The sequence below is a fragment of the Pseudomonas sp. Ma2-10 genome (assembly GCF_054330215.1).
Map to the genome: position 1 here is coordinate 1 of NZ_JBTEYL010000022.1, position 56,692 is coordinate 56,692.

Below are 56,692 nucleotides of genomic sequence, written 5' to 3' on the forward strand. Positions count from 1 at the left end.
GCTATCCGAAAAACGCGATGTCTTCACTTAAAATTTCCTTGATCCGATTAGGAGAAAATTCTACTTCCGACGAGTACTTTTTTCAGGGGGGATTACCCAAAGACCCCATTCCGTTCTCGGCGCTGAAAACCCTCGACGTACCCGGCAGTATGGACGCCACCCACTCGGCATTGGTATCAACGGCACCGATGCCATCGGCGAATTGAAGAAAGCCAACAGCGGCTTCTTCGGCTCGATGCTGCCGAGCCCGCACATCGAGGGCTACAACACCGCCAGCATGATGTACGAGTAGGTCACCACCGGCAAAGAACCGCCGAAGTACACTGCGATGGACGACGTAACGCTGATCACTCGCGAGAACTTCAAGCAGGAACTGGAAAAGCTCGGCGAGCAGGCACGGGTCTTCAAGTCCACCGCCGACAGTATCGGCAGTGGCGTTGCAGTGATCCATCAAGAGTTGCACCGGGTCCCGGAAATGACCGTGGCATGGGGCATCTGCCGGCCAGTTTCGGCCTGATCGATCGCGGCGCCAAAGCCGAGATCTACCAGATCATCCTCAACCTGGCCGCCAGCGGCACCACGGTGTATTGCCTGGCGTCCGGGCACTTCGATTTGTCGGCGGGTTCGGTGATTGCCTGCGCCGTGCATGGTTTGATCTTGCTGTTGGCTGTCGTGATTGACCGCCTCAAACAACGCTAACCATCTCCTGCTAACTGATCGTTTCCAGGCTCTGCTTGGGAACGATCGTGTGTAACTCCTTCTGTCACTTCCCCTAAATATTCCTTGCTCGCCCCACCCCGTTTCGGTTATCACGTTGTACATGATTAGACAGGTACGATTTGACAAGAAACAACGGGTGGTCGATGAACTCATCCGGCGCATCGAAAGCGGCCTCATGGAGGACGGCTTTCTATTGCCGGGCGAGCATCAGTTGGCTCAAGAATTCAAAGTCAGCCGAGGCACGTTGCGCGAAGCCCTGGCTGAGTTGAAACGGCGCAACTACATCGCGACGCAAAGCGGGGTGGGGTCCATCGTCACCTTCGACGGCGTGGTGCTCGATCAACGCAACGGCTGGGCCCAGGCCCTGGCCGACAGCGGTGCCCTGATCAATACCGAAGTGCTGCGACTGGAGGCGGTCACCCGTCCTGATCTGTTGCCGCGTTTCGGCACCGACCAATTCATCACCCTCGACCGTCGCCGCCGTTCCAGCGAAGGCAAGCTGGTCTCCCTTGAACGCTCATTAATGCCCGCCACCGGAGGCCTGGAAAGCCTGCCGCGGGTCGGCCTGATCGACAACTCCCTGACCATCACTCTGGCCGCCTACGGTTATATCGGCGAGCGCGGCGATCAATGGATCGGCGCCGAGCCCTTGAACGCCGAAGACGCCGAACTGCTCGGCCGTCCGGAAGGCACGGTTTTCCTCAAAGCCTTGCGCACCACCTACGACCGGAAAAACAGATTCATGGAGCAGGTCGAAAGCTTGCTCGACCCGGTACATTTTCGCCTGCACTTGCAGTTTGGAGAGCCAAAATGACCGCGCTCAATCGTGCATTGGGCGCGTTCTACGGACTGGCTCTGGGCGATGCGCTGGGCATGCCGACTCAATCGTTGAGCCGTGCCGAGATCAAGGTGCGCTTCGGCGAAATCACTGATCTGGAAGACGCAGGCCCCGATCAACCGATCGCCGCCAACATGCTCAAAGGCTCGATCACCGACGACACCGAACAGGCGATTCTGGTCGGCCAATTACTGGTTGAAGGCGGGGGGCGGATCGAGCCGTCGGTGCTCGCTCAACGGCTGATCGAATGGGAAGCCGCGATGCAGGCCAAGGGCTCGCAAGACTTGCTGGGCCCTTCGACCAAACGTGCCGTCGAGATGATCCTCGCCGGCCACTCGCCGGAAGAAGCAGGACGCTACGGCACCACCAATGGCGCGGCGATGCGCATAACGCCGGTCGCAATCGCGGCGAACGTCGCCCACCCTGAGCCATTCATCAACGCTGTCGTGCAGGCTTGCCAGGTCACCCACAACACTACGCTGGGCATCTCCAGCGCGGCGGCGGTGGCGGCGGTGGTCTCGGCCGGTATCAACGGCATGGACCTGGGCGAGGCGTTGAACCTCGGCCAGAAAATCGCTCAGCAAGCTGAAAGTCACGGCTACTGGGTGGCTGGCGGGCGCATCGCCTCGCGCATCAGTTGGGCGCGGACCCTCAGTGTCGACAGCGACAAGGCATTGCTGGCGGATTTGATGTACGACGTGATCGGCACTTCGGTGGCTTCACAGGAATCGGTGGTGGTCTCATTTGCCCTGGCCCAGCAAGTGGCCATTGGTGAAATGAACGCGTTCGAAGCGCTGTGCATGGCCGCGAGCCTTGGTGGCGACACTGATACCATCGCGGCGATTCTCGGCGCCATGCTCGGGGCCTGCCTGGGCCTTGAGAGTTGGCCGGTGGCGATGATCGACAAGGTCAAAACCGTTAACGATCTGGAGTTGGAACCGTTGGTAAAAGGGCTCCTCGCCCTGCGCTGAGACGCGCTCTGCCAACGCTCAACAATCTGTTTTGCCGACAACCACAACAAAGGCAACAGGAGCATTTCACATGAGTTCATCGAACGCCGGGCAAAGCGTCGGGCAACTGGAAACCCGTGGCATTGAGCCCGTGCCGGAAGCGGAGTGCAACGGTCATCCGCTGCAGCTGTTCTGGGTCTGGTTTGCTGCCAACATCTCCATCCTCGGCCTGCCGTTAGGGGCGACTCTTGTAGCTTTTCGCGGCTTGGCGATCTGGCAGGCGATCATCGTCGCGATCCTGGGTGCCGCCGGTTCCTTCGCGGTGGTCGGGATCATCTCCATTGCCGGTCGCCGTGGTCGCGCACCGAGCCTGACGTTGTCGCGAGCGATCTTCGGTGTGCGCGGCAACATCGGTCCGACACTGGTCTCGCTGATGTCGCGTCTGGGCTGGGAAACCGTCAACACCACCACCGCCGCGTTCGTATTGTTGTCGCTGTGCTCAATCCTGTTCGGCTCGCCGGTGGAAGCTAAAAGCGCACCTGTGCTGACGTTGATCTTCATTGCGATTTTCGTGCTGCTGACCCTGTCAGTGTCGGGTCTCGGTCACGCCACCTTGCTGGTAATCCAGAAGTGGGCAACCTACGTGTTCGGCGCGCTGAACATTCTGGTGGGCGGTTTCCTCTGCGCCACCATCGACTGGAGCGCGGTGTTCAATGCCACACCGGCACCGCTTAGCGCGATGATTATTGGCGTCGGCACCATGGCTGCCGGCACCGGGATTGGTTGGGCCAACGCCGGTGCCGACATGTCGCGCTACCAGCACCGCAGCGTCAAAGCCGTGCGTCTGGTGGCCTCGGCAGCGTTCGGTGCGGGGATTCCACTGGTGCTGCTGATCACCCTCGGCGGCTTGCTGTCAGTGGGCAACAATGACCTGGCTTCGGCCACTGACCCGATCATTGCCATCCGCAACATGCTGCCGACCTGGATGGCCGTGCCGTACCTGATCACCGCGTTCGGCGGGTTGCTGCTGTCAAACAACCTGTCGGTGTATTCCGCCGGATTAACCACGCTGACACTCGGTTTGAAGGTCAAGCGCGTTTACGCGGTGGTGGTGGACATCGTCGCGATCTTTGCCGGTTCGATCTATTTCATGCTGATCGCCGACAGTTTCTACGGCCCGTTCATTACCTTCATTTCGCTGCTGGCGGTGCCGATCACCGCGTGGGTCGGGATCTTCGTCGTCGACTTGATCCATCGTCATTACTACAGCCCCAACGATCTGCTGGACGTCAGCCCGAGCAGCGCTTACTGGTACAGCGGCGGTATCGAGTGGCGCGCCTTCGGTGCGTGGGCATTGGCGATCACGCTGGGCTTCAGCTTCACCACCATTGGTACGACCGAACAAACCGTCTGGTTCCGCGGTTTCCTGTCCGACTCCTGGCTGGGCCATAACGGCCTCGGCTGGATCGTGACGTTCCTGGTGGCTGGCGGGATCTACTTTGTACTGGGTGGCGCCAGGGATCGTCGCGCCGCGTTGGTTGAGAACGCTCATGCCTAGATTGCTGCACACCGGCCAGGTCATGATTGACCTGGTCATGGCCGTGAATAAACTGCCGCATTCGGGGGGCGACGTGCTGGCGCAGTCCGCCAGTTTCGAGGCTGGCGGCGGCTTCAATGTGATGGCTGCCGCCCAGCGCAATGGTCTGCCGGTGGTTTACCTCGGTCGCCACGGCACCGGCCGTTTCGGTGATCTTGCCCGTGAAGCGATGAAGGCTGAAGGCATTCGGATCGGCATCACTCACCGCGCCGAACGGGATACGGGATTGTGCGTCGCGTTGACCGAAGCGTCCGCCGAGCGCAGTTTCATTTCCTATATCGGTGCCGAAGGTGAGTTGACTGCCGAGGATTTGGCCAGCGTGCCGGCCGAGGCGGGTGACTATGTCTACGTCAGCGGCTACAGCCTGCTGCATGGCGGAAAAGCCCAGGCGCTGGTGGATTGGGTGCTGGATTTGCCGCGCGGCATCAACGTGGTGTTCGATCCGGGCCCGCTGGTGGATTCGCCGGATGAGCCGTTGATGCAAGCTTTGCTGGCGCGCATCGATCTGTGGACCAGCAACAGTGTCGAGGCGTTGAAGTTTACCGGTGCGTCGGACATTGCCGAGGCGTTGAACCGGTTGGCCGATCATCTGCCGACCGACGTCTTGATGGTGGTTCGTGACGGCCCGCAAGGGTGCTGGATCCACCAGCGCGGAGACCGCCAGCATGTGCCGGGTTTCAAGGTTGAGGCGCTGGACAGCAACGGCGCGGGTGATGCCCATGCCGGGGTATTTGTGGCCGGGTTGGCGCAAGGGCTGGTACCGATTGACGCGGCGCGGCGGGCTAATGCGGCGGCGGCGTTGGCGGTGACTCGGTGGGGGCCGGCAACTTCCCCGGGGACGGCTGAGGTGGATGAGTTAATCCGCCAGACGTTCGGTGCCTGATCGGCCGCTTTCGCGAGCACGCTCGCGAAAGGGCCCTCAGCTGCTTAAATATCCAGCTTGCGCGCCGCCTCAACCCCGGCGGCACTGAGTTTGATCGGCAAGTTCAACGAGTGCTCGCCGGCCTCGTTGCAGATCACATGACCATGCTGGATCAATCCACGATCCTGCAGCGTGGCAAGCGTGCTGGCCACGACTTTCTCCCCCCGGTAATTGTCCAGGACCTCTTTGCCTAAACCGCTTGGATGGGCATGCAGCAGACGGGTCAGGACTTCTTTCTCAAGGTTTATATCGGCGTTCATGGTTACCTCTTCATGGATGTGGATAGGTCCATTTAATTAGAGTCCTTACCTGATATTGGTCCACCCCCGATTTGGATTGGTGCCTGATGAGCGACGAACGGTCTAGGCCTGCTGCAGCGCTTTGCTGGTAACGGTTCGGCGCCAGGCCATTGATCACTGAATAGGTCAGTCCGTAACCGACCCCGAGCATCACCGCCGCCAGTACGTAGCTGAACCCGTCGTCGACCACAAAAGCAAACATCAGGATCGAGCCCATCATCAAGCCCGACAGCAGGCAGGACGCCCGGAACGGGTCGCGCTTGACCACGAAACCGGCGATCAGCATGCGGCTGCTGATCGCTGCGCCCATGAAGCCGAGGAAGAACAATGAATAGTCGAGTGAACACGCGGCCGCGGGTACCGATCAACAGCGACAGCAAAAAGGTCGAACCATAAGACAGCGACAGCAAATAGCTGGCCAGGCAAAACAGGCCGAACAACCTGCTGGAGACTTGGGGTGTTGCGCTAGGCATGACGCGGTTCCTTGACCCGATAGAAGAGAGCTTCATCTATCTATCACTCAAGGCGTCGATGTCAGGTCTGTGGTTATCGATTTCAGGGTTAGTGGTTTAGAAGACGCCTATTTCTTCCTTGAACAGCTCCATGAAGCCCTTCAGGCGCTCGTGACGAATCTGCGCCAGACGCTGTCCGGTGGTCGTCTGGAATCCGTCCGCCAAGTGCAGCAGTTTGGTCTGGAAATGGTCGAGGCAAAAACGATTGTCATCGTATTCTCGTGCCTTCGCCTCAGGATCTTGCGGGTCGTACAACGCGCTGCCCATACGTCCGGCGACGTAAAAGGTTCGCGCCACGCCGAGCATGCCAAGGGAGTCGAGACGGTCGGCGTCCTGCATGATGTTGGCTTCGAGCGTGGCCGGCGCGATGTTGGCGGAAAAACTGTGTGCTTCGATGGCATGGGCAACCGCGCTGACTTTTGCGTCTGGCCAGGCCATGTCCGCCAACATGATCGATGCCTTTTTGGCAGCCAGTCGCGACGCCTGAGAACGCAGCGGTGAGTTCTTCTCTACCGCCACGCAATCGTGCAACAGCACTGCCGCCAGCAGCACCTCAAGATCGCCACCTTCTTCAGCGTGAAGCGTACGCACGTTGTGCCACACCCGCTGCAAGTGCGACAGATCATGGGCGCCGTCCTCTGAGGGTTCCAGCGCGTGGGGCAGCAGTTGCGCAGCGAGGAGTTGCAGTGGTGCGAAAGCATCAATGTTCATAAACATCCTGTTAAGTGAAGACGTCTTTTGCAGCGACATGCTCCATGGATCCGCTTTGAATTTCCAGTGTGACGAGCGCCGCTTGCCACCTTAGTATGGCGTTTTCCACTTTTGACGAAGGCACGTCCATGACGATCGAGATCCGCCCGGCGACCCCGAGCGATGCACCGCAAATCCTCGGGTTCATCACCGAACTGGCCGACTACGAACGTGCCCGCCACGAAGTCATCGCCAGCGTCGCCGACATCGAGCGCAGCCTGTTCAGCGAAGGCGCCACTGCCCACGGCCTGATCTGTTTGCGCGACGGCTCGCCAATCGGCTTCGCAGTATTTTTCTTCAGCTACTCCACGTGGCTCGGCAGCAACTGCCTGTACCTCGAAGACCTCTACATCACCCCCGAACAACGTGGCGGCGGGGCGGGCAAAACCTTGCTGCGCCACTTGGCGAAAATCGCCTGTGCCAATGATTGCGGTCGATTTGAGTGGAGCGTGCTGGACTGGAACAAACCGGCGATCGAGTTCTACAAGTCGTTGGGCGCGCAGCCGCAGGAAGAGTGGGTGCGGTATCGGATGGATGGGGCGGTGTTGCGGGAGTTTGCCGAGGGCTAGATCGCAACCGGTGTCTGCTAAAGATCGTCCCATTATGTGGGAGTGATATTTATATATTGAGATTTCCCTGCGTCCGGGTTTATAGTCCAGCTCACTCACTGCCAATAAACAAAACAGGTGAAGCGATGCTGGCGCAATTGATCGCGCTCGATTGGGGGACAACCTCATTACGTGCTTACAAACTCGCCGCGGGTGGCCAGGTGCTCGAACAGCGTTCGCTGTCGTCGGGGATCATGCAACTGCCCACGACGCCGCGAATGATCGCGGGTCAGGAATGTGCCGACGGTTTTGAACTGGCCTTCGATGAGGCCTGCGGTGACTGGCTCGACGCGCAGCCAGATTTGCCGGTGATTGCTTGCGGCATGGTCGGCAGCGCACAAGGCTGGCGTGAAGCGGCTTACCGCGATACGCCAGCGAACGTCGGCAATCTCGGAACTTCCCTACAAACGGTTCGCAGTCTTCGCGGTGTCGATGTGCACATCGTGCCGGGCGTGATTCAACGTTCGCGCCTGCCGAACGTGATGCGTGGTGAAGAAACCCAGGTGCTCGGCGTGCTGCAGAGTCTACCGGCCGAGGCGGGCAATGATCTGTTGATCGGCTTGCCGGGCAGTCATTCGAAATGGGTGGAAGTGGCCGACGGCTGCATTGTGCATTTCGATACCTTCATGACCGGCGAAGTCTTCGCCGTGCTCAGTGAGCACAGCATTCTGGGGCGTACTCAGCAAAAGGGCGCGTCTTTCGATGGTCACGCCTTTGATCGTGGTGTGCAGGTGGCGCTGTCGGCGGAGGGCGAGATCGGGCCGCTGTCGACAGTGTTCAGTGCCCGCAGCCTCGGGTTGACCGGCGAACTCAGCGCCACCGCTCAACCGGATTACTTGTCCGGCTTGTTGATCGGCCATGAGCTGTCGGCGCTGGCCAGCGTGCAGCGACGCCGACGCAACAGCGTTCATCTGCCTTCGATCATCCTCATCGGTAATGCCCAACTCTGTGCCCGCTACAGCCGAGCCCTAGACGCCTGTGGTTTTGCCCGGGTGGCCCAGGCCGAACAAGCCACCGAACGCGGCTTGTGGCAGCTGGCGATTGCCGCCGGACTGATCGCACCACACTCATTCCGTTAAACCTGACTGGAGGTCTGACATGCTCAAGCAAGCATTGGCGCAAAACGGTCTGATCGCGATTTTGCGTGGCCTGCGCCCGCAAGAAGCGGCAGCCATCGGCGAAGTCCTTTACGCCGCCGGATTTCGCGTCATCGAAGTGCCGCTCAATTCCCCTGAACCGTACGAAAGCATCCGCATCCTGCGCAGTACCTTGCCCGCCGATTGCCTGATCGGTGCTGGCACAGTGTTGACGCCGGAGCAGGTCGAGCAAGTGAGAGCGGCGGGCGGCCAAGTGATCGTCATGCCGCACAGCGATGCCAAGGTGTTACGTGCAGCGAAAGCGGCGGGGTTGTTCCTGTCGCCGGGTGTGGCGACGCCGACTGAAGCCTTTGCGGCATTGGCCGAAGGGGCGGACGTACTGAAAATGTTCCCGGCCGAGCAGATGGGCCCCGCAGTCGTCAAAGCCTGGCTCGCGGTGCTGCCCGCGGGAACGATTTTGGCGCCGGTCGGCGGGATCACGCCGGACAACATGCAGGTGTTTATCGACGCGGGCGTCAAAGGTTTCGGCTTGGGTTCCGGCTTGTTCAAACCGGGCATGACGCCAGAGGAAGTGGCGGGAAACGCCAAGGCGTATGTCGCTGCATGGAACGCTCTGCGTTAAGACTTTTTGGCGCTGCGAGCGCTGCATCTAACAAGAGCTGCACCTACAAAAAGAGAGTACGAGATGAAAATCACTAAGCTGACCACCTTCATCGTTCCGCCGCGCTGGTGCTTCCTCAAGGTCGAAACCGACGAGGGCGTGACCGGCTGGGGCGAACCTGTAGTCGAAGGCCGCGCTCACACCGTTGCTGCCGCCGTTGAAGAATTGTCCGACTACCTGATCGGCAAAGACCCACGCAACATCGAAGACATCTGGACCGTGCTTTACCGGGGCGGCTTCTACCGGGGCGGCGCAATCCACATGAGCGCGCTGGCCGGTATCGATCAGGCGTTGTGGGACATCAAGGGTAAGGCCCTGGGTGTGTCGGTCAGTGATCTGCTCGGTGGGCAGGTGCGGGACAAGATTCGCGTCTATTCGTGGATCGGCGGCGACCGGCCGGCGGACACCGCTCGCGCTGCGAAAGAGGCCGTCGAGCGTGGTTTCACGGCGGTGAAAATGAACGGCACCGAAGAGCTGCAATTCCTCGATTCCTTCGAGAAAGTCGACCTGGCCCTGGCCAACGTCGCCGCCGTGCGCGATGCGGTGGGCCCGAACGTCGGCATCGGCGTGGACTTCCATGGCCGGGTGCACAAGCCCATGGCCAAGGTGCTGATGAAGGAACTTGATCCTTACAAGCTGATGTTCATTGAAGAGCCGGTACTCAGCGAAAACTACGAAGCGCTGAAAGAATTGGCGCCACTGACCAGCACCCCGATTGCCCTCGGTGAGCGCTTGTTCTCGCGCTGGGATTTCAAGCGTGTGCTCAGCGAAGGTTACGTCGACATCATCCAGCCGGACGCGTCTCACGCCGGTGGTATCACCGAAACCCGCAAGATCGCCAACATGGCCGAAGCCTACGACGTGGCGCTGGCGCTGCATTGCCCGTTGGGCCCGATAGCACTGGCGGCGTGCTTGCAGCTGGATGCGGTTTGCTACAACGCGTTCATCCAGGAACAGAGCCTGGGCATTCATTACAACGAGAGCAATGACCTGCTGGATTACGTCAAGGACCCGCGGGTGTTCGACTACGACAAAGGCTTCGTGAAAATCCCGAATGGCCCGGGCCTGGGGATCGAAATCAACGAGGAATACGTCATCGAACGTGCGGCAGTCGGCCATCGCTGGCGCAACCCGATCTGGCGCCATGCCGATGGCAGCTTTGCTGAGTGGTGATGCCCGCGCGGTGATCGACAAGATTGTTCCCACTGCGCGTGGGAACGATCAAAACCTACGACCTCAATAAACATAAGAAGAGGCATACCCCATGCAACCGCAAACCCTCACGGGGCAGGCGTCGTTGGTGACGCCCAGTCGCAAGCGTTTTTTCATCATGGTGCTGCTGTTTATCACCGTAGTGATCAACTACCTGGACCGCAGCAACCTGTCCATCGCCGCCCCGGCACTCACCAGCGAACTGGGCATCGATCCTATTCACGTCGGGCTGATTTTCTCCGCATTTGGCTGGACTTACGCCGCCATGCAAATCCCCGGCGGTTGGCTGGTAGATCGGGTGCCGCCGCGGATTCTTTATAGCGTCGCATTGCTGCTGTGGTCGATCGCTACCATCATGCTCGGCTTCGCCGCCAGCTTCATCGCACTGTTCGTATTGCGCATGGCAGTCGGTGCACTGGAAGCACCGGCGTACCCGATCAACAGCCGTGTGGTCACTACCTGGTTCCCCGAGCGCGAACGCGCTACCGCCATTGGTTTCTATACGTCCGGGCAGTTCGTCGGTCTGGCGTTCCTGACACCGGTATTGGCCTGGCTGCAGCATCAATATGGCTGGCACATGGTGTTTGTCAGCACCGGTGCAGTGGGTGTTCTTTGGGCGGTGATCTGGTACGCGGTGTACCGCGAACCTAGGGATTTCAAAGGCACAAATGACGCCGAAATCGAGCTGATCCGCGAAGGTGGCGGGCTGGTGGATATCCAGGCTGAACAAGCCAAAGTCAAAGCCAAATTCAGCTGGACCGACCTCGGCATCGTTCTGACCAAACGCAAATTGTGGGGTATCTACCTCGGCCAGTTCTGCCTCAACTCGACGTTGTGGTTTTTTCTGACATGGTTCCCGACCTACCTGGTGAAGTATCGCGGTATGGACTTCATCAAGTCCGGCCTGTTGGCGTCGCTGCCGTTTCTCGCCGCCTTCGTCGGTGTGCTCTGTTCGGGGTTCTTCTCTGACTGGCTGATCCGCCGCGGCTACACCGTGGGTTTCGCTCGCAAGTTGCCGATCATTGGCGGCCTGCTGATTTCCACTTCGATCATCGGCGCCAACTTCGTCGAGTCGACACCGCTGGTGATCGCCTTCCTCGCGTTGGCGTTCTTCGGTAACGGGCTGGCTTCGATCACCTGGTCGCTGGTTTCAACGTTGGCCCCGGCGCGATTGCTCGGGTTGACCGGTGGGGTGTTCAACTTCATCGGCAACCTGTCGGCGATTACCACGCCGATCGTCATCGGTTTCCTCGCGACCGGTGATTCGTTCGCTCCCGCGATCACCTATATCTCGGTTCTGGCGTTGATTGGCGCGCTTTCCTACATCTTGCTGGTAGGTAAAGTCGAGCGTATCAAGTTGTAGTTGCAGCATTCGGGCGACCATAATGCCGCCCGTTCACTCGCTCAACGGTTAAGGCTGGATATGCAGGAAGATGCCCCAAAAATCGCCAAGGACGCCGCACCGACCGGCACCCAGACACTGCTTCGTGGTTTGGGTGTGGTTCAGGCCGTGGCCAATGGCGCCCGCGATCTCAAGGAAATCGCCCGCCTGATCGGCACGACACGCAGCACCACCCATCGTCTGGCCAGTTGTCTGGTGGACGAGCGTTATCTGCGGGTGGTGCCGCAAGTCGGTTATTTGTTGGGGCCGAAGCTGATCGAGCTGGGCTTCCAGGCGCGTGAAGAATTGCCGCTGGTCACATTGGCCGGACCGTATCTGGATGAGTTGTCGGTGTTGACGGGTGACACCATTCACCTGGCGATTCGTGAAGGCGACGAAGTGCTGTACCTGCACAAGAATCCGGGACGCAATGGCCCGGAAATGCGTTCGCGGGTTGGCCATCGCATGCCGTTGGCGCGCACCGGGATCGGCAAGGCGCTGATGCTCGATGACACGCAACAAGAGTGGCAGCGGCTGTACGAAGTCAGCTTGCCGGCGGGTGGTAAAAGCCAGTTTTGGCCGCAGCACCCGGAACAGTCCTGGGTGCAGTTTCAGCAGCGGATGGTCGAGTATGTGGCGGGCGGTTATGCGTTCGATCTGGAAGATAACGAACCGTCGATCCGCTGTGTGGCGGCGCCGATCCGTGATGCCAGCAAGCGCATCGTTGCCGGCATCAGCATCGCCAGCACCGTGCCATATATGCCGCTGGAGAAAATGGCCGAGCTGATTCCCCTGATCAAAGGGGTCACGGCTCGGCTTTCGGCGGAGCTTGGCGCGAAGGTCTGATTAGACTTTCAGTGTCGCCATATCGATCACGAAACGGTACTTCACGTCACCGGCGATCATGCGGGCGAAAGCCTCGTTGATCTGGTGGATGTCGAGCATTTCGATGTCGCAGGTGATGTTGTGCTCGGCGCAGAAATCCAGCACTTCCTGGGTTTCAGCGATGCCGCCGATCAGCGAGCCGGCCAGCACACGACGGCCCAATACCAGTTTGGCGGCGTGCACCGGTGGATCGACCGGTTCGATCAAACCCACCAGAATGTGCACGCCGTCGAAACGTAGCGTATCGAGGTAGGGGTTGAGGTCGTGTTGCACCGGAATAGTGTCCAGCAGGAAGTCGAAATGTCCTGCGGCGGCCTTCATCTGTTCGGCATCGGTGGACACGATCACGTGGTCAGCCCCTTGGCGACGACCTTCTTCAGCCTTGCTCGCCGAGCGGGTGAATAACGTGACTTGCGCGCCCATCGCCTTGGCGAACTTGATGCCCATGTGGCCGAGGCCGCCCATGCCGAGAATCCCGACCTTGTCGCCGGCCTTCACGCCGTAGTGCTTGAGCGGTGAATAGGTGGTGATGCCGGCACAGAGGATTGGCGCGGCGCTGGCCAGGTCAAGTTTCTCGGGGATGCGCACCACGAAGTGCTCGCTGACCACGATGCTGTCGGAATAGCCGCCCATGGTGTTGCTGCCGTCGACTCGGTCCGGGGTGGCGTAAGTCATGGTCGGACCTTCGAGGCAATATTGCTCGAGGTCGGACTGACAGGCTTCGCAGCTGCGGCAGGAGTCGACCATACAGCCGACGCCGACCAGATCGCCGATTTTGTGTTTCGTGACGTTCGCACCAATGGCGGTAACTTTACCTACGATCTCGTGGCCGGGCATCAGTGGGTAAACGGCAATGCCCCACTCGTTGCGTGCCTGATGGATGTCGGAATGGCAGACGCCGCAGTAGAGAATATCGATCGCAACGTCGTCAGCACGTGGGCTGCGACGCTCGAATTTTACGGGGGCGAGGGGAGTGGTGGCCGACTGGGCGGCGTATCCGATGGCGGTGTACATGATGAACCTCGCAAAAGCTGTGACGGGTGAGGTGGAGCATTCTGGGCGCCGCACCGTCGACCGGCCATGGCGATTCCTCCGGGTGTCATGCCTAATCCTCCGACATCAGCCTTCAATGGGTCGCATTGGCCATCAGACCTGCGATGATGCTGTCATCCCTCTTTCCGCGACTTTTTTGTGAAGAATTCTCATGCTGCTGACCCGTCATCTGGATGCCAATGCCACGCTGGTTTCGCTGATTCAGCCTTTGACTAATCGCGATGGTTTCGCGCCCACGGCGTTGCCGGGGGTGCAGGTGTTACGGGCCAGTTGTGATGTGGCTCGCGGCCCGCAGATTTACGAGCCGAGTCTGGTCATCATCGCCCAGGGCAGCAAGTTGGCGTATCTGGGGCCGCGTGCGCTGGAGTACGGCGCCGGGCACTATTTGATTCAGGCATTGCCGGTGCCGTTCGAATGCGAGACGTTTTCAGCGCCCGATGGCCCGATGCTGGGCGTTTCCATCGCCATCGACCGGGTGTTGCTCGGTGAGTTGGTCTTGGCCATGGGGCTGGCGCCGGGGCGTAGTATTGCGGCGCAAACGCCAGAGTCCATGACCTCAGCGGTGCTCGACGATGCGATGCGTGGTTGTGTTGAACGGTTGCTGCGTTGCCTGCACGATCCGCTGGAATGCCAGGTTATGGGGCAGGCGCGATTACGTGAGTTGCTGTTCGTCGCCTTGCGCGGGCCGCAAGCCGATGTGCTGCGGGCGTTGGTCGAGCAACAGGGACAATTCGCCCGGATCGCGGCGTCGCTCAGCCATCTGCATGCGCATTACACCGAGCCGCTGAACGTCGAAACCCTGGCCAGTTGCGCGAACATGAGTGCGTCGACCTTTCATGAACATTTCAAACGCAGCACGTTGTTGTCGCCCGTGCAGTACTTGAAGCGCTTGCGCTTGCTCAAGGCGCAGACGTTGCTGGTGGCCGAAGGTTTGGGCGTGGCGCAGGTGGCGCATCGGGTCGGGTATCAAAGTACGTCGCAGTTCAGTCGCGAGTACAAGCGCTACTTCGAGCGTAATCCCGGTGATGAGCGCGCTGCCTGACAGACAACAAAAAGGCCCCCGTTCGGGAGCCTTGATGTTCAGGCGTTCAACTTACATGTTCGGGTAAGTCGGGCCGCCAGAGCCTTCCGGCGCTACCCAGGTGATGTTCTGTGCAGGGTCCTTGATGTCACAGGTCTTGCAGTGAACGCAGTTTTGGGCGTTGATCTGGAAGCGCTTCTCGCCGTCTTCCTTCGTCACCACTTCGTACACGCCGGCCGGGCAGTAGCGCTGGGCAGGCTCATCGTACAGCGGCAGGTTCTTGGCGATCGGGATGCTCGGATCGGTCAACTTCAAGTGGCACGGCTGCTCTTCTTCATGGTTGGTACCGGAGATGAACACCGAGCTGAGTTTGTCGAAGCTGATCTTGCCGTCCGGTTTCGGATAGTCGATCTTCTTGCAGTCGGCCGCGAGCTTGAGGCAAGCGTAATCCGGTTTGGTGTCGTGCAAGGTGAACGGTAGTTTGCCGCCGAGGATATTCTGGTCGAACCAGTTGAAACCTGCACCGATGATCGGACCGAGTTTGTGCATTGCCGGGCCGAAGTTTCGGGTGGCGAACAATTCGTCGTACAGCCAACTGCTTTTGAAGTTGTCGACGTAGTTGGTCAGCTCGTCGCCGCCTTCGGAGTCAGCGAACAGGCGATCAGCCACCGCGTCGGCCGCGAGCATGCCGGACTTCATCGCCGTGTGGCTGCCCTTGATCTTGGCCACGTTCATAGTGCCCAGGTCGCAGCCGATCAGCGCCCCGCCTTTGAATACCATCTTCGGCAACGAGTTGATGCCACCTTTGGCCAAGGCGCGGGCACCATAGCTGATGCGCTTGCCACCTTCCAGATATTGCTTGAGTACAGGGTGGTGCTTGAGGCGCTGGAATTCATCGAATGGCGACAGGAAAGTATTGCTGTAGGACAGATCGACGATCAGGCCGACCACCACTTGGTTGTTTTCCAAATGATAGAGGAACGAGCCGCCGGTGTTCTCGTTGCTCATGATGTCCAGCGGCCAGCCGGCGGTGTGCACCACAAGACCTGGCTGATGTTTGGCCGGATCGATTTCCCAGATTTCTTTCAGGCCAATGCCGTAATGCTGGGCGTCCGCATCGCTGGCCAGGTTGAAGCGCTGGATCAGTTGTTTGCCGATGTGCCCACGGCAACCTTCGGCGAACAGCGTGTATTTACCACGCAGTTCCATGCCTGGGGTGTACAGGCCTTCTTTTGGATGACCTTCGCGGTCAACGCCTAAATCACCGGTGATGATCCCGCGAACTACGCCGTTCTCATCAAACAGTGCTTCCTGGGCGGCGAAGCCCGGGTAGATTTCCACGCCCAGGTTTTCGGCCTGTTGGGCGAGCCAGCGGCACAGGTTACCCAGGGAAATGATGTAGTTACCTTCGTTGTGCATGGTCTTGGGCACAAAGAAGTCAGGCACCTTAGTGGCGGTCTCTGCGCTTCGCAGCACATAAATGTCATCGCGCACGACCGGCGTATTCAGCGGGGCGCCGAGTTCTTTCCAGTCAGGGAACAATTCGTTCAGGGCGCGTGGTTCGAACACGGCGCCGGACAGGATATGAGCACCGACTTCGGAGCCTTTTTCGACCACGCAGACGCTGATTTCCTTACCGGCTTCGGCGGCCTTCTGCTTCAAGCGGCAGGCGGCGGAAAGACCCGCGGGGCCGGCACCGACGATGACCACGTCGAATTCCATGTATTCGCGTTCCACAGGTTATCTCCTACTCAAGGCTCAACAGTTTTTTTCTAATTGGAGGTTTGGTGTCGCATCCATGAATTCCTGCGCAATGCAGGAAGAGGACAATCGATGAGCCACCTTTCTCTCTAAGGTGGCGCATTATATCTACACCACTCCTAGCGTCCAATACAAACGTTTGTTTGAATCGGCTCAAAGCCAGAGAAATCAAAGTCACGCGGCTTATGACTGGCCATTTTGCCGTATTGACCGGAATAGGTGTTCCGGTCAATATACGGTCGGTTTTGCGCTCGCCGTAGGCTGACTGTTGGTTTCAAGAGCACCTCTAAAGACAGGGCGATGGCAGTAAAAGGTGATGCGTAGCGCAGGTTCTGGCGCGCAGTTTACACGCCGCGATAATGAATGACTCGTCAGTCACCGCTGACGAACGGTCATCTTCATCGTGAGCGCTTGTCACTTGATACCTTTGCCAGCGTTTTTAGAGGTGCCCTTGCGCCGATGAGCATCAAACCGCCAGGTTCGCCTAGGCGACTTTCTTTTCACCGGAGAGTAACGAGGAATCCATGAAGGTTCTTGTAGCTGTCAAACGCGTTGTGGATTACAACGTCAAGGTTCGCGTCAAGGCGGACAATTCCGGCGTCGACCTCGCCAACGTCAAGATGTCGATGAACCCGTTCTGCGAAATCGCAGTGGAAGAAGCCGTACGCCTGAAAGAGAAAGGTGTTGCGACTGAAATCGTCGTCGTCTCCATCGGCCCGGCCGCCGCTCAAGAGCAACTGCGCACCGCGCTGGCTCTGGGTGCCGACCGCGCCATCCTCGTCGAATCGGCTGAAGACCTGACTTCGCTGGCCGTTGCCAAGCTGCTCAAGGCTGTTGTCGACAAGGAACAGCCTCAGTTGGTGATCCTTGGCAAACAAGCCATCGACAGCGACAACAACCAGACTGGCCAGATGCTCGCGGCATTGAGCGGCTACGGTCAGGGTACGTTCGCGTCTAAAGTCGACATCAGCGGCGACACGGTTGCCGTGACTCGCGAAGTCGACGGCGGCGCGCAGACGGTTTCCCTGAAACTGCCGGCCATTGTCACCACCGACCTGCGTTTGAACGAGCCGCGCTACGCGTCCCTGCCAAACATCATGAAAGCCAAGAAGAAGCCTCTCGAAGTGCTGACTCCGGACGCTTTGGGCGTTTCCACCGCCTCCACCAACAAGACTGTGAAAGTCGAAGCGCCAGCTGCACGCAGCGCGGGTATCAAGGTCAAGTCGGTGGCTGAACTGGTCGAGAAACTGAAAAACGAAGCGAAGGTAATCTAATCATGACTATCTTGGTAATCGCTGAACACGACAACAAGGTCGTGGCCCCGGCCACGCTGAACACCGTGGCGGCTGCCGCCAAAATCGGTGGCGATATCCACGTTCTGGTTGCAGGCCAGGGCGTTGGCGCCGTGGCTGAAGCCGCGGCGAAAATCGCTGGCGTGACTAAAGTGCTGGTGGCCGACAACGCCGCCTACGCTCACCAACTGCCGGAAAACGTAGCGCCGCTGGTCGCCGAACTGGGCACTGGTTACAGCCACATCCTGGCTGCCGCTACCTCCAACGGCAAAAACATCCTGCCGCGCGTTGCCGCGACCCTGGATGTTGACCAGATCTCCGAGATTATCTCGGTTGAAAGCGCTGACACCTTCAAGCGCCCGATCTACGCCGGTAACGCTATCGCTACCGTTCAGTCGAACGCTGCAGTGAAAGTGATCACCGTGCGTGCCACCGGTTTCGACCCGGTGGCGGCTGAAGGTGGTTCGGCCGCTGTTGAAGCCGTTGCTGCGGCTCACGACGCTGGCACTTCCAGCTTCGTTGGCGAAGAACTGGCCAAGTCCGATCGTCCGGAGCTGACCGCTGCCAAGATCGTCGTTTCCGGCGGTCGCGGCATGCAGAACGGCGACAACTTCAAACACCTGTACGCCCTGGCCGACAAGCTGGGCGCGGCCGTCGGTGCTTCCCGCGCCGCGGTCGACGCCGGTTTTGTACCCAACGATATGCAGGTCGGTCAGACCGGCAAGATCGTTGCTCCACAGCTGTACATCGCCGTCGGTATCTCCGGCGCGATCCAGCACCTGGCCGGCATGAAAGACTCCAAAGTGATCGTTGCGATCAACAAGGACGAAGAAGCGCCGATCTTCCAGGTGGCCGATTACGGCCTGGTGGCGGACCTGTTCGAAGCCATCCCAGAGTTTGAGAAGCTGGTTTAATCCAGCGGCCTGACTTATAAAGAGCCCGACCTTTTGGTCGGGCTTTTTTTTGTTTCGGATTTGAGTGGGAGAGTGTCTCCATGGATTTGCGCCGCGTTTATGGCGGGTCATTACTGTTGGGCCTGACAGTATTTTCCGGGCTGTCCGTCGCTGCAGGCAAGTGCGAACGCCTGGTGGTGACCGGCAGCCCCGATGCGCCACCGTACCTGTGGCAAGACCCGCAGAACCCCAAGTACTTGATCGGCGCCAGTGCTGACCTGTTGCAGCACGTGGCGGGGGAGCTGGGAATCAAGGTCGAACTGCTTTACGCCGGCAAGCGCTCCCAGGCCCTGGACGAAGTGCGTAGCGGGCGAATGGACATACTGGCGGATGCGTCATTGACGGTCAGTGAGCTGGAAACCCTGGATTACATTCATCCTCCGTTGCGGGAAAACGATTACCTGATCTGGACCCGCAAAGACTCGACGCTGGTCTACAACGAAGCGCAGGACCTTCACGGTCACCCCGGTGCGTTGTCGGAACAGTCTCGAATGACTGCAGCATTCGGCATGTTCGCCGAGCAGCAATTGACCCTCACACGCACGACAAACCTGACCCAGGCCTTTCAGAAATTGCTGTTGGGCGAGGTGGAGTTTGTCCTCGCGGGACGCTACTCGGGCATGGCCGCCGTGCAGACGCTGAGCATGGCCAACGACCTGATCGCCCGTCCACAACCGATCGACAAACCCGGCCTGTTCCTCGCGGTTTCCCACAACTCCGCCTGCAACGATCCGTGGTTGCGCGGACAGCTGGCCAAAAAGATGACAGAATTGCCCGCGTCCGGACTGACGGAAGCCGTGCTGCAACGCAATATCGAGCGCTGGAAGGCGCAGCTCTCGCAGCCGCAGCCACAACCTGTCAGTACCCCAAAACAGTAGGGATTTTTAGTGAGTATTCGACCTCTTTTCGCTGCCCTGGCCATTCTGGCTCTGGCGGGTTGTGCAGCCGATCCGGTGCCGAATGAACAAATGCGCCTGACCGAACAAGCACTCGAACAGGCCAAGGCCGTGGGCGCTACCGCCGCCGACGTGCCGGAAATGAAACTGGCCGAAGACAAGTTCAATCGCGCCAAGGGCAGCATGAACGACCAATCCTTCAAGAACGCGCGCATGCGGGCCGAGCAGGCGGAGCTGGATGCGCGTCTGGCCGAAGCCCGGGTTCTGACCCTCAAGAGCGAGGAGCAGTTGAACGCGCTCAATACCCGCATCACTCGCCTGCGCAAGCAATTGGGAGACGCCCAATGAGCCTCAAGACCAATGCCCTGGGCGGTTTGATCCTGGCAGGCTGCGCCAGCCTCTATGGTTGTGCCGGTCAGCACAGCGACGCCGAGTTAAAGCAGGCCAGTACTGACTTCCAGAAGGTCAAGGAGGATTCCAGTGTGCTGCGAATCGCGCCCAAGGATGTGATTCGCGCCGGTGAGTCGCTGGCCCGTGCCGATCGTCTGTCCAGCTACTGGGGCAGTGGATCGGACGTGCTGCATTACGCTTACCTGAGTGAGCGTTATAGCGAAATCGCGCGCGAACACACCAATCAGGTGCTCAACGAAGAACGTGCAGCGAAGCTCGAACTGGAGCGTCAGCGCCTGCAACTGGCCCTGCGCGAATCCAAGCTGCTGAGCGTGCAGCAGCAGGGCAAGTGGCTCGAAGAACAGATTGTCGCGCTGGCGACCACCCAGACCGACCGCGGCCTGGTGATGACCTTGGGTGACGTGCTGTTCGACACGGGCGAAGCGGAGTTGAAAAACTCGGCGAACCGCGTGGTGTTGAAGATCGTGCAGTTCCTGCAGCTCAACCCCAAGCGCGTGGTGCGCATCGAAGGCTACGCCGACAGTACCGGCGTCAAGCAGGACAACCTCAAGCTGTCCCGTGACCGTGCGCAATCAGTGGCGGACGTGCTGATGGACTTGGGCATCGACGATAAACGTATTCAGGTCGAAGGCTACGGTGATGAATATCCGGTCGATGTGAACGCCTCCGAACGGGGACGTGCACAGAACCGTCGGGTGGAAATTGTGTTCTCTGACGAAAAAGGCCAGCTCGGCGCTGCCCGCTAAGGGCTGCGTCACTGGAAAACCCGGCCTGCCCGTCAGCGCCGGGTTTTTTTACGTCTGCTAATCAACTCACAAAACAGTACAGTTTTTGCTGACACTGCACTGTACGGTCGACTATTGTGGCAACTGTCCCAGTACACTTCTAAACTGTTCCGGTATTGTTTCACACAAGAATAAAATGCCCGTGAAATCGAGTGCTGCGTCATGACCAATCTCTTGCTGTACCAACGTATTGCTCAACAACTGGCTGAAGACATCCGCCGTGGCGTCTATCAACCGGGGGAGCGCGTGCCTTCGGTGCGCAAGATGAGCTCGCAGCTCAACGTCAGCCATGCGACGGTGTTGCAGGCTTACGCCAACCTCGAGGATCAGGGGCTGATCCGCGCCCGGCCGCAGTCCGGTTACTATGTGCACCAGACCCCGGCCCTGACCGCGCCGACACCGGACATCGCCCGGGTCGAGCGTCCAGGCCTGGTCACGCGCAGCAGTATCATCCAGCAAGTCCTGGTCGAATCCCGCCGCGAGGGTGTGTTTCCCTTGGGCGCGGCGGTACCGAGCGTTGATTATCTGCCGGTGCGGGCGCTGCATCAGCAACTGGCCAAAGTCACCCGTTTCCATAGCCCGCGGGCGTTCAGCTACATGTTCAGCCCGGGTTTCGAACCCTTGCGCCGACAAGTGGCGATCCGAATGCGCGATGCCGGCGTGGTGGTCGATCCCTCGGAAGTGGTGATTACCCACGGCTGCGTCGACGCGTTGCAGATGTCCCTGCGAGTGCTGACACGCCCAGGCGATCTGATCGCCGCCGAGTCGCCGACTTACTACGGTTTGCTGCAACTGGCTGACCTGCTGGGCCTCAAGGTCATCGAGATCCCGAGCGATCCGGCCACCGGTATGAGCCTTGAAGCCCTGCAGCTGGCGGCCAACCAGTGGTCGATCAAGGCGTTGGTGCTGACCACTCGTCTGAGCAATCCATTGGGCGGCACTATGCCCGAAGAGCGGCAAAAGCAACTGCTGCGCCTGGCCTCGGATTTCGATATCCAGATTGTCGAAGACGATATCTACGGCGAACTGATGTTCGAGCAAGGTCGCACCAAATCACTTAAAGCCTACGATCGGCTGGATCGGGTGATCTATTGCTCAAGCTTCTCCAAAACCCTGTCGCCGGGCGTGCGGATCGGCTGGATGATTGCCGGCAAGTACCAGCAGGAAATCCAGCGTTTGCAGACCTTCAGCACCCATTCGGCCTGTAGCGTCACGCAGATGGGTATTGCGGCGTACCTGGAGAACGGTGGTTACGACCGACATTTGCGCTACATCCGTCAGGAGTACCGCAAGAACCTCAGTGCTTTCCAGCTGGCGGTGCAGCAATACTTCCCGGAAGGCACGCAGATGACCCGGCCGACCGGTGGCTTCATTCTGTGGGTCAGCCTGCCGGGGCGGGTCAACACGCAGGAGCTGCACGTTCGTGCGTTGCAGCAGGGCATCAGCATCGCGCCGGGGCTGATTTTCAGTAACACCGAGCAGTTCAACCACTGCATTCGGCTGAACTGCGGCACACCCTGGAACCGTGAAGCCGAACGTGCATTGATGACCCTGGGCATGCTCGCCACCCAGCTCTGTCAGGAGATGGTCGGCGGCTTTTGAGGGGGCGGGCAGGATATTCCTGCTCGAGCTTGTCATGTCCCCTGCAACAGGCGAGCATATGGCTCCTGCCGTTGGTACCGTTGGGTCTATGAAGCCGATTTTTCCCGCCGTCTGGCTATTGATCTGCCTGCTGATAACCACCCAGGCCGAAAGCGTATTGGCGGCCTCCGCGCAAGAAAAACCGGCAGCCAGCGCCACTTCGAAAAAACCTGCCCCCGCCAAGAAAGCCGCGTCGATCAAAAAGACAGTGGCCAAGGTGAAAAAGCGACCGCCGATGGCCTCCAAGTCCAAACCCGCCAGTGAGATCGCGAAAACCAAGCTTCCTTCGGCCGGCCTGGATCTAAGCCTGCCCCAAGACATGGCCGAGGAGCTGAAACCGATCGGTACGGTAGCGTTACCACGGCACGATGCAGTATTCCCGCAAATGTTTGGTGACAAGGCGGGTCCGTTTCAGCTTAACGGGAGGCTGATCAGCAACGAAATGCAGTTGCAACTGCGCAACGAAGAGCGCCATGAAGTCGAAGGCGCAGCCCTGGAGTTCGAGTTCAAACGATAATGTCTTAGCGTTCTTGATTCGCTGGCCAGACGCTTTGTCGGAGACTGGTCAGTCACACTCGTTTAAGCGAAAAAACCGGGTCCAGATAATTTTAAACAAGCGTTTTAGCGGTTACTCTGTGCCACGTCCTTTAACATATCGCCCGTCGAGGAGCGCGTCGTCATGAAATGCCGTGAAGGCTGTGGCGCCTGTTGCATTGCCCCTTCCATCAGTTCACCGATTCCCGGCATGCCCAATGGCAAGCCCGCTGGTGAACGTTGCGTACAACTTTCTGCCGAAAACCTGTGCGGCATTTTCGGCAGACCCGAACGGCCAGCCGTTTGCTCGGCATTCGAAGCCGACCCCGAAGTCTGCGGAAGCAGCAATGACGAAGCGATCAAATTGCTGGGATGGTGGGAGCAAATGACGGCGGCGTGATGTATTCAACGAACGGAACTTCAACAATAAGGAATAAGATTATGGGTTCGCTGCATCGTATGGCTGTGTTGTGTGGTTTGACGGTAATGTTTGCCGCCACGGCTGCTCAGGCCGAAGACTGGAAAGTCGCCAAGGAACAGGACGGCATCAAGATCTCCTTGAGCGAGGTGGGCGGCTCCGATTACAAGGCCTACCGTGGTGTTACGCTGATGAAGACCACCATGGCCAAACTGCGTGCTTTGCAGGAAGACGTGCCGGGGGCCTGCGCCTGGATTCACGAATGCAAGACCCAGAAATTGCTCAAACACGAAGGTGATCAGAGCTGGACCTACACTCAGTTCAATACTCCTTGGCCGGTTACCGAGCGTGATTCGGTGCTGCATGTGACCACCCTCGAGGGGGCTGATGGCAGCCTGACCCGTAAACTCGAAGGTGTGCCGAAGTATATGCCTGAAGAAAAAGGCTTCGTGCGGGTTACCAAGGTCGACGGTTTCTGGAAGTTCGTGCCCAAGGGCGATCAGATCGAAGTGACTTATCAGGTGCACACCGAGCCGGGCGGTAGCATACCGTCGATGGTGGCCAACAAATTTGTGGTCGATGCGCCGTTCAATACCTTGAAAGCCCTGAAAGAACGCGCTGAGAAGTAACAGCGCTGCTTTTTTTATAAAACGCCCCGACTGGTTCGGGGCGTTTGCATTTTGAATTCAGGCCGCGGTTTTATTTTGTTTCCGAATATGCGTTGCACGAAATTTTCACAAAGCCTCCAAGACAATTCGCCCGCGCCAAACATGCCGGACAGTAATCAATGGCAATGCCGCGGGTGATCGTGCAACATTTGCGCACTGCGCAAGCCCCGGGGCCGAGTACTGGCCAACAGAGGGCAACGCGCCGCTGTATTTTTGAAACTTCAACTTCCAATGGGTCCTAAAACGACATGGCAAACCCGGACGCCCTGAGTCAGCAGCGAGCTTCTAGTCGCCTGCTGCAACCGACCGTCAAATCGCATCTGGCCTACACGCTGCTGTGTGCCCTGGTCATGATGGTCATGTTCAGCCTGCTGCGCCTTGCGCTGCTGGTTTACAACCGTGAGATGATCCTCGACACCCCGGCTTCGACCTTTCTTGAAGCGTTCGCTAACGGTCTGCGTTTTGACCTGCGCCTGGTGGTCTACCTCAGCATTCCATTGCTGCTGGCGCTGTTCAGCGTCCGAGCGATGGCTGCACGCGGATTCTTCCGGTTCTGGTTGACCATTGTCTCGAGCATCGCCCTGTTCCTGGGCCTGATGGAGATGGACTTCTACCGCGAGTTCCACCAGCGCCTCAACGGCCTGGTCTTCCAGTATGTGAAGGAAGACCCGAAAACCGTGATGAGCATGCTCTGGTACGGTTTTCCGGTGGTTCGCTACCTGCTGGCCTGGGCCGTGGGCACGTTGATCCTGACCTTGGCGTTCAAGGGCGCCGACCGCGCCACCCGGCCTCGTGGTCCCTTCAGCGGCGGCAGCATCGGCACGCGCAAGGTCGCCCCGTGGTACGCACGCATCGCGGTGTTTGTCGTCTGCCTGCTGATCTGCGTGGTCGCCGCTCGTGGCACCCTTCGCCAAGGCCCGCCTATGCGTTGGGGTGACGTCTACACCACCGACTCGAACTTCGCCAACCAGTTGGGCCTCAACGGCACCTTGTCGCTGGTCGCCGCGGCCAAGAGCAGGATGTCCGAAGATCGCGACAACATCTGGAAGGCCACCCTGCCACAGCCTGAAGCGCAGAAAGTCGTGCGTGACATGCTGGTGATGGCGGACGACAAGCTGGTGGATGCCGAAACCGCAGCCGTGCGTCGCGACTACACGCCTCCAGCCGACAAGACCCTGCCGATCAAGAACGTCGTCGTGATCCTGATGGAAAGCATGGCCGGTCACTCGGTGGGCGCCTTGGGTGCGCCGGGCAACATTACGCCGTACCTCGACAAACTGTCGAAGGAAGGCCTGCTGTTCGACCGCTTCTTCTCCAACGGGACCCATACCCACCAGGGTATGTTCGCCACCATGGCGTGCTTCCCGAACCTGCCAGGTTTCGAATACCTGATGCAGACGCCGGAAGGCAGCCACAAGTTGTCCGGCCTGCCGCAATTGCTCAGCGCCCGTGACTATGACGACGTGTACGTCTACAACGGCGACTTCGCCTGGGATAACCAGTCGGGTTTCTTCAGCAACCAGGGCATGACCAACTTCATTGGTCGTAACGACTACGTGAACCCGGTGTTCTCTGATCCGACCTGGGGCGTGTCCGACCAGGACATGTTCGACCGTGGTCTGGTAGAGCTCAAGGCGCGGGAAAACGGCAAGCCGTTCTATGCGCTGCTGCAAACCCTGTCCAACCACACGCCTTACGCCTTGCCGACCCCATTGCCGGTCGAGCGCGTGACCGATCGCGGTAGCCTGAATGAGCATTTGACCGCCATGCGCTACTCGGACTGGGCGCTGGGCCAGTTCTTTGAAAAGGCCCGCAAGGAGCCGTATTTCAAGGAAACCCTGTTTGTGATCGTTGGCGACCACGGTTTTGGCAACGAGCGTCAGATCACCGAAATGGACCTGGGTCGCTTCAACGTGCCGATGTTGTTGATCGCACCGGGCATCCAGGAGAAATTCGGCGAGCGAGACCATACCGTGGGCACGCAGATCGACATTGTGCCGACCATCATGGGCCGTATTGGTGGCGAAGTGCGTCATCAGTGCTGGGGCCGCGATTTGCTCAACCTGCCTGAAGGCGACACCGGTTTCGGCGTGATCAAGCCGTCGGGTAGTGAGCAAACCACCGCCATCATCACGGCTGATCAGATTCTGGTGTTGCCGAAGGAAAAGGAAATGGCGCCGAAGATGTACCAGTACGAACTGGGCGCGACACCTCACGCCGAGATCGTTCTGGATGCACCGCGTACCGCTGAGCTGAAGCTCAAGCTCGAAGCGTTCCTGCAAACGGCGACCGAGAGTTTGATCGACAATACCGCCGGTGTGGTGGATGGCAAGCCGGACTAAGTCTTGATGCAATAAAAAAGAGGCCCTTGAAAAGGGCCTCTTTTTTTTGCCTGTTAAGCCTTTATATCTTGCCGAGCAACAACAGGATTAACAGCACCACCAACACCACGCCGATGATACCCGACGGACCATAACCCCAACTTCTGGAGTGCGGGAAGACCGGTAAACCACCTACCAGCAGGAGGATCAGAATAATGATTAGAATTGTGCCCATGTCTATTTCCTTGTTGGAAGTGTTCTGGAATTACCTGGCGTTTAGCTGTCAGCCGGGCGGCTATAAAGCCGGGCTGCTTACAAAATCCGACTGTGCCGAATGAAAGAAAATTCCAAGTTTTTTTAATGTTTTTCGAAGAAAGGCTTATTTCTTTTTTATTGCTCTAGTGGGTTCAGGCGCTCTCCCGGTTTGCTCGGGCCATTCAGCAATCTGATGGAGCGTGGGTCGGGCATTGTCCTTCGCTACACTCGGTACAACTTCCCCGGAACAACAAGGCTGTTTGCTATGCAAAATCGCATGATGATCACTGGTGCGGGCTCGGGCTTGGGGCGCGAAATCGCACTGCGCTGGGCGCGTGAAGGCTGGCAGCTGGCCTTGTCGGATGTCAGCGAACCCGGTCTGCAGGAAACCCTGAAATGGGTGCGCGAAGCCGGCGGCGACGGTTTTATCCAGCGTTGCGACGTGCGCGATTACAGCCAGCTGACCGCTTTCGCCCAAGCCTGCGACGAGAAACTCGGTGGCATCGATGTCATCGTCAACAACGCCGGCGTTGCCTCGGGCGGGTTCTTCAGTGAACTGTCCCTGGAAGACTGGGACTGGCAGATCGCGATCAACCTGATGGGCGTGGTCAAGGGCTGCAAGGCCTTCCTGCCGCTGCTGGAAAAAAGCAAAGGCAAGATCATCAACATCGCGTCAATGGCCGCCCTGATGCAAGGCCCGGCCATGAGCAACTACAACGTGGCCAAGGCGGGGGTGGTGGCGTTGTCCGAAAGCCTGTTGGTCGAACTGGCGCAGCAGGAAATCGGCGTGCATGTGGTGTGCCCGTCGTTCTTCCAGACCAACCTGTTGGACTCGTTCCGTGGCCCGACGCCGGCCATCAAAGCCCAGGTCGGCAAGTTGCTGGAAAGCTCGCCCATCACCGCGGCCGACATTGCTGATTACATCTATCTGCACGTCGCCGCCGGCGAGTTCATGATCCTGCCTCACGAACAGGGCCGCATGGCCTGGGCGCTCAAGCAGAAGAACCCGCAACTGCTCTACGACGAAATGACCGTCATGGCCGACAAAATGCGCGCCAAGGCCAAACAAACCGCAGGTTGAGCTTGCCCCCTACACAAGACCGTCGTTAGGGTGGCCGTCATCGGCCATCCTCGCGAGATGTATGCATGCTCAATTACCTGTGGTTTTTCCTCGCCGCACTGTTCGAAATCGCCGGCTGCTTTGCCTTCTGGATGTGGCTGCGCCAGGGTAAAAGCGCCTGGTGGGTCGTGCCAGCGCTGCTGAGTCTGACCTTGTTCGCACTGTTGCTGACCCGCATCGAAACAACCTACGCCGGTCGCGCGTATGCCGCTTACGGTGGCATCTACATCATCGCGTCGATCGGCTGGCTAGCGGTGGTCGAGCGAATTCGTCCGCTGGGTTCGGACTGGCTCGGCGTGGCACTGTGTGTGATCGGGGCGAGTGTCATCCTTTTCGGCCCGCGCTTCTCCGCTTCCTGAAGGATCGGTCCTTCATTTAATGAGTTTGTCGGACGCTTCCATAGGATCTGTTCGGGTGGTGCTGTAGGGCGGGACTGATTTGCTGCCGTCGCATTGAAGCCCCACTCAGTGCAGGGCATCTTCAGGGTTCGATAACCCTGAAGGACGAATGCCATGCTTGTACTCAGTCGCGTTGTGGGCGAGTTGATTTCCATCGGTGACAACATTTCCGTGCGCATTCTTGCCGTCAACGGAGGCAGTGTGCGCTTCGGTGTCGAAGCGCCGAAAAACGTCAACGTGCACCGTTCCGAGGTCTACGACCGCATCCAGGTCCAACGGGCGAAGAACAAAGCACACTGAGGTCTCAGTCGAACAGGTGCTTGGGCACATCGTGTTTGAGCATCAACTGGCATTGCTCGCTTTGCGGGTCGAAGACAATCAGCGCCTGGCCCTTGGTCAATGCCTGGCGAACACGCAGAACACGGGTTTGCAGCGGCGTGTCATCGCCGTTGTCCGTACCGTCACGGGTCACGAAATCCTCGATCAGACGGGTGAGTGTGTCGACTTCAAGTTGGTCGTGGGGGATCAGCATAGGCACCTCGGCTAAACAATGGCGCGATGCTACGGCGGTTGAACGCACAGAGCCAGTAGGAGCTGCGTTCGCTTTAGTTATCCGACCGCTGCCCCACCAGGCTATCCACCGACGGCACCCGCGTATCGCTTTCCATCTGCGTCTCATGTTCGATCTGATGGCTGAACCGGTCCAGCGACCCCTTGGCAGGCTGAGCATCGCTGGCAAACACCGGCGGACTCAGAATGTAGGCGCCGAGCAGGCGGCTGAGGGCGGCGAGACTGTCGATGTGGGTGCGTTCGTACCCGTGAGTGGCGTCGCAGCCGAAGGCGAGCAGGGCGGTGCGAATGTCATGCCCGGCAGTGACCGCCGAATGGGCATCGCTGAAGTAGTAGCGGAACAGGTCGCGACGCGCCGGTAACTCGTTCTCACTGGCCAGGCGCAGCAGATGCCGCGACAGGTGATAGTCGTAAGGTCCACCGGAATCCTGCATTGCCACGCTCACCGCGTGTTCGCTGGAATGCTGACCCGGCGCGACCGGGGCAATGTCGATGCCGACGAATTCGCTGACGTCCCACGGTAACGCCGCCGCCGCGCCACTGCCGGTTTCTTCGGTAATAGTGAACAGCGGATGACAGTCGATCATCAGCTCTTCGCCGCTGTCGACGATCGCTTTCAATGCCGCCAGCAACGCCGCTACACCGGCCTTGTCATCGAGATGTCGGGCGCTGATGTGACCGCTTTCGGTGAACTCCGGCAAAGGGTCGAAGGCGACAAAATCACCGACGCTGATGCCCAGCGAGTCGCAATCGGCGCGCGTGGCGCAATAGGCGTCCAGGCGCAACTCGATGTGATCCCAACTGATTGGCATTTCATCCACGGCGGTATTGAACGCATGCCCGGAAGCCATCAGCGGCAGCACGCTGCCACGGATCACGCCGTTGTCGGTAAACAGGCTGACGCGGCTGCCCTCGGCAAAACGGCTGGACCAGCAACCCACAGGCGCGAGGGTCAGACGACCGTTGTCCTTGATCGCGCGAACCGCCGCGCCGATGGTGTCGAGGTGAGCGGAGACCGCACGGTCGGGACTGTTTTTCTTGCCCTTGAGGGTGGCGCGGATGGTGCCGCGACGGGTCATTTCAAAGGGAATTCCAAGTTCTTCAAGCCGCTCGGCGACGTAACGCACAATGGTGTCGGTGAACCCGGTCGGGCTGGGAATGGCGAGCATTTCCAGCAGGACTTTTTGCAGGTAGTTCAGATCCGGTTCCGGAATTTTGCTGGTCATTGAAACTCCTGATGAGTTAAGCGCTGATCGTTCCCACGCGGACGGTTCGACGCCTCGATGTGGGAACGATCAGGAAGAGGGGGGCTAAGCCGCCGTCTAACTGTGTGGGAACAACAAATCCACAAACCGCTCAGCCGTCGGCTGTGGTTCATGGTTGGCCAGTCCGGCGCGCTCATTGGCTTCGATAAACACGTACTCCGGTTGATCGGCGGCGGGCACCATCAGGTCAAGCCCGACCATTGGAATGTCCAGCGCGCGCGCCGCTCGCACTGCCGCATCCACCAACGTCGGATGCAAAATCGCAGTGACATCCTCAAGAACCCCGCCGGTATGAAGATTTGCCGTCTTGCGTACGAACAGATGCTCACCGGCCGGCAGAATGCTGCTGTAGTCATAACCCGCCGCGTGCACGGTGCGCTCGGTCTCATGATCCAGCGGGATTTTGCTTTCACCGCTGGTAGCCGCCTGACGACGCCGGCTCTGCGCTTCGATCAGTGCACCGATGGAGTGCTGACCATCGCCTACCACTTCTGCCGGTCGGCGAATCGCCGCGGCGACCACCTCAAAACCGATCACCAGAATCCGCAGGTCGTGGCCTTCGTGGAAGCTCTCCAGCAGTACGCGACTGTCGAACTGGCGGGCAGATTCGATGGCGTGCTGGACCTCTTCGATGGTCCGTAAATCCACCGCGACGCCTTGGCCCTGTTCACCATCCAGCGGTTTGACCACCACCCGTTCGTGCTCGTCGAGAAACGCCAGATTGTCATCGGCGTTGCCCATCCGTTGCTGCGCCGGCAGGTTCAAACCGGCAGCCTTGAGCACTTTGTGCGTCAGGCTTTTGTCCTGGCACAGGCTCATGCTGATGGCGCTGGTCAAGTCGCTGAGCGATTCTCGGCAGCGTACCCGCCGCCCGCCATAGCTGAGGGTGAACATCCCGGCATCAGCGTCATCGACCTGGACATCGATGCCGCGACGGTGCGCTTCCTCAACGATGATTCGTGCATAAGGATTGAACTCGGCTTCGGGACCCGGGCCAAGAAACAACGGCTGGTTGATACAGTTTTTGCGCTTGATGGCGAAGGTCGACAGGTTGCGAAACCCTAGCTTGGCGTAAAGACTTTTCGCCTGCTGGTTGTCGTGCAGCACTGACAGGTCCAGGTAACTCAGGCCACGGCTCATGAAGTGCTCGATCAAATGCCGCACCAACACTTCACCGACGCCCGGTCGCGAGCATTGCGGATCGACCGCCAGGCACCACAGGCTGCTGCCATTTTCCGGATCGTTGAACGCTTTGTGGTGATTGAGGCCCATGACGCTACCGATGATCGCGCCGCTGTCCTCATCTTCGGCCAGCCAATAGACGGGGCCTCCCTGATGGCGCGGGGTCAGCAAACTCGCGTCGATCGCCAGCATGCCGCGTAACTGATACAGCTGATTGATCGCCTGCCAGTCGGCATCGCTCTGGGCCCGGCGGATGCGAAAGCCGCGAAACACTCGAGTCGACTGGCGGTAATCACTGAACCACAGGCGCAAGGTGTCAGACGGGTCGAGAAACAATTGGGCCGGCTCCAGCCCCAGCACTTGCTGAGGCGCAGCCACGTACAGGGCGATATCGCGTTCACCGATGTGCTCGTTGAGCAGCTCTTGGGCCAGGCTCGCCGCATTCGGGAAGGTGTGGCCGATCAGCAACCGGCCCCAACCGCAATGCACCGCAATCGGTGCGGCGCCCAATTCACTGCCGTCTTCGGCCAGGCGTGCCTGCAAGCGTTCGTAAGAGGGCGCCTGACCGCGCAACAAGCGTTGGCTGTAGACCGTGGCGTGGGGTTTCATCGATCAGATTCCTTGTTCACTGAGCCACAGGTTCAGGGCCGCCAATTGCCACAGCTTGGAACCGCGCAACGGAGTCAACTGGCCTTGCGGATCGGTGAGCAGGCGGTCGAGCATTTCTGGCTTGAACAGTCCGCGATCCTGACTCGGATCGAGCAGCAGTTCGCGCACCCAATGTAGTGTGTCGCCCTGCAAATGCTTCAGGCCCGGCACCGGGAAGTAACCTTTCTTGCGATCGATCACTTCACTTGGAATGACCAGGCGCGCGGCTTCTTTCAAGACTTGCTTGCCGCCATCCGGCAGTTTGAATTTGCCCGGCACGCGCGCCGACAACTCCACCAGGCGGTAGTCGAGAAACGGTGTGCGCGCTTCCAGGCCCCAGGCCATGGTCATGTTGTCGACGCGTTTGACCGGGTCGTCCACCAGCATGATCGTGCTGTCCAGACGCAAGGCTTTGTCCACCGCCGCATCGGCGCCGGGCTGTGCGAAATGTTCTTTGACGAAGTCACCGGCCGCGTCGTTGGCCGTCAGCCATTTCGGCTGCACGGTAGCGGCGTAGTCGTCGTAGCTGCGGTCAAAAAACGCATCGCGATAGGCGGCATACGGATCATCGGCACCGTCAACTTGTGGATACCAGTGATAACCGGCAAACAGCTCGTCGGCACCCTGGCCGCTCTGCACCACTTTGCAATGCTTGGCCACTTCGCGGGACAGCAGATAGAAGGCAATACAGTCATGGCTGACCATCGGTTCGCTCATGGCGCGGAACGCTGCGGGCAGTTGTTCGATGATCTCTTTTTCGTCGATGCGCAATTGGTGATGCTGAGTGCCGTAGTGTTTGGCGATCAGGTCCGAATACTGGAACTCGTCGCCGCGCTCGCCGCCGGCATCCTGGAAACCGATGGAGAAGGTCGACAGGTTCTCAACACCGACTTCACGCAATAGTCCGACCAGCAGGCTCGAATCGACACCGCCCGAAAGCAGAACACCCACGTCGACCGCCGCCCGTTGGCGGATCGCCACGGCGTCACGGGTGCTGTCGAGTACACGGTCACGCCAGTCTTCGAGCGTCAGATTCATCTCGTCGGCGTGTGGGCCGTAGGGCAGGGTCCACCAGGTTTTCTGCTCGGTGGTGCCGTCCGCTTCAATGCGCATCCAGGTCGCCGGTGGCAGTTTCTCGATGCCGGCCAGCAAGGTGCGCGGGGCCGGAACCACGGCGTGGAAATTCAGATAATGATTGAGTGCCACTGGGTCGAGGATTGGGTTGATGTCGCCGCCCTTGAGCAACGCCGGCAGTGCCGAGGCAAAGCGCAGGCGCTGGCCGGTACGCGACAGGTACAGCGGCTTCACCCCGAGACGGTCGCGGGCGATGAACAGGCGTTTAGCGTCGCGCTCCCAGATGGCGAAGGCGAACATGCCGTTGAGCTTGGGCAGCAAGGCTTCGCCCCAGGCGTGATAGCCCTTGAGCAGCACTTCGGTGTCACCACCCGAGTAGAAGGCGTAACCGAGGCTTTCAAGCTCAGTGCGCAGCTCCGGAAAGTTGTAGATCGCGCCGTTGAAGGCCAGGGATAAGCCCAATGGGTTGTCGATCATCGGCTGCGCAGAGCCATCCGACAGGTCCATGATTTTCAGGCGACGATGGCCCAGGGCAATCGGCCCCTGGCTGTGGAAGCCCCATGCGTCAGGGCCGCGAGGGGCCAGGTGATGGGTCATTCGTTCAACGGCCGCGAGGTCCGCAGGTTGATGATCAAAGCGTAACTCGCCAGCTAATCCGCACATAAATTCCTTACCGGTTTTCCGTTGGGGAGGGTCAATCGATACCGCGCCACAAACGGCGGTACTCAGGAACTGACCCGGCTGAATCCCCGGAGTTTTAGACCAATAAGTTATAAGGCGGACCGTCAGACTTTTCCGCGGATCAACTGGCGCACGGCAAAACGGTTGGGATGACAGGCCTCGGCGACCGTTTTGGGCAGGGGCAGAGGTTCGTTTTCGATCCATGCCGCGAGCAATTCACCCGACAGTGGCGCGGTGATCAAGCCGCGAGAACCGTGGCCGCTGTTGACGTAAAAGCCCTCAAGCCAGGGGCAGGGAATGTCCGGCACTTGTCGGGCGTCCTTGCTCAATACGGCATAGGCGTCGGCGAACGCTACTTGCTCGGCCAACGGGCCAACGATCGGCAGGTAGTCCGGACTGGTGCAGCGGAATGCGGCGCGTCCTTCAAGCTGTTGCGGGTCCAGTGCCTGTGCCTGCAGTCGCGAGGCCAGGTCGGGGGAGATTTCCTCGAGCAAGGCCAGATTGCCGAGGTGTTCGGCGAGGGTCGGGGTCAGGTCATCGCGCTTGAAGTCGAAGCTGGCGCCGAGGGTGTGCTCGCCCAATCGAGCGGGCGCCACATAGCCTTCGGCGCAGACGACGGTGGCCAGACTCTGGCTTTCAGGGGTTTGCGCCAGTCGGGTGATCTGCCCGCGAATACGCTTGAGGGGCAGTTCGGCGCTGTGTGGAAAACGCTTGATTTCGGCGGCACCGGCCAGGATCACCACGGGGGCACTGGCCAGCAAATTATCACCGTCCCAGGCCTGCCACTGATCATCAACCTTGCGCAGCTCCAGTACCTCGCGATGGAGCAGCCACTGGATGTTCACCGAAGACGCCTGCCAATGGCACAACGCCGGCGGATGAACCCAGCCACCTTCCGGGAAAAATAATCCGCCGTGCTCCAGGGCGATTCCGGCCTGAATCTGGGCTTGGGGTTGATCGAGCAAGTGCACCAGGTCCGGGGAAAAGGCGGCGGCCAATTGTGCCTGCCGCTCGGCTTCCTTGGCGTTGAAGGCCAGTTGCAAGACCCCGCAATCGTCCCAGTCGATGCCCCGTTGCAAATGTTCCAGTAGGCGCCGGGTATAACCGAAGCCACTGACAATCAATTGCGACAACGCGGTGCCATGGGCCGAAAGCTTGAGGTACAGCACGCCCTGTGGATTGCCCGAGGCTTCCTGAGCCAGCGCATTGTGACGCTCCAGCAGACTGACTTGCCAGCCCCGCTCAGCCAGGCTGGCGGCGCTGGCGCAACCGGCCAGGCCGGCGCCGATCACCAAGGCACGACGTTCGCCGTTCAGTGGCGTCGGACGGGCAAACCACGGTTTAGCCAAGGCGGGCGCCGGGACTTCCTCAGGCCAACCGAGGAACGCACCCCGCAAAATCTCCCATTTGTGGCCAATGCCGGGCGTGCGTTTCATTTTGAAACCTGCCGCGTTCAGCAGGCGGCGCACCCAGCCGGTGCTGGTAAACGTACTGATGGTCGAGCCGGGTGCCGCCAGACGCGCCAGTTCGGCGAACAGTTCGGCGGTCCACATGTCAGGGTTTTTCGCCGGGGCGAACCCGTCGAGAAACCAGGCATCGATCTGCGCGTCCAATTGCGGTAATTGTTCCAAGGCATCGCCGATCAGCAGGGTCAGGGTCACGCGGCCGTTGTCCAGCACCAGGCGCTGGAAGCCCTGGTGGATCGCCACGTAGTGCGTCAGCAATTGATCGGCAAACGCCTTGAGCTCCGGCCACAAGGCCAAGGCCCGATGCAGATCGGGCAGGCTCAGCGGGTACTTTTCGACACTGACAAAATGCAGTCGCGCCCCGGCCACCGCGTGCTGCTCGAACAACTGCCAGGCGCAAAGGAAATTCAGCCCGGTGCCGAAACCGGTCTCGCCAATCACCAACCGGCCATTGGCCGGCAACGCGGCGAAGCGTTCACGCAACGCGTTCTGTTCGAGGAAGACGTAGCGGGTTTCGTCCAACCCTGACAGATCGGAAAAATACACATCGTCGAACACCCGCGAGCGCGGGAGCCCTTGGTCGTCCCAGTCGAGCTGGGCGTGGGGCAATACAGGTTTCATGGCAGGCTCGGCAACGGCAAGGCGGCCATTCTAGCCGATCGCCGTAGCGGTGCTTGACCCATGGCAACGTCCGATCCAGCTCGAACGCTGAAAATGGGATTTCTCCCACGCAGGCGAGGTCAATCCGCTAGTCTTGCTCAATCTGGAAAGGGAGCCATCTATGTTCGAATCCGCCGAAATCGGTCACGCCATCGACAAAGAAACCTATGACGCCGAAGAACCGGCCCTGCGTGAAGCCTTGCTCGAAGCACAGTTCGAACTTCACCAGCAGGGCCGCTTTCCGGTGATCATTCTGATCAATGGTATCGAAGGCGCCGGCAAGGGCGAGACGGTCAAGTTGCTTAACGAATGGATGGACCCACGCTTGATCGAGGTCCGCACGTTCGATCAGCAGACCGACGAAGAGCTGGCTCGGCCACCGGCCTGGCGCTACTGGCGGAAGCTGCCGGCCAAGGGCCGCATGGGGATTTTCTTCGGCAACTGGTACAGCCAGATGCTGCAAGGCCGGGTTCATGGTTTGTTCAAGAACCCGGTGCTGGATCAGGCGATCAACCAGTCCGAGCGCTTTGAAAAAATGCTCTGCGACGAAGGCGCACTGATCTTCAAGTTCTGGTTCCACCTCTCCAAGAAGCAAATGAAGGCGCGACTCAAGGCTCTGGCGGATGACCCGCTACACAGCTGGCGCATCAGTCCACTGGATTGGCAACAATCGAAAACCTACGACAAATTCGTGAAATACGGCGAACGGGTGTTGCGCCGTACCAGCCGCGACTATGCGCCTTGGCATGTGATCGAAGGGGTGGACCCTCATTACCGAAGCCTGACGGTGGGCAAAATCTTGCTCGAAGGCCTGCAAAATGCCCTGCAGCGACCCAAAGTTCATCCCGACAAGGTCAATGCCGCGCCGTTGCCCATTCATGTCGATCAGTTGAACCTGCTCGACAGCCTGGATTTAACCCGGCGCCTGGACAAGGACGATTACGAAGAGCAATTGATTACCGAGCAGGCACGATTCTCCGGCCTGATGCGCGACAAACGCATGCGTCGGCACGCGCTGGCGGCGGTGTTCGAGGGCAATGATGCGGCAGGCAAGGGTGGGGCGATCCGCCGAGTCGCGGCGGCCCTCGATCCACGCCAGTACAACATCGTGCCGATTGCCGCGCCCACCGAAGAGGAACGTGCACAGCCTTATCTGTGGCGGTTCTGGCGGCACATCCCGGCCAAGGGCAAGTTCACGGTGTTCGATCGTTCGTGGTACGGGCGGGTGCTGGTGGAGCGCATCGAGGGCTTCTGCCTGCCGACGGACTGGTTGCGGGCCTACAGTGAAATCAACGATTTCGAAGAGCAGATCGCGGAGGCCGGGGTGATCGTGGTCAAGTTCTGGCTGGCCATCGACAAGCAGACGCAACTGGAGCGCTTTCAGGCGCGGGAAGAAATTCCGTTCAAGCGTTTCAAGATCACCGAAGATGACTGGCGTAATCGTGATAAATGGGACGACTACCGCGCGGCGATCGGTGACATGGTTGATCGCACCAGCACCGAGATATCGTCCTGGACGCTGGTGGAAGCCAATGACAAGCGTTGGGCGCGAGTGAAAGTTCTGCGCACCATCAATCTGGCGCTGGAAGAGGCTTTCGAAAAGTCCGACAAGCACGACAGGAAGGTAAAGGCGCGTAAGAAGTGAACGATGGTTACGCATACGCGGGGTGAATGATTGTCGCGGTCGCTAATGCAGTGGACTTATGCTCGGTCCACTCTCAACCGACAACAACAATGAGGTATGCCATGCGTGAAGTGGTGATCGTCGACAGCGTGCGGACCGGCCTGGCCAAATCCTTTCGCGGCAAGTTCAACCAGACCCGTCCGGACGACATGGCGGCCCACTGCGTCAATGCACTGCTGGCGCGTTCTGGCATCGATCCGGCCAGCGTCGAGGACTGCATCGTCGGTGCCGGTTCCAACGAAGGTGGCCAGGGCTTCAACATCGGTCGCAACATCGCGGTGCTGTCACGCCTGGGCACCGGCATTGCCGGCATGACCCTCAACCGCTTTTGCTCGTCGGGCTTGCAGGCGATCGCCATCGCCGCCAACCAGATCGCCTCGGGTTGCAGCGACATCATCGTCGCCGGTGGTGTCGAGTCGATCAGCCTGACCATGAAAAGCATCAACACCGACAACTTGATCAATCCGCTGCTTAAAGAGCAGGTGCCAGGTATTTATTTCCCGATGGGCCAGACGGCCGAAATCGTCGCTCGTCGTTACAACGTCAGTCGCGAAGAACAGGATCTGTATGCGCTGCAAAGTCAGCAACGTACCGCTCAGGCTCAGGCCGATGGATTGTTTGACGATGAAATCGTGCCGATGGCGGTGAAGTATCGCGTTGAAGACAACGTCACCGGTCAGGTGCAGATCCTTGACGGCATCGTCGATCGCGACGACTGCAATCGGCCGGGCACCACGCTGGAAAGCCTGGCGGGATTGAAACCGGTGTTTGCCGAAGACGGTTCGGTGACGGCAGGCAATTCTTCGCAGCTGTCCGATGGCGCGTCGATGACGCTGGTGATGAGCCTGGAAAAAGCACTGGAACTGGGGTTGAAGCCCAAGGCGTTCTTTCGTGGTTTCACCGTGGCCGGTTGCGAGCCGGATGAAATGGGTATAGGTCCGGTATTTTCGGTGCCGAAATTGCTCAAGGCCAAAGGTTTGCAGATTGCCGACATTGATCTGTGGGAACTCAACGAAGCGTTCGCCTCGCAATGCCTGCACAGTCGCATTCGGTTGGGGATCGATAACGACAAGTACAACGTTAATGGCGGCTCGATTTCCATCGGTCATCCGTTCGGCATGACCGGTTCGCGTCAGGTCGGGCACCTCGTGCGTGAATTGCAGCGGCGCAACGTGCGTTACGGCATCGTCACTATGTGTGTGGGTGGCGGGATGGGGGCGACCGGGCTGTTCGAAGTGGTGCGTTAAGACTGCAGATTTGTGTTGCCTGGTTAAGCGCTATCGCGAGCTTGCTCCGGGCGGCGATTCGACGATGCAGGCGCCGCGGTCTATAGGTTCATACGTAAAAGCGGCATCCGCTCAATGTAAGCCTGTACCTCTGTCGCCAACTTCTCGGGATTTTCAAACGGCCCTTCAAGGGTTTTTTCCGGGTACTGAAATACAAATGCCCATTCACGCGACACACCCGGTCGCAGCGAAAGTGAGTGGCTGGGGCATTGTCCTGGGGAATGTTCCTGTTGGCGAATCCCCCTGAGCTTATGCATGAACCACTTGCAACGCCTGGCCAGCCGATCGACGGCATAGCGCCATTTTAATGGTGCGACCTGCACAGTTTTATACGCGGCCAGCGCCCAACTGTCCCTGTGTGCCGGACGGCGCTAGGCCTAGAATGAGCTTTCTCGCCACTTGGCTTCGGGGTTCGCAATGCACATTTCATCGGGTCGCTGGGTTTTCGGTCTGTTCCTGGCCTTGTTGACCGCGCTGCTGTGGGGAATCCTGCCGATCAAACTCAAGCAAGTGTTGCAGGTGATGGACCCTGTGACGGTGACCTGGTTTCGACTGTTCGTATCTGGCGGGTGCCTGTTCATTTATCTGGCGGCGACCAAACGCCTGCCGAGCCGCAAGGTGCTCGGGCCGCGTGGTGGCTGGTTAGTGTTGATGGCGGTGCTCGGCCTGGTGGGCAACTACGTGCTGTACCTGATGGGCCTCAACCTGCTTAGTCCCGGCACCGCGCAACTGGTGGTGCAGATGGGCCCGATCATGTTGCTGATCGCCAGTCTGTTTGTGTTCAAGGAACGGTTCAGCGTGGGGCAGGGGGTTGGCCTGCTGGTGCTGTTGATCGGATTTGCCCTGTTTTTCAATCAGCGGCTGGCCGAGTTGCTGACCTCGCTGACCGATTACACCGCCGGCGTGCTGTTGGTGTTGTTGGCGTCCACAGTCTGGACGTTCTACGCCTTGGGCCAGAAGCAATTGCTCACGGTGTGGAATTCGCTTCAGGTCATGATGGTGATCTATCTGTTCTGCGCGCTGTTGTTGACGCCGTGGGTGCATCCGCTGGAAGCGCTGCAACTGAGTCCGCTGCAAGGCTGGCTACTGCTGGCGTGCTGCATGAACACCCTGATCGCCTACGGTGCGTTTGCTGAGGCTCTGGCCCATTGGGAGGCGTCGCGGGTCAGTGCGACGCTGGCGGTTACGCCGCTGGTGACGTTTGCTGCGGTGGCAGTGGCCGCGTGGATGTGGCCGGACTATGTGCATGCCGAGACGATCAATGGTCTGGGTTATGGCGGGGCGGTGCTGGTGGTAATGGGGTCGGCGCTGGTGGCGTTGGGGCCGTCGTTGATTGCCGGGCTCAGGGCTCGAAAGGCCCGAGTAGCGGCCGGATGATCGTTCCCACGCCTGGGAACGATCAGTTGGGGGAGGGCGCTTAGCCCTTGGCACCGGCCTCCAGCATATTCTCCGGTCTTACCCACGCATCAAACTCTTCATCCGTCAGATACCCGAGTTGCAACGCCGCCTCACGCAAGGTCAGCCCTTCTGCGTAAGCCTTTTTGGCGATTTCCGCCGATTTGTCATAACCAATGTGCGGATTCAGCGCTGTCACCAACATCAACCCTCGCTCCAGATGTTCAGCCATTTTCTCTGCGTCCGGCTCCAGGCCGGCAATGCAATGCTGCTGGAAGTTGCTGCAGCCATCGCCGAGCAGGCGGATCGATTGCAGCAGGTTGTGGATGATCACCGGTTTGAATACGTTCAGTTGCAGGTGCCCTTGACTCGCGGCAAACCCGATGGAGACGTCGTTGCCCAATACCTGACACGCCAGCATCGACAGGGCTTCGCACTGAGTCGGGTTGACCTTGCCAGGCATGATTGAGCTGCCCGGTTCGTTGGCTGGCAGTTTCACTTCGGCGAAGCCTGCTCGCGGCCCGGAACCCAGCAGACGCAGGTCGTTGGCGATTTTCATCAGGGTCACGGCGAGGGTTTTCAGCGCGCCGGACAGTGTTGTCAGCGGTTCATGGCCCGCCAGGGCGGCGAATTTGTTGGGTGCGGTGACGAACGGCAGGCCGGAGAGGGCGGCCAGTTCGGCGGCGATGGCTTCGCCAAAACCGTGGGGCGAGTTCAGCCCGGTGCCGACCGCGGTGCCGCCCTGGGCCAGTTCACAGACGGCCGGCAGCGCGCTGCGGATCGCCCGCTCGGCGTAATCCAGTTGCGCGATGAACGCCGACAGTTCCTGACCGAAAGTAATCGGCGTTGCATCCATCATGTGGGTCCGGCCGGTCTTGACCAGTTTCATATGCCGTGCGGACAGCTCAGCCAATCCGCCCGACAGCTCGTTGATCGCCGGCAGCAATTGCTGTTGTACCGCCTGGGTTGCCGCGATGTGCATGGCAGTCGGGAAACAGTCGTTGGAACTCTGGGAACGGTTGACGTGATCGTTCGGGTGAACCGGCGATTTGCCGCCGCGACCATTACCGGCCAGTTCGTTGGCCCGCCCGGCGATCACTTCGTTGACGTTCATATTGCTCTGGGTGCCGCTGCCGGTCTGCCAGACCACCAGCGGGAACTGGTCGTCATGGCTGCCGTCGAGCACTTCGTCGGCAGCCTGTTCGATCAGCCGGGCGATGTCGGCAGGCAGGTCGCCGTTGCGGTCATTGACCCGGGCAGCGGCTTTCTTGATCAGCGCCAGGGCATGCAGCACCGCCAGCGGCATGCGTTCGTTGCCGATCGCGAAGTTGATCAGCGAGCGTTGCGTCTGAGCGCCCCAGTAGGCTTCATCCGGGACTTCCACCTGGCCAAGGCTGTCGGTTTCGATACGGCTCATCATGCACACTCCTGTAGGTCTGATAGCGCAGTTTAGGCCCCGATCGCTGGCCGTGGTTCCATCAGTCTGGAATTTGACCGTTCAACCTCTCTAAATCAGGCCCGGCAAGGCTTGGGGTTGAGTGACACACTTTTTTAGGCGCAGAATGGACGCCCTTGGGGTTTTACCTCGCCTGCTAGATTAAGGAAACTCGATGACTCGTCTTCGTGCCATCTGTACCGCGGTTGCACTGGTTTGCGCCAGCGGCCCTGTTTTTGCCGATACCGCTAGCCACAACGCCAGTGCCGAAGCTTTCCTGACCCTGGCACACGCGGACAAATTGGGCACTCCGGTGTACATGCAGGTGCAGCAAATGTTCGCTCAGCGCTTTGAACAGACCAAAGCCCTGGCGTCGAAAAAAGCCTTGCTGGAAACCTACCAGGCCAAAGCCAACGCCGCGCTGGACCAAGCCATTGGCTGGAAAAAGCTCAAGCCGGACATGGTCAAGCTCTACACCACCAACTTCAGCGAATCCGAGCTGAAAGACCTGGTCGCGTTCTACCAGTCGCCACTGGGCAAGAAAGTCCTGGAAAAAATGCCGCAGCTGACTCAGCAATCGGCCCAGATGACTCAAGCCAAACTGGAAAGCGCCGTGCCTGTGGTCAACAAATTGCTGGCAGACATGACCGCCGAGCTGGAGCCTAAAGGCGCCGCCGCTCCAGCCAAGAAAAAGCCTTAAGCGGAGTTCGGTATGACCATGCAACAACGCATCGAATCGACGCTGGGCCTGTTGCAGCCGCAGCATCTGCAAGTGCTGGATGAAAGCCACATGCACAGCCGTGGGTTGCAGACTCACTTCAAGGCCGTGGTGGTCAGCCAGCAGTTCGAAGGGCTCAACCGCGTCAAGCGTCACCAGAAAGTCTACGGCACGCTCGGGGAGCTGATGGGTGAGTTCCATGCGTTGGCGCTGCATACCTACACGCCAGCGGAATGGGCACAGATCGACGCGGCTCCAGCCTCGCCGACCTGTGCTGGCGGCAGCAAGCATTAAGCATCGGTTTTTTGCTAGAATCCGCAACGCGCCGCTCCCCCGGCGCGTTTTTTTTCGCATCCGGTTCACCCCTTACGAGGGTAGCCACCTGGAGAATCACCCATGACACAACAGATTGTCGTGGCGGCACTTTATAAGTTCGTCACCCTGGAAGATTACGTCGCCCTGCGCGAGCCGCTGTTGCAAGCGATGGTCGACAACGGCATCAAAGGCACGCTTCTGATCGCCGAAGAAGGCATCAACGGCACCGTGTCAGGCAGCCGCGAAGGCATTGACGGGCTGATGGCCTGGCTCAAGAACGATCCGCGCATGGACGACATCGACCACAAAGAGTCGTACTGCGACGATCAGCCGTTCTATCGCACCAAGGTCAAACTCAAGAAAGAAATCGTCACCCTCGGCGTCGAAGGCGTGGACCCGAACAAGAAGGTCGGCACCTACGTCGATCCAGAGAACTGGAACGCGCTGATCAGCGATCCGCAAGTGCTGTTGATCGACACCCGCAACGACTATGAAGTCTCGATTGGCACCTTCGAAGGCGCCATGGACCCGAAGACCACCAGTTTTCGCGAGTTCCCCGACTACATCAAAGCCAATTTCGACCCGGCCGTGCACAAGAAAGTCGCGATGTTCTGCACCGGCGGCATTCGTTGTGAAAAGGCGTCGAGCTATATGCTCAGCCAGGGCTTCGACGAGGTCTATCACCTCAAGGGCGGCATTCTGAAGTACCTCGAAGAGGTGCCGCAGGAAGAAACCAAGTGGCAGGGCGACTGTTTCGTGTTTGATAACCGCGTGACCGTTCGTCACGACCTCAGCGAAGGCGACTACGATCAATGTCATGCCTGTCGTACACCGATCAGCGCCACCGACCGCACATCCGAGCACTACGTGGCCGGCATCAGTTGCCCGCATTGCTGGGATAAGCTGAGCGAGAAGACCCGTCGCAGTGCCATCGACCGGCAAAAGCAGATCGAACTGGCCAAGGCTCGCAACCTTCCTCATCCGATTGGCTACAACTACAAGCAAACTCCTTCCGAGGCTTGAACCATGTCTGCGCAACGCCTGCTCTATGTGATGGACCCAATGTGTTCCTGGTGCTGGGGCTTTGCGCCGGTGGCCAACGCGCTGGTCGAGCAGGCGCAAGCAGCGGGTGTGGACGTGCACCTGGTGGTGGGCGGTTTGCGTACCGGCAGCGGCTCCGCGCTGGAGCCGACCACCCGGCGCTACATCCTTGAGCATTGGCAGGCGGTCACCGAAGCCACGGGGCAACCGTTCAAGCTGGAGGGCGCGTTGCCTGACGGGTTCGTCTACGACACCGAGCCGGCCTGTCGGGCGTTGGTGACCGCGCGCAGTCTGGCGCCGGATTGCGCGTGGAAACTGCTCGGGCTTATTCAGCACGCGTTTTATGCCGAAGGTCACGATGTCACTCATGCCAGTGTTCTGGTGGCGCTGGCGGAGCAGGCCGGTCTGCCGCGTATCGAGTTCGCCGCCGCGTTCGACCGTGCTGATCAGCACACCGCGACGGCGGCCGATTTCACCTGGGTCCAGGACCTGGGCATTGCCGGTTTTCCTACCTTGCTGGCTGAGCGTGATGGTCAATTGGCGCTGTTGACCAATGGTTATCAGCCGCTCAGCGTATTGTCTCCGTTGCTCGGCCGCTGGCTGGAGCGCGCTACCTGTGCATGATCTGCCCGACGACGCACCACCTGTTTCGCGTGTCGACCGTCTGAGCTGGGCGCAAATCCGTCGCCTGGCGCTGCATCACAAAAAATCCCTGTGGATCGCCAACGGCGTGGCGGTGTTGGCAACCCTGTGTAGCGTGCCAATTCCCTTGCTCTTGCCGTTGCTGGTGGACGAGGTGCTACTGGGCCACGGTGACGCCGCGCTGAAGATCATGAACCACGCGCTGCCCGAAAACTGGCAGAAAGCCGCGGGTTACATCGGCCTGATGCTGCTGGTGACGTTGGGACTGCGGTGCGCCGCTTTGCTGTTCAACGTGGTGCAGGCGCGGTTGTTTGCGGCGCTGGCCAAGGACATCGTGTACCGCATTCGCGTGCGGCTGATTGAACGGCTCAAGCGCATATCGCTGGGTGAGTACGAAAGCCTGGGCAGCGGCACGGTAACCACGCACCTGGTGACCGACCTGGACACCCTGGACAAATTCGTTGGCGAAACCCTCAGTCGTTTCCTTGTGGCCATGCTGACCCTGGTCGGCACCGCCTCCATCCTGATGTGGATGCACTGGAAGCTGGCGTTGCTGATCCTGCTGTTCAACCCGTTGGTGATCTATGCCACGGTGCAGTTGGGCAAGCGGGTCAAGCACCTGAAGAAACTCGAAAACGACAGCACTTCGCGCTTTACCCAGGCGCTGACCGAAACCCTCGATTCCATTCAGGAAGTGCGTGCCGGTAACCGTCAGGGCTTTTTCCTTGGGCGCTTGGGTCAGCGCGCCCGGGAAGTGCGCGATTACGCGGTGAACTCTCAGTGGAAAACCGATGCCTCGAACCGTGCCAGCGGCTTGCTGTTCCAGTTTGGTATCGATATTTTCCGTGCGGCGGCGATGCTCACCGTGCTGTTTTCCGACCTTTCCATCGGCCAGATGCTCGCGGTGTTCAGCTACCTGTGGTTCATGATCGGTCCGGTGGAACAGCTGCTGAATTTGCAGTACGCCTATTACGCGGCCGGCGGCGCGCTGTCGCGGATCAACGAGTTGCTGGCCCGGGCCGATGAGCCTGAATACCCGGGCGGTGTCGACCCGTTCAACGGTCGCGAAACCGTGGGCATCGAAGTTCAGGGATTGAGTTTCGGTTACGGTGACGAGTGGGTGTTGAACCAGATGAACTTGTCGATCGCCCCGGGCGAAAAGGTCGCGATTGTCGGCGCCAGCGGTGGTGGCAAAAGTACCCTGGTGCAGTTGCTGCTGGGTTTGTACACGCCGCTCGCCGGGACCATCCGTTTCGGCGGCTCGACCCAGCAAGAGATCGGCCTGGAAACCGTGCGGGAGAACGTCGCCGTGGTCCTGCAACATCCGGCGCTGTTCAACGATACCATCCGTGCCAACCTGACCATGGGCCGCGAACGCAGCGACGAAGCCTGCTGGCAGGCTTTGGAAATTGCTCAGATGCACCACACGGTTCGTGAGTTGCCCAACGGCTTGGACAGCATCGTCGGACGTTCCGGCGTGCGTTTGTCCGGCGGCCAGCGCCAACGCCTGGCGATTGCGCGGATGGTGTTGGCCGAGCCCAAAGTGGTGATCCTCGACGAAGCAACCTCAGCGCTGGATGCCGCCACCGAATACAACCTGCACCAAGCGTTGGCGCGGTTCTTGAGCAACCGCACCACACTGATCATTGCGCACCGGTTGTCCGCGGTGAAGCAGGCTGATCGGGTGCTGGTGTTTGATGGCGGACAAATAGCCGAGGATGGCGACCATCAGCAGTTGATTGCTGATGGAGGGTTGTACGCCAAGCTCTATGGGCATTTGCAGCAGTTGTAAGTCAATTCCACAGAACGTCCAGCGTACCGGCCGTGCCGTCATGGCCGAACTCTTTCATGACGACAGAGCAGCTGTTACATGGCGGCATGGTCGTGGCCACGTTGACGGACGTGATCATTTCACGATCCGGGTATTTTTCCCGGAGCACGCTGATCAGCTTGGCCTCGCTGTCCAAAGAGGTCGGTCGGCTGGTCATTGACGGCTGATAGGTGTCAATGTCCTTTATCGTGTGTGGAATGGCCAGTACCTTTCCGTCGTTTGTGACGTTCAACGACGTTCTGGTAAAGGTCTGGCCGACGTCGATATTGAAGTAGGTGGTTCCGTTAATGATTACTTCATCAGGAGCGAACGGAGTTTTGAATAGAGGAAGTTCTCCGGTAAGTCCTTGCGCACCTGAAACGCTGACATAAACCTCGCGTTTCCCGGCCGACGTTACGACAGCGGCGTAGGCGATGTTTCTGGCGCTCTGTGTTTGAAGAGAAGGGGGAAGCAACTTCTGAAACGTGCTCATCGTCCTATTGATTTTCAAGTCGCTGTTCAACTGGGGGCTAATGGTTTTTCCGACGAACAGCGTATCGAAAATTTCCGCGGTGCTTTGGCGAAAGCTGTCCGAAGCAGATCGGCTGCGAGACCAGGACGTCGCCCCGGTTGGAAGTTTGCTGACAATCATTCGTGTGGAATGGTCGAAAAATACCGCTTCACCCGGGCTGGTATCCACCTCGAGCAGCTTGAGCGTATTGGGTGGATTCGCGTGGCCGCCAATGGGAATGGCAATTTCATCCATGGTTCTCATCGCCCGCTCCACCGCTTCTATACCGTGAATCCTTACTGTGTTATTGGCATTGAGCGATCCGGTATAAACCGTCTTCAGTTCCTCTACCAGGTTGGCGGGCAAGGTTTGCGTCTTGCGCAATGTCAGGGGGGCGGAGAAGCTTTGCACCGGAAGGCGCTCGGCGACGTAAAAATCTCCGGCATCCAGTCGGGTGAACACATAGTGCTTCGAACCGTCAATTGCCGGGACGATGATGGCGCCGGCCTCAAGGGTATCAAATTGATTCGTGCGCGAGAGAGGGATACTTGCTCTGATTCGCCCGTAAATGCCTTTTTGAAACGCTATCGACGCCGTGAGTTGGTCAAGGTTTCTCAGGGCTTTCAGTGACAGAGGCCATTCCGGGTTGGCCGGCGTATAGATAGTGTCTCCAAACCAGGGAGCCCATCCCTTGGTTTCGTCGAACGAGTTGAGTGCTGGCGTGGGGGCCGGGTTTCGAGTCGCGTAGCTTGTTTTGCAAACGTCTGCTGTTGGAGCGCGTCGTGGGCGGCAAGGTATTGCCTTCAGTATTTCACTGCTATCAATCATGTCAGCGCGGCGTAGCGTGTCGCCATCCAGTCGATAAGGCACATCGTCGACAAACACCGTCGTCCGACCATCGACCTCGAGTATTTTACGGAGGCGGACGTGTTCCGGGAGTTCTGCCAGGACGTGGGATTCGGTAGGGGGAGACATCTTGAAGACTGACCGGCCCTGCATGAAGTTTCTGCGGTTATTACTCAGGCGAGGGCCATAGGGCAAGGACGTCACCGGGTCGACGGGGTGGAATCGGGTCAGGTCCGATGGGCTGGTATTGCGCACAAGTACATCATCGACACCGTTGACCGTTGCCAGTCGATCGCTGTTTGTCAGCGGTTTCCAGCGTCCCGGGTCGGTTGTCTGGGGCAGGTTGTGGATCAGTCGGTAGCTGTCGGCGTGTCCTGCCAGTTTTTTGAACCCGCTAGCACCAATGTGGCCCGCCGTGTACAGCCCTTTCCGCGCACCGCGTCCCATTGTCTTGAGCAGTGTCGGAGCCCCGTCCAGCGGGTTCAGGTTTCTCAGCGAAGCGGTCAATAGATTTTGGGTCAGCGTTGAAAAGGACGGCAGACTTGCTTTGACGGTCATGCGCGAGGCCGTGGCCCCGGCCCTGATCAAACGCACCGAACCCGACATGAATTTCCCGACAGGACTGATGAATGACGCCAGGTCCAAAACGAGTCCGATCACGCCTGTGAGTATCCGCTCAGTTTTGCCCGACAAAAGGTCTTCAATACTGCCCCAGAAGGGCACAAGCCCTTGGGCCAGCTCTGCGAACGTATCGCGCCGTTGTTCGTTTCTAGCCCTGATGATGTCGAATGCCGTCATGCCGCGAGCCTGGGTATGCAACTGCCGTTCATCTACGTACAGAAAATGCGTTGCAATGTAGTGGGCCACTGCATTCAAACGGGAGGATACCCGCGCCGTTCCTTCGCTATGGCTAGCTGCGGGCACGTCACCTACCACACCGAGGATCGCTATGCAGTACGCCCTGTCAGCAGGCTGCTTGCCATCTAAGTGCGCTGACCAATCGAGAAGCAGAGAAGCGCTGATTTCAGCAGTATGTGTTTGTCCGGGGATTGAGGCGTGCAAGGGAAACGTGGTGCGAACCCCTTTGACGGTTGAAAACCTCAAGTGGGGTCGGCAACGAATGACGCCAGCACTCGGGATCAGTTCGTAATAGGTGATCTCATGATGGTGGGTCACCTGTAGAACGAAACCTTTTCTTGGGCGGATGTCTCCCCTTAATGCGATGTGTGTTTTTTCCAGGTGCAGGCTCAGCAAGCGGATGTCGCCCCACTCAAGGGCCTGGCGGTCGCTCAGTGGCAGTGAGGTCAGTAGACTGGCGATCAGAGTCTGATAGGCCGTCCTGATTTTCGAGAGGTAGTTTGTGAAGTCTGTTTCAAACTGGGTGTTGATATCAGGCAGCGTCTTGCCCCCGTATCTGCTAAACACACGCCTTTCGATCCCCCTGTGATTTTTGCGAAACTCCTCATGATGCAGGGTTCGCTTATCGTCGATCTTGATCCAGTGACGGGTTCGTGTTTTCCCATCGGACTGGGTCACAAACCATTTGCTTTCGTCATCGAATTGGCCATCGGCATAGACATCGAGGAATGCATCGCCCGGCAGCTTTAATGAGGGCATATCTCTGAACCCCAAGTTGCTCGGTGGCTCATCGCGCAGCAACTTGCTCCCGTCCGATTCGAACGTTGCATCGCCAAATAAATCATCCTTTACCCGTTTGGCCATCTTCAGTCTTTCAGGGGGCGGCAGATCCAGTGTCATAACGGCGTTGTTCAGACTCTCGCTGTGGCTTTCCAGCGCCGCCATCGCCCGTTTCATATCGTCCTCGTCGTAATCGGATTTTGCTCGCGATTGAACGATGCCGCAGCAGACCGCCCATTCCAGTGCTGGACCGATCCTCAGTCGAGCAATTTGCTCAAGTCGTTCGGACGAGGCGTCGGCGCTCTGGGTCAGGGGCAGGTCGACGAGTTGTTGAAAGGACAGCGGCTGCAATCGATCAAGACCGAGTTCATCTGCCAGCAGCACACCGTGCATGAAGTTCACCCACACCACCGAGCTCTTGTAAGGAAGGTCGGGCGGGATATCGCGTACAGCGAAGTCCTTTGATAGGCGAGTCTCGAACACCCGAGCGAGAAAGGTCACTTCTTTTGCATCAGCGCCCCGTGTTGTGCGCAGCAAGTGCTGTTCAAAATCGCTGCGCAGGGTCTGGTAGCTTTTGCCCCAGTGAGTCGGGTCTTGCCAACGGAATCCGGCGATTTGCTGCGGCTCATCGGCTGACGGGGCGTGCAAGTAAAGGCATATAGCTTTGCAAACCAGTTGATGGCGTATGGACTGCGAAGTCTGTTCGCCATGGCCTGCGCCATACCACTTGAGTGCCCTGAGTAACCTGTCGGCCAGGTCTTGAGCTTCAACCGTGTTCAGCATTTGCTGGAGGAATACAGATGGCGTGGCGCGCAGCTGATCCATGGATGCGGAAGTCAGTACAGAGGCGCCGAGATGACCGACTAACGAACGCTTGCCGTTCAGGAAAGCCTTCACGATGTCGATGATTTGAACGTTGATTCGTTTTGACTTGTAAGTGTCGATGGTCATGTGTTGCGCGAGGTTGGGGGCCGCGCGCTGAATAGTCTTGAACCGTCTTCGATCTCGGGCCGTGGGGCGCAGGTCCAGGGTTTCGATATCCGGGCCGTCGTCGAGCCCCAGAGCCTGCCTGGCGCGAAATTCTTCGTCTGCCGGTAACCGGGTGGGCTGATCAGGTGATGGTAAAGATATCTCTGTCATGTCGCACTCCTTTGAAAGGGGTCCCGAAACGGATAGGGGAGCCCGAAGTGCCTAGTAAATAGATCTCGAAACCGATATCGGCGGTATATATCTATATGGGACGCACGCATACGGCATTGAGGCCGATCCTCTGCTTGCCGGAACCGGGAACGCACCCTAGTCTAGCTTTAGCGATCACGGTGGATGATGATCTGGCAGTGCTAAAACAAGGGACCTCATGAATCAAGCACGGACTCTCGGAACGCCACGTTTGTTGGGCATCGTCTGGCCATTTATAGCCGTCGTGTTATTTCAAGCCTTGCTGGGCGGTGTCAGCCTGTATGTTCAGTCGGCGGTTCGCGGCTACGTTGCCGGTGAAAGCCTGTGGTCCAAAGGCCAAAAAGACGCCATCTATTACCTCAATCTCTACGCCGACAACCGCGAGGAGACAATTTTCCTAAAATACCAGAACGCCATTGCCGTACCGCAGGGGGGGCACGAGTTGCGTGTGGCGCTGGATCATCGGCCGCCTAATCTCGAAGCGGCACGGGTGGCGATCCTCAAGGGCGGTAACCACCCGGATGACGTCTCCAGTCTGATCTGGCTTTACCTCAATTTCCGGCACTTCAGGTACCTCGAAAAAGCTATCGACCTTTGGACGGTGGGCGACGCGTACCTGGTGCAACTCGATGACGTTGCGAAGGAAATGCATCAGTACATTTCTGTCAATCAGGCCGCCGAGGCTGACATCAAGCGCTGGAAAGACCAGATATTCGCCATCAACGAAGGTGTGACTCCGGCGGCGAAAGCCTTCAGCGATGCCTTGGGCGAAGGCTCACGGGTGATCCTGCTGCTGCTGCTGGTGACTAACTTCGCCACCGCCCTGGGCTTGATTGCGCTGGCCTTGATGCGCACCCACAAACTGCTCAAGCACCGCAATGCGTTCGCCGAGGCCCTGCAGTTGGAGAAGGACCGAGCGCAGATCACTTTGCAATCGATTGGCGATGGCGTGATTACCACGAATGTCGAAGGCGCAATCGCCTACATGAACCCGGCCGCCGAGGCGTTGACTCACTGGAAGGCCGAGCAGGCCACAGGTTTGCCGCTGGCGGCGCTGTTCAATCTACTGGACGAGAACGCTCAGGCCGATGGATTCACGTTGATCGAGCACATTTTGAGCGGACAGCTGAGCGGTGGCAGCGAACACTCAAAACTGATCCAGCGCCTGGATGGCAGCACGGTGTCGGTCACCCTGGTCGGTGCGCCGATCCGCAACGCCGGGAAGGTCAGCGGCGCGGTGCTGGTGCTGCACGACATGACCCAGGAGCGACAGTACATTGCCAATCTGTCCTGGCAGGCGACCCATGACGCCTTGACCGGGCTCGCCAACCGCCGCGAGTTCGAATATCGCCTGGAACAGGCGCTGCACATCCAGGCGCGGCATTCGGGGCGCCATGCCTTGATGTTCCTCGATCTGGATCAGTTCAAACTGGTCAACGATACCTGCGGCCATGCGGCGGGTGACGAGTTGCTGCGGCATATCTGCGCTCTGTTGCAATCCGGTTTGCGCGAAGGCGATACCCTGGCCCGCCTGGGTGGCGACGAGTTTGGCATTCTGCTGGAGAACTGCGCCCTGGAAACCGCAGAAAAAATCGCCGAGAGCCTGCGTCAGACCGTGCAGAACCTGCACTTCGTCTGGAAAGGTCGACCATTCGTGACCACTGTGAGCATCGGGCTGGTTCATGTTGTTCCGAATCCGACCACGCTCGAAGCCTCGCTGCGCGCCGCCGACATGGCCTGCTACATGGCCAAGGAAAAGGGCCGCAATCGGGTTCAGGTCTATCACGCTGATGATTCGGAACTGTCCCTGCGCTTCGGCGAGATGGCTTGGGTGCAGCGCTTGCACATGGCGCTGGAAGAAGACCGCTTCTGTCTGTACGCCCAGGAAATCGCGCCCCTTGGTCATATCGAGAAGGGCGGCGGGCATATTGAAATTCTGTTGCGCTTGCACGATGAAGCCGGACGCATGATTTTGCCCGACAGTTTTATTCCGGCTGCTGAGCGTTATGGTCTGATGACGTCCCTTGACCGCTGGGTTGTGCAGAACGTTTTCAAGATCATTGCCCAATGCATCGCCGAACAGCATAAAGGGCCGTTGGCCATGTGTGCGATTAATCTGTCAGGCACAACTATCGGAGATGAACCGTTTCTGCACTTCCTGCGTGAACAGTTTGTTATTTACGCCATACCGCCTGAAATGATTTGTTTTGAAATCACTGAAACCAGTGCTATTTCCAATCTCGGAAGTGCAATCAGATTTATTAATGAGCTCAAAGGCTTAGGTTGCCACTTTTCACTGGATGACTTCTGCGCAGGGATGTCCTCATTCGCATACTTGAAACATTTACCTGTAGACTTCTTGAAGATCGACGGGAGTTTCGTAAAGGATATGCTGGACGACCCGATTAACCGCGCCATGGTCGAAGTGATCAATCACATCGGTCATGTTATGGGTAAGCGTACGATTGCCGAGTTTGTTGAAACACCCCAGATCGAGCAGGCATTGCTGGAGATTGGGGTGGATTACGCTCAAGGGTATGTTATTGAACGCCCGCATTTGTTTACCTGCGACAGCTTACAAAGTCGTCCAGCCAGGCCTCAGCCTTTGTTATTCAAGGCACCTGGCACATTCCGTTGAAATCTCTTGCTGATCCTTATAATCACAATCAAAAGGAGCCCGACAGTGATCGACACATTCAACCGAACCGGACCACTCATGGAAGCTGCAAGTTATCCCGCCTGGGCTCAACGCCTGATTCAGGATTGCAGCGAGAGTAAGCGCCGGGTTGTCGAACACGAACTGTATCAGCGTCTGCGTGATAACAAGCTCAGTGCAAAGACCATGCGCCAGTACCTGATTGGTGGCTGGCCGGTAGTCGAACAGTTCGCGTTATATATGGCACAGAACCTGACCAAGACTCGCTTTGCCCGCCATCCAGGTGAAGACATGGCGCGTCGCTGGTTGATGCGTAACATTCGCGTCGAATTGAACCATGCCGATTACTGGGTGCACTGGAGTCTTGCTCACGGTGTCAGCCTGGAAGATTTGCAAGCGCAAAAGGTTGCCCCTGAACTTCATGCCCTGAGCCACTGGTGCTGGCACACCAGTTCAGCGGATTCGCTGATTGTTGCCGTCGCGGCCACCAACTACGCCATTGAAGGTGCGACCGGGGAGTGGACGGCGCTGGTCTGTTCGAGTGGTGTCTACGCGGCCTCATTCCCGGAGGAAGATCGCAAGCGGGCCATGAAGTGGTTAAAAATGCATGCCCACTACGACGATGCCCATCCATGGGAAGCCCTGGAAATCATCTGTACGCTGGCGGGTATGAACCCAAGTACATCCCTGCAAATGGAATTGCGTCAGGCCGTCTGCAAGAGCTACGACTACATGTTCCTGTTCCTGGAGCGTTGCATGCAGTTTGAGCATGCAGAAAAGGCTCCTGTCGCGCGTGGACGCATGGAGCTGGCCGAGAGCTGATTGTTTAATACTCGCCATTGAAAAAGCCCGCTCCCCCTGTCTATATCAATAGGGGGGGGCGGGCTTTATCGTAATAGCCGTCAACCGTCAGGCGCTGATCTTCAGCCCAACCAGCCCGAAAATGATCAACGCCACACTGGCAAGCCTGAACAACGCCATGGATTCACCGAACAGAATGATCCCGGCAATTACCGTCCCGACCGCACCGACACCGGTCCATATCGCATAGGCCGTGCCCAGCGGTAATTCCTTCATGGCAAGGCCCAGCAAGCCAAGGCTGATGGCCATGGCGGCAACGGTCAATGCGGTGGGGAGAGGCCGGCTGAAGCCTTCGGTGTATTTCAGGCCGACGGCCCAGCCAACTTCGAACAGACCGGCGACAAACAGAATGATCCAGGGCATGAGAGACCTCCATCGATGGACGGGGTCGTCCCCAGATTAATGACTCGATTGAGCCGCGAGGTCGTCCTCGCGCTTTTGCAATAGAGTGCCCATCATTAACCTGGGGATCAAGTTCGCGGCTCAGTCGGTAGCCTGTTGAGCCGGTATTTAGATTCCTTGCGGAGACTCTTCGCCGCCCAACGCTTCAACCAGCGCCGGCAGGAAGTCGCCGAAGGTCAGCATCATCAGGGTGAAGCTGGCGTCCAGTTGGCCGAGGGCTTCTTCGCCTCCGTCCTGTTCTGCCTGGTCTTGTAGCAGGTCTTCGAACTTCAGGCGCTTGACCACCATCTTGTCGTCAAGAACGAAAGACAGCTTGTCTTGCCAGGCCAACGACAGCTGAGTGACCACTTTGCCGGTGCTCAGGTGCAACTGGATTTCTTCGCTGGTCAGGTCCTGGCGCTTGCAACGCACGATGCCGCCGTCTTCGTGGGTATCACGCAGCTCGCACTCGTCCAGCACGAAGAAATCGTCTGCGGCTTTCTGGGTGGTGACCCATTCAGTCATGGTCGCGGTAGGGGACATCTTCACGGTCAGCGGACGTACCGGCAGGGTGCCGATGACTTCACGCAGGGTGGACAACAGGTCTTCGGCACGTTTCGGGCTGGCCGAGTTGACCAGAATCAGGCCCTGTTTCGGCGCGATGGCAGCGAAAGTCGACGAACGACGAATAAAGGCGCGCGGCAGGAAGGCCTGGATGATTTCATCCTTGATCTGATCGCGTTCCTTCTTGTAGACCTTGCGCATTTGTTCGGCTTCGATCTCTTCGACCTTTTCCTTCACCGCGTCGCGCACGACGCTGCCCGGCAGAATTCGTTCTTCTTTACGCGCGGCGATCAGCAGGAAGTCGCCACTGATGTGCGCCAGCGGAGCATCTTCGCCCTTGCCGAATGGAGCGACGAAACCGTAGGTGGCCAACTCCTGGCTTGCACATGGACGCGCCAGTTTGGTGGCCAGTGCAGTTTCCAGCGCCTCGGCATCAAAAGGCAGATCTTGGGTCAGGCGATAGATAAGCAGGTTTTTGAACCACATGGGGCGAGTCTCTCCTTTATACAAAGGGGGCATTATTCTCTTCGCAGCGCCATAGGCCAACCCTTCTCTAAGCCTTTGGAAGGCCTGAAAAATTAATTAAAAAAGTGCTTGCCAGGGATGTGGTCGCTCCGTAGAATGCGCGCCACACCGAAAGTGAAGGGTGATTAGCTCAGCTGGGAGAGCGTCTGCCTTACAAGCAGAATGTCGGCGGTTCGATCCCGTCATCACCCACCATTCGCTTCCAGTGTTACGCGCAGCGGTAGTTCAGTCGGTTAGAATACCGGCCTGTCACGCCGGGGGTCGCGGGTTCGAGTCCCGTCCGCTGCGCCATATTCGGTTATCTGGAACGCTGAACGCCAGGTCACCACGGAAAAGCCCGCTTAACGCGGGTTTTTTTCTGTCCGAAGTTTGTAAGTTGTTCCTGCAGGACGCGTCGATTTATAGGTTTTCAGTTTTTTTGAATAATTTTTCAATTAAATCAACGCTTTATGAAAATCTGTGGCACAATGCGCCCCGCAACGAAGGTAAAGGGTGATTAGCTCAGCTGGGAGAGCGTCTGCCTTACAAGCAGAATGTCGGCGGTTCGATCCCGTCATCACCCACCATTACTTTCAATGTTACGCGCAGCGGTAGTTCAGTCGGTTAGAATACCGGCCTGTCACGCCGGGGGTCGCGGGTTCGAGTCCCGTCCGCTGCGCCATATTCGGTCACTTGGCATGCTGAACGCCAAGTCTCCACAGAAAGCCCGCTTAATGCGGGTTTTTTGCTGTCTGGGGTTTGGCTTCTGCCGAAGCTCCATCGAGAAAGCGACCTTTGGGTCGCTTTTTTTCGTTCTGCCTTCTTATTGCTCCGCGTTGCGGCGGTGTCGGTAGTCGCTCACGGCTTCATACACGGCTTTGCGCAACCTGTTGATGCCGCCAATGGGGCGATGAGCTTCAAGGCCAAACCACGGGTTGAACGAATGATTATCGCATTGCGCGTTCAGCGCAGGCGTATCGAAGTCTTGAGCGGGTACTTTGATCCGCGCCAGGGTCTCGAATGGAGCATCACTTTGCTGCCACTCAATGCTCGTGTCTTCGATGGGCATGTGCCGGGCCGGGTCCTGGCGCTGTACCTGCAGGACAAAGCAGGCCGGCATCCGGTCGGTTGACAGTTGCTGGTTCAGCGCATTGCGCAGGAAGTTCGGCAGCTTCTGGTTTTGCGCGGGCAAGCTGTAGGTCGGGCAGCTTGTCAGATCGGGCATGACACGGAACTTGGCATTGGCTTCACCAAATTTGTAGGGAGAAACCGAAAAGTAAGTCGTCTGGGTCGGGCTTTGCGGGGCGGGTGACAATGTTGCCAGCGCGATAAACAAATGGCGAACCTGCCAGGTCCGTGGGTCCCAACCCGGGAAGAACGCCATCAGCTTCTTGCCGTCAGCCTGAGCGGCTACGTTCTGGCGGTACTCGGCGACATTGCTGACGAAGAAATTCGGATGGTTGAACATCACGAAGTCCTGTTCACCACGATTCTGTTGGTCATGCAGCAGTTGTTTACCGGGCACATCGAGCAACTTGATTGCCATGCCTCGTGCATCGCGGATGCTGTCGAACTGCGGGTAGGCGTTGCCGTTGGACAGCCGCATCGTCGCTTGCCAGGTTTTTCCGGGTTCGCTGAACACACCCTGACGCAGCTCGCCCGCCAGATCCGGCAGCACCTGAACCTCGGCCTTCACGCAGCCATGGGCCTTGGCATGGGCG

Annotated in this window: 50 protein-coding genes, 4 tRNA genes and 3 pseudogenes (1 of these 57 cut by a window edge); 40 read left to right on the plus strand and 17 right to left on the minus strand. The window is 58.8% G+C overall.

The window, feature by feature from the left end:
• Positions 1–89: 89 nt before the first annotated feature.
• From ACXPVS_RS21370 to ACXPVS_RS21395, 6 genes and pseudogenes are all read left to right on the plus strand, one after another.
• Positions 90–388, plus strand: a pseudogene (locus ACXPVS_RS21370) (arabinose ABC transporter substrate-binding protein); the annotation flags it as partial.
• A gap of 98 nt (positions 389–486) precedes the next feature.
• Positions 487–699 carry a hypothetical protein gene (locus tag ACXPVS_RS21375; protein WP_458511772.1) on the plus strand — a complete coding sequence of 71 codons (213 nt, stop codon included), beginning with the start codon at positions 487–489 and terminating at the stop codon, positions 697–699.
• A gap of 121 nt (positions 700–820) precedes the next feature.
• Positions 821–1,534, plus strand: a complete 714-nt coding sequence (locus ACXPVS_RS21380; RefSeq protein ID WP_458511702.1) for a GntR family transcriptional regulator — start codon at positions 821–823, stop codon at positions 1,532–1,534.
• Positions 1,531–2,529, plus strand: a complete 999-nt coding sequence (locus ACXPVS_RS21385) for an ADP-ribosylglycohydrolase family protein (protein WP_458511703.1) — start codon at positions 1,531–1,533, stop codon at positions 2,527–2,529. Before ACXPVS_RS21380 ends, ACXPVS_RS21385 begins: the two co-directional genes overlap by 4 nt.
• Positions 2,530–2,599: 70 nt before the next feature.
• The gene (locus ACXPVS_RS21390) at positions 2,600–4,066 is read left to right on the plus strand and encodes a purine-cytosine permease family protein (RefSeq protein ID WP_458511704.1); all 1,467 of its coding nucleotides are present in this window, start codon (positions 2,600–2,602) and stop codon (positions 4,064–4,066) included.
• Positions 4,059–4,988, plus strand: a complete 930-nt coding sequence (locus ACXPVS_RS21395) for a PfkB family carbohydrate kinase (RefSeq protein ID WP_458511705.1) — start codon at positions 4,059–4,061, stop codon at positions 4,986–4,988. The genes ACXPVS_RS21390 and ACXPVS_RS21395 overlap by 8 nt, the downstream gene beginning before the upstream one ends.
• Before the next feature lie 44 nt (positions 4,989–5,032).
• Here the strand turns inward: ACXPVS_RS21395 and ACXPVS_RS21400 are convergent, their stop codons facing one another.
• The 3 genes and pseudogenes from ACXPVS_RS21400 to ACXPVS_RS21410 all read right to left on the minus strand — a co-directional run bounded on the left by ACXPVS_RS21400 (position 5,033) and on the right by ACXPVS_RS21410 (position 6,549).
• A complete protein-coding gene (locus tag ACXPVS_RS21400) occupies positions 5,033–5,287 on the minus strand; it encodes a hypothetical protein (protein WP_458511706.1) in 255 nt (84 codons plus the stop codon).
• Between the two features lie 85 nt (positions 5,288–5,372).
• Positions 5,373–5,681: pseudogene (locus ACXPVS_RS21405) on the minus strand (MFS transporter); the annotation flags it as partial.
• A gap of 214 nt (positions 5,682–5,895) precedes the next feature.
• Positions 5,896–6,549 (minus strand): HD domain-containing protein, encoded by a 654-nt coding sequence (locus ACXPVS_RS21410; RefSeq protein WP_458511707.1) that lies wholly within the window; start codon positions 6,547–6,549, stop codon positions 5,896–5,898.
• A 128-nt stretch (positions 6,550–6,677) separates the two neighbouring features.
• On the opposite strand from ACXPVS_RS21410, the gene ACXPVS_RS21415 reads away from it, so the two are divergent.
• The 6 genes from ACXPVS_RS21415 (at position 6,678) to ACXPVS_RS21440 (ending at position 12,393) form a co-directional block, all read left to right on the plus strand.
• Positions 6,678–7,157, plus strand: coding sequence for an N-acetyltransferase family protein (locus tag ACXPVS_RS21415; protein WP_458511708.1), 480 nt, complete (start codon positions 6,678–6,680; stop codon positions 7,155–7,157).
• Positions 7,158–7,282: 125 nt separating this feature from the next.
• A complete protein-coding gene (locus tag ACXPVS_RS21420; RefSeq protein ID WP_458511709.1) occupies positions 7,283–8,275 on the plus strand; it encodes a 2-dehydro-3-deoxygalactonokinase in 993 nt (330 codons plus the stop codon).
• 19 nt (positions 8,276–8,294) lie between these two features.
• Positions 8,295–8,915, plus strand: coding sequence for a 2-dehydro-3-deoxy-6-phosphogalactonate aldolase (locus ACXPVS_RS21425; RefSeq protein WP_458511710.1), 621 nt, complete (start codon positions 8,295–8,297; stop codon positions 8,913–8,915).
• 63 nt (positions 8,916–8,978) lie between these two features.
• Positions 8,979–10,127, plus strand: coding sequence for a galactonate dehydratase (dgoD, locus tag ACXPVS_RS21430; RefSeq protein WP_008152275.1), 1,149 nt, complete (start codon positions 8,979–8,981; stop codon positions 10,125–10,127).
• 91 nt (positions 10,128–10,218) lie between these two features.
• Positions 10,219–11,529, plus strand: coding sequence for an MFS transporter (locus tag ACXPVS_RS21435; protein ID WP_458511711.1), 1,311 nt, complete (start codon positions 10,219–10,221; stop codon positions 11,527–11,529).
• 60 nt (positions 11,530–11,589) lie between these two features.
• Positions 11,590–12,393 carry an IclR family transcriptional regulator gene (locus ACXPVS_RS21440; RefSeq protein WP_458511712.1) on the plus strand — a complete coding sequence of 268 codons (804 nt, stop codon included), beginning with the start codon at positions 11,590–11,592 and terminating at the stop codon, positions 12,391–12,393.
• Here ACXPVS_RS21440 and ACXPVS_RS21445 read toward each other — a convergent pair whose 3' ends face one another.
• A complete protein-coding gene (locus ACXPVS_RS21445; RefSeq protein ID WP_458511713.1) occupies positions 12,394–13,446 on the minus strand; it encodes an NAD(P)-dependent alcohol dehydrogenase in 1,053 nt (350 codons plus the stop codon).
• 190 nt (positions 13,447–13,636) lie between these two features.
• On the opposite strand from ACXPVS_RS21445, the gene ACXPVS_RS21450 reads away from it, so the two are divergent.
• A complete protein-coding gene (locus ACXPVS_RS21450) occupies positions 13,637–14,527 on the plus strand; it encodes an AraC family transcriptional regulator N-terminal domain-containing protein (RefSeq protein WP_458511714.1) in 891 nt (296 codons plus the stop codon).
• A gap of 51 nt (positions 14,528–14,578) precedes the next feature.
• Here the strand turns inward: ACXPVS_RS21450 and ACXPVS_RS21455 are convergent, their stop codons facing one another.
• Entirely contained in the window at positions 14,579–16,243 is a 1,665-nt protein-coding gene (locus ACXPVS_RS21455) for an electron transfer flavoprotein-ubiquinone oxidoreductase (RefSeq protein WP_458511715.1), read from the minus strand.
• 548 nt (positions 16,244–16,791) lie between these two features.
• On the opposite strand from ACXPVS_RS21455, the gene ACXPVS_RS21460 reads away from it, so the two are divergent.
• From ACXPVS_RS21460 to ACXPVS_RS21505, 10 genes are all read left to right on the plus strand, one after another.
• The gene (locus tag ACXPVS_RS21460; RefSeq protein WP_458511716.1) at positions 16,792–17,541 is read left to right on the plus strand and encodes an electron transfer flavoprotein subunit beta/FixA family protein; all 750 of its coding nucleotides are present in this window, start codon (positions 16,792–16,794) and stop codon (positions 17,539–17,541) included.
• A gap of 2 nt (positions 17,542–17,543) precedes the next feature.
• Positions 17,544–18,473 (plus strand): electron transfer flavoprotein subunit alpha/FixB family protein, encoded by a 930-nt coding sequence (locus ACXPVS_RS21465; protein WP_458511717.1) that lies wholly within the window; start codon positions 17,544–17,546, stop codon positions 18,471–18,473.
• An 80-nt stretch (positions 18,474–18,553) separates the two neighbouring features.
• Positions 18,554–19,390 carry a substrate-binding periplasmic protein gene (locus tag ACXPVS_RS21470; RefSeq protein WP_458511718.1) on the plus strand — a complete coding sequence of 279 codons (837 nt, stop codon included), beginning with the start codon at positions 18,554–18,556 and terminating at the stop codon, positions 19,388–19,390.
• A 9-nt stretch (positions 19,391–19,399) separates the two neighbouring features.
• Complete coding sequence (locus ACXPVS_RS21475) at positions 19,400–19,756, plus strand: DUF4398 domain-containing protein (RefSeq protein ID WP_458511719.1); 357 nt, start codon at positions 19,400–19,402, stop codon at positions 19,754–19,756.
• Positions 19,753–20,565 (plus strand): OmpA family protein, encoded by an 813-nt coding sequence (locus ACXPVS_RS21480; protein WP_458511720.1) that lies wholly within the window; start codon positions 19,753–19,755, stop codon positions 20,563–20,565. Before ACXPVS_RS21475 ends, ACXPVS_RS21480 begins: the two co-directional genes overlap by 4 nt.
• Before the next feature lie 201 nt (positions 20,566–20,766).
• Positions 20,767–22,206: an aminotransferase-like domain-containing protein gene (locus ACXPVS_RS21485; protein WP_008146981.1), complete on the plus strand. Its 1,440-nt coding sequence runs from the start codon at positions 20,767–20,769 to the stop codon at positions 22,204–22,206.
• 88 nt (positions 22,207–22,294) lie between these two features.
• Positions 22,295–22,762 (plus strand): translation initiation factor 2, encoded by a 468-nt coding sequence (locus ACXPVS_RS21490; RefSeq protein WP_458511771.1) that lies wholly within the window; start codon positions 22,295–22,297, stop codon positions 22,760–22,762.
• Positions 22,763–22,924: 162 nt separating this feature from the next.
• A complete protein-coding gene (locus ACXPVS_RS21495; RefSeq protein ID WP_458511721.1) occupies positions 22,925–23,179 on the plus strand; it encodes a YkgJ family cysteine cluster protein in 255 nt (84 codons plus the stop codon).
• A gap of 41 nt (positions 23,180–23,220) precedes the next feature.
• Positions 23,221–23,826, plus strand: a complete 606-nt coding sequence (locus tag ACXPVS_RS21500) for an START domain-containing protein (RefSeq protein WP_458511722.1) — start codon at positions 23,221–23,223, stop codon at positions 23,824–23,826.
• A 287-nt stretch (positions 23,827–24,113) separates the two neighbouring features.
• On the plus strand, positions 24,114–26,207 hold the full coding sequence (locus ACXPVS_RS21505) for an LTA synthase family protein (RefSeq protein WP_458511723.1): 2,094 nt from the start codon (positions 24,114–24,116) through the stop codon (positions 26,205–26,207).
• 61 nt (positions 26,208–26,268) lie between these two features.
• Here the strand turns inward: ACXPVS_RS21505 and ACXPVS_RS21510 are convergent, their stop codons facing one another.
• Complete coding sequence (locus ACXPVS_RS21510) at positions 26,269–26,427, minus strand: DUF3309 family protein (RefSeq protein ID WP_174602692.1); 159 nt, start codon at positions 26,425–26,427, stop codon at positions 26,269–26,271.
• Between the two features lie 279 nt (positions 26,428–26,706).
• Here ACXPVS_RS21510 and ACXPVS_RS21515 point away from each other — a divergent pair, with 279 nt between their 5' ends.
• From ACXPVS_RS21515 to csrA, 3 genes are all read left to right on the plus strand, one after another.
• Positions 26,707–27,522 carry an SDR family oxidoreductase gene (locus ACXPVS_RS21515; RefSeq protein WP_458511724.1) on the plus strand — a complete coding sequence of 272 codons (816 nt, stop codon included), beginning with the start codon at positions 26,707–26,709 and terminating at the stop codon, positions 27,520–27,522.
• Between the two features lie 65 nt (positions 27,523–27,587).
• A complete protein-coding gene (locus ACXPVS_RS21520; RefSeq protein WP_458511725.1) occupies positions 27,588–27,920 on the plus strand; it encodes a YnfA family protein in 333 nt (110 codons plus the stop codon).
• Between the two features lie 153 nt (positions 27,921–28,073).
• The gene (csrA, locus tag ACXPVS_RS21525) at positions 28,074–28,259 is read left to right on the plus strand and encodes a carbon storage regulator CsrA (protein ID WP_458511726.1); all 186 of its coding nucleotides are present in this window, start codon (positions 28,074–28,076) and stop codon (positions 28,257–28,259) included.
• Positions 28,260–28,263: 4 nt separating this feature from the next.
• Here the strand turns inward: csrA and ACXPVS_RS21530 are convergent, their stop codons facing one another.
• From ACXPVS_RS21530 to mnmC, 5 genes are all read right to left on the minus strand, one after another.
• Positions 28,264–28,491 carry a YheU family protein gene (locus tag ACXPVS_RS21530; protein WP_458511727.1) on the minus strand — a complete coding sequence of 76 codons (228 nt, stop codon included), beginning with the start codon at positions 28,489–28,491 and terminating at the stop codon, positions 28,264–28,266.
• A gap of 73 nt (positions 28,492–28,564) precedes the next feature.
• Complete coding sequence (locus ACXPVS_RS21535; protein ID WP_458511728.1) at positions 28,565–29,755, minus strand: osmoprotectant NAGGN system M42 family peptidase; 1,191 nt, start codon at positions 29,753–29,755, stop codon at positions 28,565–28,567.
• 96 nt (positions 29,756–29,851) lie between these two features.
• A complete protein-coding gene (ngg, locus tag ACXPVS_RS21540; protein ID WP_458511729.1) occupies positions 29,852–31,585 on the minus strand; it encodes an N-acetylglutaminylglutamine synthetase in 1,734 nt (577 codons plus the stop codon).
• 3 nt (positions 31,586–31,588) lie between these two features.
• Positions 31,589–33,361 (minus strand): N-acetylglutaminylglutamine amidotransferase, encoded by a 1,773-nt coding sequence (locus tag ACXPVS_RS21545; RefSeq protein ID WP_458511730.1) that lies wholly within the window; start codon positions 33,359–33,361, stop codon positions 31,589–31,591.
• A gap of 122 nt (positions 33,362–33,483) precedes the next feature.
• Positions 33,484–35,466, minus strand: a complete 1,983-nt coding sequence (gene mnmC, locus ACXPVS_RS21550) for a bifunctional tRNA (5-methylaminomethyl-2-thiouridine)(34)-methyltransferase MnmD/FAD-dependent 5-carboxymethylaminomethyl-2-thiouridine(34) oxidoreductase MnmC (protein WP_458511731.1) — start codon at positions 35,464–35,466, stop codon at positions 33,484–33,486.
• A gap of 160 nt (positions 35,467–35,626) precedes the next feature.
• Here mnmC and pap point away from each other — a divergent pair, with 160 nt between their 5' ends.
• Positions 35,627–37,150 (plus strand): polyphosphate:AMP phosphotransferase, encoded by a 1,524-nt coding sequence (gene pap, locus ACXPVS_RS21555; protein ID WP_458511732.1) that lies wholly within the window; start codon positions 35,627–35,629, stop codon positions 37,148–37,150.
• 101 nt (positions 37,151–37,251) lie between these two features.
• The gene (locus ACXPVS_RS21560) at positions 37,252–38,436 is read left to right on the plus strand and encodes a thiolase family protein (RefSeq protein WP_458511733.1); all 1,185 of its coding nucleotides are present in this window, start codon (positions 37,252–37,254) and stop codon (positions 38,434–38,436) included.
• An 80-nt stretch (positions 38,437–38,516) separates the two neighbouring features.
• Here ACXPVS_RS21560 and ACXPVS_RS21565 read toward each other — a convergent pair.
• Positions 38,517–38,698 (minus strand): annotated as a pseudogene (locus tag ACXPVS_RS21565) (DUF6316 family protein).
• A 194-nt stretch (positions 38,699–38,892) separates the two neighbouring features.
• On the opposite strand from ACXPVS_RS21565, the gene ACXPVS_RS21570 reads away from it, so the two are divergent.
• Positions 38,893–39,852, plus strand: coding sequence for a DMT family transporter (locus tag ACXPVS_RS21570; RefSeq protein WP_458511734.1), 960 nt, complete (start codon positions 38,893–38,895; stop codon positions 39,850–39,852).
• Positions 39,853–39,892: 40 nt separating this feature from the next.
• On the opposite strand, the gene ACXPVS_RS21575 is transcribed toward ACXPVS_RS21570, so the two are convergent.
• Positions 39,893–41,287 carry a class II fumarate hydratase gene (locus ACXPVS_RS21575; RefSeq protein WP_458511735.1) on the minus strand — a complete coding sequence of 465 codons (1,395 nt, stop codon included), beginning with the start codon at positions 41,285–41,287 and terminating at the stop codon, positions 39,893–39,895.
• A gap of 193 nt (positions 41,288–41,480) precedes the next feature.
• Here ACXPVS_RS21575 and ACXPVS_RS21580 point away from each other — a divergent pair, with 193 nt between their 5' ends.
• The 5 genes from ACXPVS_RS21580 to ACXPVS_RS21600 all read left to right on the plus strand — a co-directional run bounded on the left by ACXPVS_RS21580 (position 41,481) and on the right by ACXPVS_RS21600 (position 45,813).
• Positions 41,481–42,005 (plus strand): DUF2059 domain-containing protein, encoded by a 525-nt coding sequence (locus tag ACXPVS_RS21580; protein ID WP_458511736.1) that lies wholly within the window; start codon positions 41,481–41,483, stop codon positions 42,003–42,005.
• Between the two features lie 12 nt (positions 42,006–42,017).
• A complete protein-coding gene (locus tag ACXPVS_RS21585) occupies positions 42,018–42,317 on the plus strand; it encodes a BolA family protein (RefSeq protein WP_458511737.1) in 300 nt (99 codons plus the stop codon).
• Positions 42,318–42,419: 102 nt separating this feature from the next.
• The gene (trhO, locus tag ACXPVS_RS21590) at positions 42,420–43,361 is read left to right on the plus strand and encodes an oxygen-dependent tRNA uridine(34) hydroxylase TrhO (RefSeq protein ID WP_458511738.1); all 942 of its coding nucleotides are present in this window, start codon (positions 42,420–42,422) and stop codon (positions 43,359–43,361) included.
• Between the two features lie 3 nt (positions 43,362–43,364).
• Complete coding sequence (locus ACXPVS_RS21595) at positions 43,365–44,003, plus strand: DsbA family protein (protein ID WP_458511739.1); 639 nt, start codon at positions 43,365–43,367, stop codon at positions 44,001–44,003.
• Entirely contained in the window at positions 43,996–45,813 is a 1,818-nt protein-coding gene (locus ACXPVS_RS21600; protein WP_458511740.1) for an ABC transporter ATP-binding protein, read from the plus strand. The genes ACXPVS_RS21595 and ACXPVS_RS21600 overlap by 8 nt, the downstream gene beginning before the upstream one ends.
• 1 nt (position 45,814) lies before the next feature.
• Here the strand turns inward: ACXPVS_RS21600 and ACXPVS_RS21605 are convergent, their stop codons facing one another.
• Positions 45,815–49,966: a hypothetical protein gene (locus ACXPVS_RS21605; RefSeq protein WP_458511741.1), complete on the minus strand. Its 4,152-nt coding sequence runs from the start codon at positions 49,964–49,966 to the stop codon at positions 45,815–45,817.
• 217 nt (positions 49,967–50,183) lie between these two features.
• Between ACXPVS_RS21605 and ACXPVS_RS21610 the strand changes: the two genes are divergently transcribed.
• Positions 50,184–52,643 carry an EAL domain-containing protein gene (locus ACXPVS_RS21610; protein ID WP_458511742.1) on the plus strand — a complete coding sequence of 820 codons (2,460 nt, stop codon included), beginning with the start codon at positions 50,184–50,186 and terminating at the stop codon, positions 52,641–52,643.
• A gap of 78 nt (positions 52,644–52,721) precedes the next feature.
• The gene (locus ACXPVS_RS21615) at positions 52,722–53,483 is read left to right on the plus strand and encodes a TenA family transcriptional regulator (RefSeq protein ID WP_458511743.1); all 762 of its coding nucleotides are present in this window, start codon (positions 52,722–52,724) and stop codon (positions 53,481–53,483) included.
• A gap of 87 nt (positions 53,484–53,570) precedes the next feature.
• Here ACXPVS_RS21615 and sugE read toward each other — a convergent pair whose 3' ends face one another.
• On the minus strand, positions 53,571–53,885 hold the full coding sequence (gene sugE / locus ACXPVS_RS21620) for a quaternary ammonium compound efflux SMR transporter SugE (RefSeq protein ID WP_458511744.1): 315 nt from the start codon (positions 53,883–53,885) through the stop codon (positions 53,571–53,573).
• A 147-nt stretch (positions 53,886–54,032) separates the two neighbouring features.
• Positions 54,033–54,953, minus strand: a complete 921-nt coding sequence (rdgC, locus tag ACXPVS_RS21625; protein ID WP_458511745.1) for a recombination-associated protein RdgC — start codon at positions 54,951–54,953, stop codon at positions 54,033–54,035.
• Between the two features lie 158 nt (positions 54,954–55,111).
• On the opposite strand from rdgC, the gene ACXPVS_RS21630 reads away from it, so the two are divergent.
• The 4 genes from ACXPVS_RS21630 (at position 55,112) to ACXPVS_RS21645 (ending at position 55,653) form a co-directional block, all read left to right on the plus strand.
• Positions 55,112–55,187 (plus strand) — tRNA-Val (locus ACXPVS_RS21630).
• 19 nt (positions 55,188–55,206) lie between these two features.
• Positions 55,207–55,283 (plus strand) — tRNA-Asp (locus tag ACXPVS_RS21635).
• A gap of 199 nt (positions 55,284–55,482) precedes the next feature.
• Positions 55,483–55,558: transfer RNA gene (locus tag ACXPVS_RS21640), tRNA-Val, on the plus strand.
• A gap of 18 nt (positions 55,559–55,576) precedes the next feature.
• A tRNA-Asp gene (locus ACXPVS_RS21645) sits at positions 55,577–55,653 on the plus strand.
• A 141-nt stretch (positions 55,654–55,794) separates the two neighbouring features.
• Here ACXPVS_RS21645 and ACXPVS_RS21650 read toward each other — a convergent pair.
• On the minus strand, positions 55,795–56,692 hold the 3' portion of the coding sequence (locus tag ACXPVS_RS21650) for a catalase family protein (RefSeq protein ID WP_458511746.1). It continues 236 nt past the right edge of the window; 898 of the gene's 1,134 nt are visible here — the last part of the coding sequence; its start codon lies off the right edge, out of view — the gene reads right to left on this strand; it ends in the stop codon at positions 55,795–55,797.

Coding starts and splice junctions, on each gene's coding strand:
- ACXPVS_RS21375 (WP_458511772.1), top strand. CDS start 487: ATGGGGCATCTGCCGGCCAGTTTCGGCCTGATCGATCGCGGCGCCAAA.
- ACXPVS_RS21380 (WP_458511702.1), top strand. CDS start 821: ATGATTAGACAGGTACGATTTGACAAGAAACAACGGGTGGTCGATGAA.
- ACXPVS_RS21385 (WP_458511703.1), top strand. CDS start 1,531: ATGACCGCGCTCAATCGTGCATTGGGCGCGTTCTACGGACTGGCTCTG.
- ACXPVS_RS21390 (WP_458511704.1), top strand. CDS start 2,600: ATGAGTTCATCGAACGCCGGGCAAAGCGTCGGGCAACTGGAAACCCGT.
- ACXPVS_RS21395 (WP_458511705.1), top strand. CDS start 4,059: ATGCCTAGATTGCTGCACACCGGCCAGGTCATGATTGACCTGGTCATG.
- ACXPVS_RS21400 (WP_458511706.1), bottom strand. CDS start 5,287: ATGAACGCCGATATAAACCTTGAGAAAGAAGTCCTGACCCGTCTGCTG.
- ACXPVS_RS21410 (WP_458511707.1), bottom strand. CDS start 6,549: ATGAACATTGATGCTTTCGCACCACTGCAACTCCTCGCTGCGCAACTG.
- ACXPVS_RS21415 (WP_458511708.1), top strand. CDS start 6,678: ATGACGATCGAGATCCGCCCGGCGACCCCGAGCGATGCACCGCAAATC.
- ACXPVS_RS21420 (WP_458511709.1), top strand. CDS start 7,283: ATGCTGGCGCAATTGATCGCGCTCGATTGGGGGACAACCTCATTACGT.
- ACXPVS_RS21425 (WP_458511710.1), top strand. CDS start 8,295: ATGCTCAAGCAAGCATTGGCGCAAAACGGTCTGATCGCGATTTTGCGT.
- dgoD (WP_008152275.1), top strand. CDS start 8,979: ATGAAAATCACTAAGCTGACCACCTTCATCGTTCCGCCGCGCTGGTGC.
- ACXPVS_RS21435 (WP_458511711.1), top strand. CDS start 10,219: ATGCAACCGCAAACCCTCACGGGGCAGGCGTCGTTGGTGACGCCCAGT.
- ACXPVS_RS21440 (WP_458511712.1), top strand. CDS start 11,590: ATGCAGGAAGATGCCCCAAAAATCGCCAAGGACGCCGCACCGACCGGC.
- ACXPVS_RS21445 (WP_458511713.1), bottom strand. CDS start 13,446: ATGTACACCGCCATCGGATACGCCGCCCAGTCGGCCACCACTCCCCTC.
- ACXPVS_RS21450 (WP_458511714.1), top strand. CDS start 13,637: ATGCTGCTGACCCGTCATCTGGATGCCAATGCCACGCTGGTTTCGCTG.
- ACXPVS_RS21460 (WP_458511716.1), top strand. CDS start 16,792: ATGAAGGTTCTTGTAGCTGTCAAACGCGTTGTGGATTACAACGTCAAG.
- ACXPVS_RS21465 (WP_458511717.1), top strand. CDS start 17,544: ATGACTATCTTGGTAATCGCTGAACACGACAACAAGGTCGTGGCCCCG.
- ACXPVS_RS21470 (WP_458511718.1), top strand. CDS start 18,554: ATGGATTTGCGCCGCGTTTATGGCGGGTCATTACTGTTGGGCCTGACA.
- ACXPVS_RS21480 (WP_458511720.1), top strand. CDS start 19,753: ATGAGCCTCAAGACCAATGCCCTGGGCGGTTTGATCCTGGCAGGCTGC.
- ACXPVS_RS21485 (WP_008146981.1), top strand. CDS start 20,767: ATGACCAATCTCTTGCTGTACCAACGTATTGCTCAACAACTGGCTGAA.
- ACXPVS_RS21490 (WP_458511771.1), top strand. CDS start 22,295: ATGAAGCCGATTTTTCCCGCCGTCTGGCTATTGATCTGCCTGCTGATA.
- ACXPVS_RS21495 (WP_458511721.1), top strand. CDS start 22,925: ATGAAATGCCGTGAAGGCTGTGGCGCCTGTTGCATTGCCCCTTCCATC.
- ACXPVS_RS21500 (WP_458511722.1), top strand. CDS start 23,221: ATGGGTTCGCTGCATCGTATGGCTGTGTTGTGTGGTTTGACGGTAATG.
- ACXPVS_RS21505 (WP_458511723.1), top strand. CDS start 24,114: ATGGCAAACCCGGACGCCCTGAGTCAGCAGCGAGCTTCTAGTCGCCTG.
- ACXPVS_RS21515 (WP_458511724.1), top strand. CDS start 26,707: ATGCAAAATCGCATGATGATCACTGGTGCGGGCTCGGGCTTGGGGCGC.
- ACXPVS_RS21520 (WP_458511725.1), top strand. CDS start 27,588: ATGCTCAATTACCTGTGGTTTTTCCTCGCCGCACTGTTCGAAATCGCC.
- csrA (WP_458511726.1), top strand. CDS start 28,074: ATGCTTGTACTCAGTCGCGTTGTGGGCGAGTTGATTTCCATCGGTGAC.
- ACXPVS_RS21530 (WP_458511727.1), bottom strand. CDS start 28,491: ATGCTGATCCCCCACGACCAACTTGAAGTCGACACACTCACCCGTCTG.
- ACXPVS_RS21535 (WP_458511728.1), bottom strand. CDS start 29,755: ATGACCAGCAAAATTCCGGAACCGGATCTGAACTACCTGCAAAAAGTC.
- ngg (WP_458511729.1), bottom strand. CDS start 31,585: ATGAAACCCCACGCCACGGTCTACAGCCAACGCTTGTTGCGCGGTCAG.
- ACXPVS_RS21545 (WP_458511730.1), bottom strand. CDS start 33,361: ATGTGCGGATTAGCTGGCGAGTTACGCTTTGATCATCAACCTGCGGAC.
- mnmC (WP_458511731.1), bottom strand. CDS start 35,466: ATGAAACCTGTATTGCCCCACGCCCAGCTCGACTGGGACGACCAAGGG.
- pap (WP_458511732.1), top strand. CDS start 35,627: ATGTTCGAATCCGCCGAAATCGGTCACGCCATCGACAAAGAAACCTAT.
- ACXPVS_RS21560 (WP_458511733.1), top strand. CDS start 37,252: ATGCGTGAAGTGGTGATCGTCGACAGCGTGCGGACCGGCCTGGCCAAA.
- ACXPVS_RS21570 (WP_458511734.1), top strand. CDS start 38,893: ATGCACATTTCATCGGGTCGCTGGGTTTTCGGTCTGTTCCTGGCCTTG.
- ACXPVS_RS21575 (WP_458511735.1), bottom strand. CDS start 41,287: ATGAGCCGTATCGAAACCGACAGCCTTGGCCAGGTGGAAGTCCCGGAT.
- ACXPVS_RS21580 (WP_458511736.1), top strand. CDS start 41,481: ATGACTCGTCTTCGTGCCATCTGTACCGCGGTTGCACTGGTTTGCGCC.
- ACXPVS_RS21585 (WP_458511737.1), top strand. CDS start 42,018: ATGACCATGCAACAACGCATCGAATCGACGCTGGGCCTGTTGCAGCCG.
- trhO (WP_458511738.1), top strand. CDS start 42,420: ATGACACAACAGATTGTCGTGGCGGCACTTTATAAGTTCGTCACCCTG.
- ACXPVS_RS21595 (WP_458511739.1), top strand. CDS start 43,365: ATGTCTGCGCAACGCCTGCTCTATGTGATGGACCCAATGTGTTCCTGG.
- ACXPVS_RS21605 (WP_458511741.1), bottom strand. CDS start 49,966: ATGACAGAGATATCTTTACCATCACCTGATCAGCCCACCCGGTTACCG.
- ACXPVS_RS21610 (WP_458511742.1), top strand. CDS start 50,184: ATGAATCAAGCACGGACTCTCGGAACGCCACGTTTGTTGGGCATCGTC.
- ACXPVS_RS21615 (WP_458511743.1), top strand. CDS start 52,722: ATGGAAGCTGCAAGTTATCCCGCCTGGGCTCAACGCCTGATTCAGGAT.
- sugE (WP_458511744.1), bottom strand. CDS start 53,885: ATGCCCTGGATCATTCTGTTTGTCGCCGGTCTGTTCGAAGTTGGCTGG.
- rdgC (WP_458511745.1), bottom strand. CDS start 54,953: ATGTGGTTCAAAAACCTGCTTATCTATCGCCTGACCCAAGATCTGCCT.